Source organism: Neorhizobium sp. SOG26 (assembly GCF_003491345.1).
In the GTDB taxonomy this organism is placed as follows: domain Bacteria; phylum Pseudomonadota; class Alphaproteobacteria; order Rhizobiales; family Rhizobiaceae; genus Neorhizobium; species Neorhizobium turbinariae.
In genome coordinates, this window is record NZ_CP025512.1 from 2689904 (window position 1) to 2747574 (window position 57671).

Below are 57671 nucleotides of genomic sequence, written 5' to 3' on the forward strand. Positions count from 1 at the left end.
TAGGCGGGAAACAGCCGCTCCATCTCCTCGGGCGGCTTCAGGTATCGGTCGGCGTGGCGCTCTCGCTCGAAGCCGATCGCGTCTATCGTGGTGTTGTTCCGGATGCACGTAACCACGTCCTGAAGCTGGCGGCGGCCTGGCTCGTGGAAGAGGACGTCGTTGGTGACGACCGTCCGGACGCGGAACTTCGCCGCGAGGTTGGACAGCTCGTGAAGGCGGAGCGGGTCGTTGGGACGACGACGCAGGCAAAGCGAGACGTAGGCGCGGTTGCCGAAGATCTCCTGCATCTTGCGGAGCTGGACGGCGCATGTCTCGTCCGGGAGGTCTGGCACCAGGATGCCGATGAGGCCTTCGGAATAGAGTGCCACATCATCCAGGTTGATGACGCAATTGTTTTTCCCGCCCCTGCTCTTGCCCAGCGTCAGCAGCCTGGTGAGGCGGGAGTAAGCCCCGCGGTCAGTAGGATAGACAAGGATCGACATGCCGTCCTGCAGGTCGAGGCGGCACCCCACCACGAGACGGACACCCGTCGCCCGGGAGGCTTCAAGTGCACGCACGATTCCGGCGAGGCTGTTGCGGTCGACGACGCCCAGTGCGTCGATGCCGAGTGCCTTGGCGGTAGCGAAAAGCTCGTCCGCAGATGAGGCTCCTCGGAGGAAGGAGAAGTTTGTCGTGACCTGAAGCTCAGCGTACTTCATGCGAAGATCCCGTGCATGAACCACTGATGGTCCCCGGTTTCCGGATCGACGCCGTCGCCGGAGCGGAATATCCAGAAGCGCTCGCCGACGTCGTTCTCGATGACGTAGTAGTCGCGCACCGCCTCAAGCTCGCTGTCGCGTTTCCACCATTCGCCAAAGATGCGCTCCGGCCCGTCGGCGCGGGCGACATTGTGCCTCCTGCCACGCCACGTGATACTCCGCGGCGGATAGTCGGGCATAAGGGCGATTGCGGTGATGCGGTCGGGACGGTCGAGCAGCCGCACCGGACGACGCCACTGGTGGTTCCAGATCTCACCGCTCGGCTCCGCGGCAGCAGCTATCCTCTGTACACTCCGCTCAGGAACGTCGGAAGCGACGGGTGCCAGGCGATAGACACGCTGGCCACGGTTTCCGAGAACGTCGATGAGAGGAGTGATGTCGCTAGTCTCCTCGTCGATGAGCGTCGACGAACGCTGCTCCTCATCGAGCGGCTGGGACATCACCGCGACGAGCGTCAGCTTCTCGATGCCGAAGCCAGGCTCGATCTTCTCTGTCCTGTCCCTGAAGAGCTTCGTCAGCCAGGCAACGTCGCGGGCTGGCTTGGCAGTTCCTGCACGGATCGCTTGACGTGAACCGTCGACCTTGTCGACGATCAGGTCGGTGCGGCGTACGCCCAGGCCCTGGCGCTGCAGTTCGGCGACGAGCTGGATGACAAGGCGGCCAACATACTTGTTGATTGTTTCCGCTGCACCGATCGGTTCCGCGAAAGCCCGCGAGACCTCGATCCATTCTGGCGCGCGTATCGGCTCTATCGGCTCGGACGCTCTGCCCAGCATCTGGTCGAGCCGACGCCCGATCTCCGGCCCGAAGCGGAGAGCGAGCGGAGCTCGCGCAGTGTTCCCAAGCTCGCCGACGGTCTGGAAGCCGAGCGTCCGAAGGTCATCGATGTTCTTGTCAGGAAGCCTGAGCAGGTGGATCGGCAGCCGCTCGACGGCGCGGAACGTCTCGCCTCGCGGAACGACGACCGTCTCCCGTTGGATAGCTCGCGCACATGCATGTGCTGCGCCCCAGGTGTCGGCGATGGCAACTTTAGCCGTCAGTCCCTTCGACCGGAACCTGTTGGCGATCCCGGTCAGCATGGTCTCTTCGCCGCCCTGCAGATGGTCTGCGCCTTCTGTGTCCAGAACGAGTCCGTCGGGGCCATCGACGGCAACGATCGGGGAATAAACCGTCAGCGCCCAGAGCGCGATCCGTTCGAGGGCGGCGGCATCGGCTACATGATCGGCGTCGATCATCATCAGATCGCGGAAGATTGCCTGAGCCTTCGCCGCCGGCATGCCTACCCTCACCCCAGCCTTGCGGGCCGCGTCGTCGGCCGCCGACACCCAGCGCCTGGATCCGGACTTCGCGATCACCGCAATGGCCTGCTCAGGCGGTATTGCGGGATCGGCCCGACGTATCCGATCGGTTGCCAGATCGGGAAGATAGATGGATACAACCCTTGTCATCGCAGGCCCCGATTTCAAACTCTGCACACTCGCCCGCACGCGATCTCATCAGTTCAAGCAGCCACCTCGCACGCCCCAGTCCCGGTACCGGAAGCTCCTCCGAGGGAAGGACGCTGACCCGCCACCTCGTCGTCGACGCGGTCGGCTGTCCGAAATCGTTTGCCTCCGTCTGCCGCCGCCAGCGCCTCACCGCGATGGCTATCGTCCCGGTACGCTCGGCAGCAAGCTGCAGGCGACGGGACGCCACCATCGGGAGTCTCACGAGTTCTCCGACGACGGCACCTAGTCCTCCATAGGAGATGCATTCTTCCATGCTCGCCAGCACGTCCTCCTCCCTGTCGCCCTCCACGAACACGATCCTGTCGGGGTGCAGTCCGACCTGGGCCAATGCTGGCATGAAGAGGTCGGGCCTCGTCAGGCACCACGCGACCCGCCCCTTCGTCCGCGCAGCTATACCAGCGGCCATGAGCGCGGCCGCGGCTCCGTCAACAGTACCCGAGCCGCCCCCCGCGAACTCATGAAGCGCGCCATGAGCGAGGCCACCCCCCGGGAGGACGGCATCGATCTCCGGAACCCCGAATGGCAAAAACCCAGCCCTCTTCACGCCCTCCCCCTCGATCGAGGAGATGCGTTCACGCAGTTCAGCCAGGACCTGATCCCGTAGGACAGCCGACATCGTTCGCTGAATCCTTCCGGCTAGCGTTCATTGGAAGACGACTTCATGCCATCAAAATGACTGATGTTCCTCTTCTGTTCCTTCGCAAACCGAGAGTCAAGCGGGCAGAAAATAGGAATACAATCTCACAGCATTAGAAGAATCGAAGATTCTCTTTGCGAATCATGTCTCTAGCACGCGCTTGTAAGTGACCGGCTTTATTGAGGAAATTTCGGTTTCGCATAACGAGATGATCGCAAGGACCTTGTCATGGTCGTCGCACGAGGTATTGTCGCCCTAGAACAAGCGCCGTTCCACGCCGCGCCTCTAACTCACTCCCTGAGGACTGGATGATTTTCTCTCTCAAGACGATCAAAGACCTCCTCCGCTCGACCCGGCCGACGCTCGCCATCGCGCTACACAAGTCCGGCTTCAGACCCTCTGGCACCTCGCGCATTAAAGTCGGCGAGAGGCGCAACCGCGAGACGCTCCAGCGCCGTGGCCGGATCTGATCCCGTCTTTGTGGTTCCAGAATCGTGAGGAAGCGTTGAGCCGAAGCAAGAAACCGCTTGATCTAACGTCTACGCTGCGCGAGGTGCGCGTTCCTCTCATCGAGGTCGAGTGCCGTGCCTGCGACCGATCCGGATCACTTGACCGGGCAGCGCTCATCAAGAAGCACGGGGCCGCCGTGACCTTCGCCAGGCTGCGTCGCATGGCGGCTATGGGATGCACTAGGCTGATCAGTGAGGATGGCGACCGGTGCGGAACAAGGTTTCCTGGAATTATGTAGCAGATTCCACAACGACTAGATGGCTACTCGGGTCTTCGAGCTTCTTTTACGAGGCGAGTGGCTTCTTCCATCATGTCTATCTCGGATGACCTTGCATGCGTTCCGCCGAAACGTCCCTCTGAAGCCATGTCCAAAGTGGCTTGCTCAAAACGTTGGCGCGCAGCGGCAGCTCGCTCCTCCATTTCTCTGGAACCTCGAGCGGTTTCGTTCGGCACGTCTCGCTCCCGATGACAATGACCTGATCGCCATCATAAGCCATCTTGTGACATTTGCTAATAGATCCGGCACGCCCTTGTCTCGAGGGCTAGCGGCGAACAGGCCGACAGGCATAATGTAAGCGGAGTTGCGGGGCACGGCACTGGGGATTTCTGTGGTATTAGGGGCGAAATGGCTGGGCGTGGCTTTGGGGGTGCTACTTTACGGCGGCACCATCACGAAAGCGGCAGAAATCGAGAAGATTGACCTCCCGGGAGTTGCTGTGCCGCTTATCAGCTTGCGGGGCCCGATAGAGCAAGGCGACGGTGAGAAGTTCTCGAAGCTGACGGATGGCCTTGATCGAGCGTCCGTCATTCTGAAAAGCCCCGGTGGTCTTGTGAAGGAAGCGTTGCAGATTGGAGCGACGATCCGGATGTCAGGCTTCTCGACGATGGTCGCCGCTGATCAGGAGTGCTTTTCCGCCTGTGGGTTGATCTGGGTGTCTGGTGTCCGGCGGTACATGTCAGATACTTCGCTGATCGGGTTCCATGCGGCCTATCGGGAGGAGAACGGCGAGTATCGCGAAAGCGGTGTCGCGAACGCCGAAATTGGTTCCTACCTCACGCACCTGGGGCTTCGCATCGAGGCAATTCGATACTTCACGGCCGCAGGGCCGGACGACTTCCTGCTACTCACCCCAGACCGCGCACGGATGCTGGGCATCGAGACCTACAGGGTGGACGGTGGCAACATCACCACGCCGTCGGCAAACCCTACAGTGGATGTGTATGCCGATCGGTTTGTATCATACTCGCTGTTGCAGTCCCGATGCGCCCCCTTCCTTCAGCCGGATCCGATAGCGGTCAAACGCGCACATGAAGCGACCTTCGCTGAAGGCAGTCAATTGGTTGGGGGCGACAAGTGGATCGAACTGTGGACTCCTCTTCTTGATCAAGTGAAGTCTCAACTGAACGAGAAGGGCGCACTCTTGCTCTGCGTCGAGACGGAGGCACACCTGCGTGGACAAGGGCAGGAAACAGGCGTTGAGGGGCCAAGTTTTCCATGTGCTGACGCCGCGACGCCCACAGAGCTGTCACTATGCCAGACGCCGGAACTGTGGGCCAAGGATCGTGCCATGAACTCTATCTACATGTGGATACGGAACAACGTCGAGAAGTCCGTGCGGAAGCGTCTCCTGGCGGTACAGCGCCTGTGGCTCAAGGATCGCAATAACTGCGGCGGTGACGCGAGCTGTCTCAATGCCATCTATGATCAGCGGCTGAATGAACTTCGAGCCATTGATCTGCCGAGTTGAGATCAAAGATATGGATTTAATGCTGCCGGACCTGCTTCTCTCAGGATCTAAACCAGGACTTTGTCGAGAGATTATACCGTTTGGAATAGTGATCCCCGTGAGACCGTAGCAGAGGCAGTAGATGAGCAGCTCCCACCCCAGTGTGTCCTCGCGCGGCGATTATCCTGGTTCGAACGCCAGCGTCCGCGAAATTCTCGCCTTGGCAAACTCCTACTATCAAGCCGCAATCGTCTTGTTTCGAGAGAGCCAGAAGAAGCTCGTACCACTGTCATCGGCCCCGGCCCGGATGGCGGCGATCCACGCCATCGAACTCTATGTGAACGCGTTTCTGAGACATGAAGGCGCTGCTCCCGAGGAAATCCGAAAGCGAATGCACAATCTTGCTGAGCCAACCTTAGTCGCCAAACTGAAGCTTCGAAAAAGAACGGCTCTGCACCTGGAGGAAATGACCGCAAGACGAGAGTATCTGATCGCGCGCTACGCTCCTGAGCGGGTGACCGACCACACAGAGCTGAATCGACTGTCTGCGACCCTGGTGGAGGTCATGAAAAAGGTAGGCGAACACGTGGGGACGTCGAGCCAACCGACCGACTTTCCACGGCACCCGCTCGACCTGAAGGTTGCGTCCTCCGACAAGCAAGCCCTCTGAGCCGGGAGTTCTGGACTCATGTCATGGCCGGTATCGAAGTATCCCTTCCTCCCGTATCCAACTGCTACGTTATCCAGCTTACCCAGATCCAAGGGCTCGAGGAGAGGCATCTCGATCTTCATCGAGCGCATCCAGCACCTCCTGCCCAGATAGCTTGAGCTGATCAACAAGGAGGTCGACTAGGCTCTCACAGACTGCTCTATGTTCCTCCACGATGCTCTTGGTCCGGCGGAACTGCTCCTGCAACGTGGCATCAACGCGCGCAAGCAGCGCTGGATCCATGTGACTGATCTCGTTGATCGGTTGGTCAGAAAGATCCCCAAAGGACGCAAGGCCTCTGCCCATCCCGTGCGACCGCTCGATTGCGATCACTGTCCGAGTGGCGTCGTACAAGTCGGATCCACGGCCACCGGACGAACCGTCGTCATGGCTGCCCAGCAGAACTTCCTCTGCCGCCATGCCCGCCAGCGTCATGGCGATGATGTCCAGGTAGTGGTCCTTATTTCGCCGAACCCATGGCTGGCGCTCGAAGATCGCCTTCCCCACTGATTGGTTTCCCGCGGTCGCCAAGACATTGGTGGTAAGCTCGACACCCACGAGCGGCATGCCGAGGATGGAACCAACAACTGCATGTCCGATTTCGTGGACGGCGTTCACCCTCAGTGCTTCCGGTGGAATCCTCACGGAGATCGGCAGATGGCACCTCACGTCATCGAAGGTGATGGCCCTCCGCAGCCTTCTCGCTCTGCGTCTGGCATTCCTGACTGTCCTCTGTATGTCGGCACCGCTAGCGCCCTCACTAAGTTCGGCGAAAACCCGGTAGTCTTGCTCGGCCATACTCTCGCGGAGATGCAACCTGAAGATCGCAGCACGCGCATGGAGATTCGGAAGCGGGATCCTCACATGGCGATCGAGCCGTCCGGATCGGATGATCGCTGGATCCACCATCTCGGGATGATTTGAGGCAGCCACCACAATAACGCCCTCACGTCCCTCGATCCCGTCCAACTGTTCAAGAAGGCCGTTGATGGCCTTGATGTCATAGGAGGCGTTACTGCCGGTGGCGTCTTCCCTCGACCCGAATGCGTCGATCTCATCAATGAAGAGAATAGCAGGCGCAGACTGCTTCGCCTCTTGAAAGCTCCTCTGCATCGCCTTGAGGAAATCGTTAAGATAGCCCTTCGCCTGCCACTTCGCGTACGAGCCGATGATCAACTTCACGCCGCAGGAAATCGCGAGTGCTCGGGCAAAGATGGTCTTGCCGACACCAGGCGGGCCCGACAGAAGAACGCCTCGATCGACGTCATCCCATGAGAGCGTTCCTGCCCGCCAGTCAGTCAGGTCGCAAGCCAAATCCAGGCCCCAGGCCTTCGCCTCACCATATCCTTGCATGTCCTCCAGCCGGATGTGCGAGAGCGCCTCCGGATCCCGATCAGGCTTCTGCTCTGGCGTCTCCGCCTGCGCCATCTTCTCGATGACGGACAGGACTCGCGAGATCGGTCGGCCTCGCGCCATCGCAAGCTTCAGGCGCTGCCAGTCGGTTCGAACAAGTGCTCTCGCCTGTGCCTCTGGCACCTGGATCCCGTACGCCCAGTACACGACACCTTGGACTCGCCGGGTATCGGGGGTGGAGAGTTCGATTATCGCGTCTAGTCCAAGACGTAGATCTGACGGCACTGCCTCACTAGGTCGAAAGAGGATTATAGACTGGTCGTTCAGCAGCATATCCATAATCGAACCATGAGTGTCGTCGCTTCTGCTTCCGTCAAAGATCTTTGCCTGATCATCGAACCGGTACTCGGAATCAGGATTTACTATGGCTAGCGCCGCCTTTAGGTACGACGTCTTATAGTTCCAGTCAGGAATAACTAGGCCCAGCGCAAAGCGGCGCGCGCGGCGGTAGGGTCGAACAGCACGGCTAATCGAAGCGTATGCCAAGAACTCTGGAAGAGCGAAGCCTTTGCGATCGTGCGAGATAGTCTTCAACGTCGTCATCCGTCCAAGAATAGACATTAGGCTCGGGCTTGAGCGAGCTACACGTGATTCGCGCAACCATGCGTGACCAGAGCTTCATAATAAACAATGGTGACATACACAATGTATCTTCCGTTATTTTTTATAACCCTTCGGTAACTCTGAAAGCCGTTGTCAACAATTTGTTGAAAGGAGAGTTCTAAGGTGACAATCAACGGGAATGAACGTCCCGAAACGAATACTCGCTGCAGCCCGCCTCCTGCTCGGCAAGACCCAAGCAGAGGTCGCAAGAGACTCCGGATTGAGCACAAAGACGGTTGTGTTCGTCGAGAAGGGAACGGCTAGCCTAGAAAGCGTGGTCAAACTTACTGAGCACTACCAAGAAAACGGGATCCAGTTTCTGGAGCCTGCAGACGGGAAAGGCTGGGGCATTCGAACCACCTTCCTCCTTCGAAGCTATCATCAGGAACGCCACTGAGCTTCCTCGAAGGATCAGGACCCCCTCTTAGGTTCAAGTCCACCCGATGCTTACCTACAAGCCCGTCCTGCGGACGGGTCCAATCGGCTGCGCCAAATGCCGGGCTCCGCCCGACTTATTACGAAGTGCGAAGGCAAGCCCAACGGCCGTTTAGTTGTGGTGCATAGTCCGTTGGACTTGCCTTCGCCATACGTCCCCCGTCAGTGCATCGCTTGCCACTCCCTGTAGCTGCAGCTCTTACCGGTAATAACCAGTAACAAGGTCAACACTCCAAAACGAGCGCAGGATTCCTAATCCTGAGGCCGTTGGTTCGACTCCAACTGGGATCACCACTTCTTTCCAAGCTCATCGACGTAGCAAGCGACGCATTCAACGACGTCGCTCCGTCGCCACGCGTTCCATCCTGAAGCCGAGGCCGATCAGGCGACCGGCGACGTGCGCCAGCAGCGGAAAGCGCGCGATGCCGCGGATGAAGGCGGGCGGACCCTTGCGCTTCTCGTCATCCGCCTCGTCGCTGCGCCGGCTGCTGCGCATCATCAGCTGAAGCTTCTGCGTCGCGCGGGTCGGGAAACTGCGACGTTTCTCAACCGCGGCAAGATGACTGTCCGACAGCCTACCTTCCCGCAACGGGGCCGAGAGAATGTTCGCCGCCGCCACGGCATCCTGGATGGCCAGGTTCACGCCGACACCGCCAATCGGCGACATGGCATGCGCCGCATCACCAATGCAGAGGAGGCCGGGACGCCACCACTGCTTCAGTCGGTCGATCCGCACCGTCAGCAGGCTTGTGTCATCGAAGGATCGGATCTCCTGCATCCGCTCGGCCGGCAGCGGTGATACATCCACCACCATCTGCCGAAAGGCGTCGATGCCGCGCGCCTTGATCTGCGCAAAGGTCGTGCGGCGGATCACGAAACCGCATTGCCAGTAGTCGCCGCGGTCGATCAATACAAAACCCTGCCGCGGGCCAGCATGGCCCATCACATCCGTCGGGTCGCCCGGTTGCTTGGACAGCTTCATCCACACCACCTCGCTTGGCGTGCCGAAGTTTTCGATTGTCAGCCGGGCCTTTTCCCGCACCACGGAATGTCGCCCGTCTGCGCCGACAACGAGCCTGGAATGAATGCGAACGTCGCCATCGGGCGTGGCGACGGTGATGCCACTCACCCTGCCCGCCTCTTCCAGAACCTCGGTCACCTTCGCCCGCATGATCAGCCGGAAGTTCGGATATCGCCCCGCCTGCTCCGCGAGGAAGTTGAGGAAATCCCATTGCGGCATGAAGGCGATGAAGCGGTTCTGCACCGGCAGCCGCGAAAAATCCGCCATGGTGATCGTGCGGCCGCCCATCTCCGCTGTCAGTTTCGGCGCCCGCGTATGCGGCAATTGCAGGAACTGCTCGATCAGCCCGAGTTGGGATATGACTTCCAGCGTCGACGGATGGATCGTGTCACCACGGAAATCCCGCAGGAAGTCGGCGTGCTTTTCGACAACGACGACATCGACGCCCGCCCTTGCCAGGAGGAAGCCGAGCATCAAACCCCCGGGGCCCGCACCGGCAATCACGCATGTCGTCTCGATTGTTCTCTTCATCGCGTTATTTCACCTGTCCTGCGGCGCGCGTTCAAGCCGCACATGGTCGCACCCGTGGTTGATCCGCCATCGGTCTTGTGAGCGGGCGCTTTCGCTTGTAGACCGGACAAAGTTAGTGAAACGGAAGATAACATGGCCGAAACCGGCAGACGTCGCATCAGCATCCTGGGTTCCACCGGCTCGATTGGGGTCAACACGCTCGATGTCGTGAACCAGCTCGGCGGCAGGGAAGCCTTCGACGTCGTCGCAGTGACAGGCAATGCCAATGTTGCGCTTCTCGCCGAACAGGCAAGGACCAGCGGCGCAAAATTGGCCGCGACGGCTGATGAAAAATGTTATGCGGCGCTGAAGGAAGCGTTAGCCGGAACTGACATAGAAGTTGCCGCAGGGCGTGAAGCGCTGATCGAGGCCGCCTCGCGCGACGCGGATGTCGTGATGGCGGCGATCGTCGGAACCGCAGGGCTTGCTCCAACGCTGGCGGCTGCCAAACGTGGCGCCGATATCGCGCTCGCAAACAAGGAATGCCTCGTTTCCGCCGGCGAGTTGTTCGTGAAGGCAGTAGCGGAAGGCGGCGGCAGGCTGATCCCCGTCGACAGCGAACACAGCGCGATCTTCCAGTGCCTGGAAGACAACCAGCACCATGCGGTGGAGCGCATCGTGCTGACAGCCTCGGGCGGGCCGTTCCGCACCTGGAGCCGGGAGCAGATGGCAGGCGTGACGGCCGATGTTGCTCGGGCCCATCCCAACTGGTCGATGGGCCTCAAGATCTCGATCGGCAGCGCCTCGATGTTCAACAAGGCGCTGGAGATGATCGAGGCAAAACACCTCTTCAACGTCGCGCCGGAGCAGATCGAGGTCATCGTCCACCCGCAGTCGGTGATCCATTCCATGGTGGGCTATCGGGACGGCTCGGTGCTGGCACAACTTGGCTGCCCCGACATGCGCACCGCCATCGGTTACGCGCTCAGCTATCCGGAGCGGCCGCAGCTCAATGTCGAGCGGCTGGATTTCGCCAAGCTGGCCCGGCTCGATTTCGAGGCACCGGACGAGGTTCGTTTCCCCGCACTTCGCCTCGCGCGCACGGCGTTGGAACGCGGTGGTGTGCAGGGTGCGGTGATGAACGCCGCCGAAGAGATAAGCTTCCATGCCTTCTGCGAGGGCCGCATCGGCTTCCTCCAGATGGCCGATATTGCCGAACAGGTCATGGACGACATGGTGGGCTACGGTGCCGCCGCGTCCATGGACGATGCTTTTGCCGCTGACGCGGAAGCCAGGCGCCGTGCCGGCGAACTGATCGCACAAAAAGAGATGGCCGCGTGAGCGGCCATTTTCCTTGAGGTAAGTGTGGTTAGGCCACGTGCCGCGCCAGAGCGCAGCGGGACCAGAGCTGGTGCAGCGAGCCGACCAGATGCTCGATATCGCCATCTGAATGCAGCGGCGTCGGCGTGATGCGCAGGCGTTCGGTCTTGCGCGGCACGGTCGGGTAGTTGATCGGCTGCACATAGATGTCGCAGGTGTCGAGCAGGATGTCCGAGATCCACTTGCACTTGGCCGCATCGCCAACCATGACCGGCACGATGTGGCTCGGGTTGTGCATGTGGGGAATGCCCTGCTTGTCGAGCATGGCGCGCAGCTTGCGCACACGATCCTGGTGGCGGGCCCGCTCGAACGGGCTCGACTTCAGGTGGCGGATCGAAGCGATCGCACCGGCCGCAAGCGTCGGCGGCAGCGCCGTGGTGAAGATGAAGCCCGAGGCAAATGAACGGATGAAGTCGCACAGCGCGCTGGATGCTGCGATATAACCGCCCATCACACCAAAGGCCTTGCCAAGCGTGCCCTCGATGATCGTGATCCGGTCCATCAGGCCTTCGCGCTCGGCAATGCCGCCGCCGCGCGGGCCGTACATGCCAACGGCATGCACTTCATCGAGATAGGTCATCGCGCCGTACTTGTCGGCGAGGTCGCAGATTTCATTGATCGGCGAAATATCGCCATCCATGGAATAAACGCTCTCGAACGCGATCAGCTTCGGCGCATTCGGATCGGCAGCCGCCAGTTTTGCTTCGAGGTCGTTGAGGTCGTTGTGCTTCCAGATCACCCGCTCGCACTTGCCGTGGCGGATGCCTTCGATCATCGACGCGTGGTTCAACGCATCGGAGAAGATGATGAGGCCTGGAATCTTCTGGCCGAGTGTTCCGAGCGTCGCCCAGTTGGACATGTAACCGGAATTGAAGATCAGGCCGGCTTCCTTGCCGTGCAGGTCGGCAAGTTCCTGTTCGAGAAGAACATGGTAGTGCGTGGTGCCAGAAATATTCCGGGTGCCTCCCGCACCCGCGCCACAGTGGTCGATGGCTTCTTTCATCGCCTCGACCACGGCAGGATGCTGGCCCATGCCGAGATAATCGTTGGAACACCAGACCGTAACTTCGCGGGGACCATCGGGAGTATGCCGGGTGGCGCGCGGAAAATTGCCGCGATGCCGCTCGAGATCGGCGAACACTCGGTAACGGCCTTCGTTATGAAGACCATTCAGTTCGCTCTTAAAAAATGCCTCGAAATCCATTCTCACACTCCAGAAACCGCTCCGGTTTTGGGTTCAGTCGCGCGCCCCGTCAACCCCGCGGCACGTGAATAGACCTCACCTGCGGCAAAAGGCCCGCCTTTTTTGAACTATTCCAATGTGAGTTGTAGCGCCAGTGAAAATATCGGGAATTGATTTGCGTCAAGAGACGGGAGCTTTCGTCCGAAAGCGTCCCGCCCCTTGTCGATAAGCGAATCGCGTCAGCCGGCAGATGCCAGGGCGCGTTTGGCCATGACCTTCACCAGGTTCGCGCGATATTCCGCACTTCCATGCATGTCGGACAGGAGTTCCGAGGCATCGACGTTGATATGCGCGATGGACTGCGGCGACCAGTTGCCCGCCAGCGCCGCTTCCATGTCGCTTTGCCGGAAGACGCCGTTCGAGCCGGCACCCGTCACCGCAACCCGAATGCCGGTGGCAGTCTTGGCGACGAACACACCGGTCATGGCATAACGCGAGGCCGGATTGCTGAACTTGGCGTAGCCCGCTTTTTCCGGCGCATCGAAGGATACCGCGGTCACCATCTCGCCCTCCTCCAGCGCCGTCTCGAACAGGCCGGTGAAGAACTCGTCCGCCGACATCGACCGGCGATCGGTGACGATCGTCGCGCCAAGCCCAAGCATGCCGGCAGGATAGTCGGCCGCCGGGTCGTTGTTGGCGATCGAGCCGCCGATCGTGCCCATGTGGCGCACATGCGGATCACCGATATGGCCGGCAAGTTGGCAGATGGCGGGGCACAGGGCCCGCAACTCCGCATGACCGGCAACTTCGGCATGCGGCGTTGCTGCGCCAATCGTCACCCGCCGCCCCTCGATCCTGATCCCACGCAAGGTCGGGATGTGCCGCAGGTCGATCAGGTCGGTCGGCGCGGCAAGCCGCTGCTTCATGGTGGCGATCAGCGTCATGCCGCCGGAAAGGTAGCGCCCTTCCTCATGCGCGTTGCGCATCTGCACTGCATCTTCAACGGAGGCAGCGCGATGATAGCTTGTAGCGTACATTATCTTCCTCCTCAGTGAGCGGTCTGCAGCGCCTGCCAGACCTTCATCGGCGTGGCGGGCATGGTGAGCCGGTTGTGGCCGATCGCGTCGGTGATGGCGTTCATCAGCGCCGGCGGTGAACCGATCGCCCCCGCCTCGCCGCAGCCCTTGATGCCGAGCGGGTTGCTTGGGCACGGCGTGTTCTGGTGCGAGAGCTTGAACGAAGGCAGGTCGTCGGCGCGCGGCATCGCATAGTCCATGAAGCTCGCGGTCAGCAGCTGGCCGTTCGAGTCATACTGGACATTTTCGAGCAGCGCCTGGCCGATCCCCTGCGCCAGGCCGCCATGCACCTGGCCTTCGACGATCAGCGGGTTGATGATGTTGCCGAAGTCATCGGCTGCCACGAACTGGACGATCTCGGTCTTGCCCGTTTCCGGATCAACCTCGACCTCGGCAATGTAGCAGCCAGCCGGGAAGGTGAAGTTCGCCGGGTCATAGAACGCGGTTTCCTTCAGGCCGGGCTCCATGCCGGATGGCAGGTTATGGGCGGTATAGGCGGCCAGCGCCACCTGGAACCAGGGCAGCGCCTTGTCGGTGCCGGCGACTTTCACCTCGCCGTTCTCGATGACGATGTCCTGTTCGTCGGCTTCCATCAGATGCGCGGCGATCTTCTTCGCCTTGGCTTCGACCTTGTCGAGTGCCTTGACGACGGCCGACATGCCGACCGCGCCAGAGCGGGATCCGTAGGTGCCCATGCCCATCTGCACCTTGTCCGTGTCGCCATGGACGATGTTGATGCTTTCGATCGGCACCCCGAGCCGCCCCGCGACAAGCTGTGCAAAGGTCGTTTCATGGCCCTGGCCGTGGCTGTGCGAACCGGTAAGCACCTCGATCGTGCCGACGGCATTCACCCGCACCTCGGCCGATTCCCACAGGCCGACGCCGGCACCGAGCGAGCCGACCGCCTGCGACGGCGCAATCCCGCAAGCCTCGATATAGCAGCTCATGCCGATGCCGCGCTTTTTGCCGCGGGCTTCAGCCTCCGCACGACGCGCTTCGAAACCGGCCCAGTCGGCCGCCTGCATGGCAGCGTTGAGCGAGGCTTCGTAATCGCCGGCATCGTAGTTCATGATGACCGGCGTCTGGTACGGGAAGGTGCGGATGAAGTTCTTGCGCCGCAGTTCTGCCGGCGAGACGCCAAGCTCGCGTGCGGCCGTTTCCATCGTGCGTTCCAGCAGATAGGTCGCTTCCGGGCGGCCGGCCCCGCGATAGGCATCCACAGGAACGGTGTTGGTGTAGACGGTGCGGACATTCGCGTGAATGGCCGGGATAGCATACTGGCCCGAAAGCAGCGTCGCATAAAGGTAGGTGGGCACGGCCGACGAGAAGAGCGACATATAGGCGCCAAGATTGGCGACCGTGTCCACCTTCAGCGCAGTGATGCGATTGTCGGCATCAAACGCCATCTTCACCTTGGAAAGGTGGTCGCGACCATGCGCATCCGTCAGGAAGGCCTCGGTGCGGTCGGAGACCCACTTTACCGGCACATTGGTTTTCTTGGATGCCCAGAGGCAGACGATTTCTTCCGGATAGATGTAGATCTTGGAGCCGAAGCCGCCGCCGACATCCGGCGCGATGACGCGCAGCTTGTTTTCCGGCGCCACATTATAGAAGGCGCTCATTACCAGCCGCGCCACATGCGGGTTCTGGCTGGTCGTGTAGCAGGTGTAGTGGTCTTCGGCGCTGTCATAGATGCCGAGCGTGGCGCGCGGCTCCATCGGGTTGGGTGACAGCCGGTTGTTGTGGATCTCGATCTCCGTCACATGGGCCGCCGAGGCGATCGCCTGGTCAACCGCGCTACCGTCGCCGATTTCCCAGTCATAGATGAGGTTGTTCGGCGCCTCCGGGTGGATCTGCGGTGCGCCGGGCGCCATGGCGGCAGCGGTGTCGGTCACGACCGGCAGTTCCTGATAATCGACCACGACTGCTTCGGCCGCATCGCGCGCTTCCGCGGAACTATCGGCAACGACGATCGCAACCGCGTCACCCACATAACGCACGGTATCCACCGCCAGCGGACGCCAGGCGCCCATCTTCATCGGCGAGCCATCCTTGGAATGGATCATCCAGCCACAGATGAGGTTGCCAATGCCATCATCCAGCAACTGATTGCCGTCCAAGACGTCGATCACGCCAGGCATGGCCTTCGCGGCAGAGACATCGATATTGGTGATCTTTGCATGGGCATGCGGGCTGCGCACGAAATAGGCGAACTTCATGCCGGGAACGGTCATATCGTCGGTGTAGCGGCCCTTGCCGGTGAGGAAGCGTTTGTCTTCCTTGCGGGCTACGCGGGCACCAATTCCTTCAACACCCATTTTCATCTCCTCCAGAAATGAGCGAATCTTGGTCAAGACAAGCGCGATCAAGCATCAACCGGTCGGCGCGTGGCCGATCAGGATGCCGACACGCTGATCCTATTCAGCGGCCTGACGCCCGGCTGCCATTTCGGCATCGGCGGCAAGGACGGCCTTGACGATGTTGTGGTAGCCCGTGCAGCGACAGATATTGCCTTCGAGCCCGGCGCGGACCTTCTCTTCGGTAAGCGATCCGCCCTCGCGGTTGATGAGGTCCACGGCGGCCATCACCATGCCGGGCGTGCAGAAGCCGCATTGCAGTCCGTGATGTTCCTTGAACGCCGCCTGCACCGGATGCAGGTCGCCCTGGCCTGCGAGACCTTCGATCGTGGTGATGGTCGACCCGGAGGCCTGCACGGCAAGGATCGAGCAGCTTTTCACCGAACGTCCATCCATGTGGATGACGCAGGCACCGCATTGGGTGGTGTCGCACCCCACATGGGTGCCGGTAAGACCTAGTTTTTCTCGGATGAAATGAACGAGCAGCATGCGATCTTCGCACTCGCCGCTCATCGCGCGGCCATTCACGGTCAGCGTCACTTTCGTCATCGATGTCCTCCTCGTGTCCCTCCCGGACACGCCATCATCATTTGCTTTTTTGGCGGGCGGATCAACCACTACTTTCACAGGATTTTGCCGCCCCGCGCGGCCTAATCTTCAGGCCTCGAATGGCGCCGGGGATGGCTTTGGTGAAAATATCCGGTGCTAAAATATGGACTCTCGACCGCCGCGACCTATTGTTGCTGATAGCGGCTGCCATGGAACAGCCGACGGAAGGACTCCAGGAGGAATTCATGAAGAAATTTCTAGTGCTCTTGATGGTTGGCGGATCGCTGGCGAGCTGCACGGCGACCGAACAGGGCGCCGGCGTCGGCGCCGCATCAGGTGCCGTGATCGGCGGCTTGGCAACCGGCAACGTCCGCGGCGCAGCCGTTGGCGCGGCCATCGGCGGCGTGTCTGGCGCAGTAATCGGCTCCGTCGCCGAGCAGCCCGGCCAGTGCTACTATCGCGACCGTTACGGCCGCCGCTACATCGATAGCTGCCCGCGCCGTTACTGATCGATTATCAGCTTTAGCTGCACCCTGTGGCCCCGGAGCAAGATCCGGGGCTTTTTCTTTGTGAAGTGACCCGGAGATCGGAAGAAGGGGTACCGTCTGGCCATAATTACGGCTAAGTAAGGCCCTTCGTGGAGCCAGGACGGGCGCCCGAACGAGGGTCTTTTATCAGTTTGCGTATGCAGAACGACAAAACCGGGCGGATAAACAAGCGCAAGCTGTGGGTGAATGCAGGCACTGCTGCATCGCTTGCCGCCCTCGTGCTGCTTTCGCCACCCCTCGCAACCGACGCCCATGCCTTCAAGATTTTCGGCATCACCCTGTTCGGTGATGATGAGGATGACGCGATCGAGGTCATCGACCCGGTACGTTATGACGCGACGCTCGATACCGGCGATGCCGACAAGGACCTCAAGGAACGGCTGGAGAATGCCGCCTCGCTGGTCAACGACGAGGAACAACCGGTTTCCGGCGACCTTGGCGTTGTCATCAAGGCGCGCGAAGACCGCGAACGCCTGATTGCGGTGCTTTACGAAGAAGCGCGCTATGGCGGAACCGTGCAGATCTCGGTGGCCGGCACCAACATCGACAGCCTGCCGCCCAACCCCACGTTCGATCATTCCCGGCCCGTGCCCGTGACGGTCCGTGTCGATCCGGGCCCGGTCTTTGCGCTCGGCGCCGTCAAGATGAACGGCGATGCCGCCCGCAAGAACCCGGAGGACTACGATCTCGAGCTCGGCGAAAAGGCCGGAGCGCGGCTCATCCTGAAAGCCGGTGAGCAGGTCGTCGTCGACCTCAAGAAGGAAGGCCGCCCGCTTGCAAAGCTGACCGAGCGCGAGGTGACGGCCGATCACCGCACCACGACGGTTGATGTGACGCTTGGCGCCGTCGCTGGACCAGTCGCGCCCTTCGGCGCGGTTGCGGTAAAGGGTGCCAAGACCGTCGATCCCAACTTCATCAGCCGGTATTCGCGGCTCGACAAAGGCGGGCGCTATTCACCCGAACAGTTGAAGAAGGCCAATGACCGGTTGCGCGAACTCGGCGTCTTCTCGAGCGTCACGATCCGCGAGGCGGAAGCGCTGGCGCCGGATGGCTCGCTGCCGCTGACGATCGAGATTTCGGAAGGCAAGCACCGTTACTTCGGCGTCGGCGCGGAGTTTTCCTCCATCGATGGCGCCGGCCTGCAAGGTTACTGGGGTCATCGCAACCTGTTCGGCCAGGCGGAATCGCTGCGGATCGAGGGCAAGGTCTCCGGCATTGGCGCGACCACAGACGTGACGACCTATGACTATTCCGCCGGCATCATCTTTACCAAGCCGGGCTTCCCCGTGCCTGAGTCCACCTTTGAATCGCGGCTGGAAGCCAAGAGCGAATCGCCGGACGCCTACGACGCGCAGACGATCATCTATTCGGCGAACCTTGCATACGAGCTGAACGACACCGACAAGCTCAAGGGTGGCGGTGAGATCGCCTACACCAGCACCGAAGACGCCTTCGGCAAGAACCAGTACCTGACGCTGAGCCTCCCGGTCTCCTTCGAGCGCGACGCGCGCGACAACAAGCTCGATCCGACCGAAGGTTATTATGCGACGCTGTCGGCCAAGCCGAGCTATGAGACACTCGAAGGCACGATCTTCTCCTCCTTCGAAGGGTCGATCTCGGGCTATCTCGGTCTTGGCGAGGAAAACCGGGTGGTGCTGGCAGGACGGCTTGCAGCCGGCACGCTCATCGGGGGTGATGATCTGGAAAGCATCCCCGCAACACGTCGGTTCTTTGCCGGCGGTGGCGGATCTGTCCGCGGGTATGCCTATCGGGAAATTTCGCCCTATAATAGTGAAGACGAGGCCACAGGCGGACGTTCTTATGCACTGGGTTCATTTGAAGTGCGGCTAAAAGTGACAGAAAACATTGGCGTAGTACCTTTTATTGACGTTGGTACGGTGTCGACCGAAATCACGCCTGATTTTTCTGATATACGTGCTGGAGCTGGGGTTGGCATCCGCTATGCCACACCATTCGGACCGCTGAGACTGGACGTTGCGCTTCCGCTGCAGCGCTACGACGGTGGCAGCCAGTACGGTATTTATGCAGGCATCGGGCAGGCATTCTAAGGCAAGAGGTAATTGACCGGCATGACGCTGATGCTTCGCCTGCTGAAGGGGATTTTGAAGGCTGCGATAGGCGTGGTCGCGGTCCTGTTCGTCATGGCGCTGGGCGTCGTGCTGTTCGTGGCACTGACGCCCGTGGGCGGCCGTGTTGCCGCAGAACGCGTCTCGGCGATCGTCTCGACGCCGGATCGCAAGGTCACTTTCTCGCGGCCGGAAGGGCTGCTGACCGGCGACCTGCGCCTAGACCAGCTGACGCTGTCGGATGACGAAGGTCCCTATGCAGAAATCTCAGGCATCAACATCGATTGGTCGCCGACCTCGTTGATCGGCGGCGTCTTCAAGGCGGATCATGTCTCGGCAGAAACGGTGAACTTCATCCGCCCGCCGAAGCCATCGACCACCCCTACCCCGCCGGGCGACGATTCCGATTCCGGCGGATCGCCGCTGCCCGTCGGCATCCGTGTCGCCCAGATCGACCTGCCGGACATCAACCTGTCGCAAGCGCTGTCTGGCCGCGATTTTGCGCTCTCCCTGAAGGGCTCGATCGATGCGACCGGCCCCGACATCTCGCTCGACCTGCAGGCAACCCGCAAGGATGAGCCAGACGCGCGCGCCTCCGCAGACATTCTGTACGCGCCCTCCGCCAATCGCCTGACGCTGAAGGCCGCGGTCTCCGAACCCGAAGGCGGTCTTCTCGCCCGGCTGCTGCGCCTGCCCAACGCCCCGGCCGTGGAACTGGCGCTCGATGGCGAAGGCCCGTTGTCGGACTGGGCCGGCAAGCTGATCGGCAGCGTCGGCGGCACCCAGGTCATCGACGTCACCGGCCGCCACCTGCTCGTCCAGAACGACCGGCATCGCATGGAAGTCACGGGTGGCGGCCAGCTGGCAACGCTGCTTCCGCCTGCTTTCCGCCCGCTGTTTGAGGGCACGACCGACATCGACATGGCGGCGGTCTATGCCCCGTCCGGCCGCATCGACATCGAGCGCGGTGAGCTTGCGTCCGGCGCCGTACGCCTCTCGGCCAAGGGCGCCTGGGATCCAACCGGCGACAACAGCCTGATGGCGAGCCTCGCCGGCACCAATGGCCCGGTCGACTTCATCTGGCCCGTCAGTGGCGAAGAAAGCCGCTTCTCTATCGAGAGCGTCAACTTCACGCTTACCGGCGCGGCAGCCTCGGCGCGGTTCAATGCCACCGCCGCCTTGAGCGCCGCCCAGATCCCGCAGGGCCGCTTCAACCAGATCCGCCTCCAGGCCGAGAGCGAGGACCTCAACCTCGTTTCGCGTTCGGGCAGCATCCGCAGCCGCTTCACCGTCGGCCGTACCGATTTCACCGACGACAATCTGGATCGGGTCATCCGCGGGCCTGTGACGCTTGACGCGCCGCTACGGCTTGCGCCGCCCGCGATCGGTCTGGACGCCGCCACCTTCGACAGCCAGAGTGTCAACGGCACCGTCTCGGGCGCCTACGACACCTCGAAACAGGCAATCACCGGCAATTTCCGCGTGTTTGCCAATCCGAGCGTATTGCCGCCGTCGCTGGCGCCGAAGTTCGAAGGCAAGCTTTCCGCAGAAGGTTATCTGAACGTCGTCACCGGCGGACGCATGGCGCTTGAGAACTTCGTCATGCGGTCGAACGCGGTCGAGGCGCACGGCAACATCCTCTATGAAAAGGAAGCGGTCACCGGTCGTCTTGCCGGTCGCATGCCGGACCTGAAGCGCTGGCTGCCGGAGGCCGAAGGTGCTGCCGGCTTCGACATCAATGCCAAGGGCCCGATCAGTGCGCTGGACGTGAAGGCGGTCATCAATTCTGCCGAAGCACGCCTTGCCGGCCGCCGCCTCGAAGACCTGAGTGTTGTCGTAGACGGCACCGCCGATCCGAATGCGCCAAAGGGCAAGTTGACCGCCACCGGTTCGCTCGACAGCCAGCCGATCAAGATCGACGCTGATGTGGAATCCGCGGAAGGCAAGACCGCCGTGCCGGCGATCAATGTCGAAGTTGGTCCGAACAAGCTGAACGGCAACCTGAACTTCTCGCCGGACTTCCTGCCGCAGGGCGAACTGACCTTCGACTTCCCGGACATTTCGCTGCTGGCAGCGCTCGCCGCACAGCAGGCACAGGGCGACCTCAAGGGCACCGTCCTGCTGAACAACAGCGATGGCAAGGCCGGCGCCGTGGTTCGCGCCTCCGGCAGCGGTATCAAGCGCGGCACGATCGAGATTGCCCAGCCGAAGATCGATCTCGCGATACCCGATATCAAGGCGATCGCCGCCGAAGGCACGGTGCGTGCAGCCCGCATAGGCGCCGGCTCGTTTGGCCTCAACGACCTGAAGCTCGACGTCAATCACGGCGACAACCGGACAGCGTTCAACCTTGCCGCACAATATGACAATGCGCCGCTGACGGCCGTTGGTGACGTGACAAGCGGAGACGAACTTTCGGTCGGCATCGAGAGCTTTGCCGCCAACCCGCGCAACATCCCGATCCGCCTTGCCGCACCGACGAGGATTGCCATCGTCGATGGAGGCGCCCGGCTCGCAGGACTGACGCTCGCCACCGGTTCTGGCAGCGTTTCCGTTGATGGTAGCGCCGGCTCGACGCTTGATCTCGTGGCCAACATCCGGTCCCTGCCGGCAAGCCTGCTCAACACTTTCGTGCCTGCCATGAATGCGGCGGGCGCCATTTCCGGTACGATCACCGCAACCGGAACCCCATCGGCCCCGGCCGTCAAATATGATTTGGAATGGAGTGATGCACAGCTTCGCCAGACGCGCGATGCTGGCATCGATCCGTTTCGCCTCCAGGCAAGCGGCAGTTTCACCGAAGGTACGCTTGCACTTGAAAACACCCGCCTTAGCGGATCAGGCGGGTTAGACCTCACCGCCACCGGCCGCGTTCTCCTGAAGGATGGCGTGCCGGCGCTTGATATCAACGCACGCGCCAATGCCATTCCCGCGAGCCTAGTCAACGCCTTTGCGCCGGCAGTCGGCGCACGCGGCACGATCTCCGGAACGGTGACCGCGACCGGCACGCCGGAAGCCCCGGCCGTGCGTTATGACCTGCGCTGGGCGGACGCGGGCGTCGCTCAAACCGCATCCGTCGGTCTGGCCTCAGTCGATGTCACTGCCAATGGCACGTTCCAGAACGGTACCGTCACCGTCGACACGCGTGTGTCCGGTGGAGGCGGCATCTCGCTTTCCGGCGGTGGCTCGGTCGCGCTTGCGGGCGCACGGGCGCTGAACCTCAAGTTCAACGGCAACCTTCCCTTCTCCATCATCGCCGGGCAACTGGCGGCGCAGGGCCTGATCCTGGAAGGCACGGGGACCGTGGATGTTGCGATCGGCGGCACGGTGGCAGCGCCCGCCATCACTGGAACGGCGTCCGCGTCCGGCGCGAGGCTCGTGGATGTGAGGCGCAATCTCGCACTGACCGATCTTGCCGCCAACGTCGCCTTCGATGGCCAGACCGCCAACATCTCCCGCCTGTCCGGAAAGCTTTCGGGCGGCGGAACTGTCTCTGCGCAAGGCACCATTGGCATCGGCTCCGGCTTCCCCGCTGACCTGAGGATCACGCTTGCACAGGCGGTTTATGCGGACGGCAACATCTTCGCCGCGACAGCGGACGGGGCGCTGACGGTAACCGGTCCCTTGATGGCCGGCCCTGTCGTGGGCGGCACCGTCACACTCACCAAGGCTGCCATCACCGTGCCGGCGCGCCTGCCGACATCGCTTGCCGAAGTCAACGTTCGTCACAAGAACCCACCGCCAAAGGTGGCGCGCCAGATCAAGGTGCTGCAACCGGAAAAAGCGGAAGGCACGTCCGAGCCGATCGCGCTCAACCTCACCGTTCGCGCGCCAAACGGCATTTTCGTGCGCGGTCGCGGCATCGATGCCGAACTCGGTGGCAACCTCACCATCACCGGCAACGCGCAGGCTCCGATCGTGGCCGGCGGCTTCGAGATGCGCCGCGGTCGCCTCGTCATCCTGTCCAAGCGCCTCGATTTCACGAGCGGCGACATCACGTTTGGGGGCGGCCTGATCCCTGTCTTGAACATGGAAGCCACCACGACCTCTGCGCAGACGACCATCATCGTCAAGGTCACGGGCGTCGCCAACGACCCGACGATTTCCTTCTCGTCGGCCCCTGCCTTGCCGCAGGACGAGGTGCTTGCACGGCTGATCTTCGGCCAGTCCATGTCGCGCCTGTCGCCGCTGCAGATCGCCCAGCTCGCCGACGCCGTGAGCCAGCTGGCGGGCGGTGGCTCCACCTCGCTGCTCGAGACGCTGCGCAGCAATCTCGGCGTCGACGACCTCGACATTAAGACCGACGATACCGGCCAGACCAGCGTTTCCGTTGGCCGTTACCTCAACAAGCGGACCTATCTGCAGCTGGAGCAGGGCGGCACCGACGGCGCGCGGGCGACCATCAACCTCGATGTCGGCCGCGGCGTGAAGCTGAAGGCGGGTGCGGGCACCGAAGGTGGCACCGCCGGCATCTTCTACGAGCGCGAATACTGATTTTACCCGCAATAAGCATCTGGAGAATGCCATGACGTCCATGGACATCACGTTGATCGGCGTGCCGCTTGAAGAAGGCGCAGGACGCGGCGGTTGTGCCATGGGCCCGGCTGCGTTCCGTCTCGCCGGCATCCGCAAGGCGCTGGAAGAACTCAGCTTCACCGTGACAGACCGCGGTGACCTGCGTCCGGAGCCGGCAAGCGATCTTTCCGATCGTCCGGAGGCCAAGAACCTTCCGGTTGTCGCTGGGTTTGTGCGGTCGCTGGAAGACAGCATGTACCAGGCTGCCAGGAACGGCGGCATTCCGATCGCGCTTGGCGGCGACCACAGCCTGTCGATGGGCAGCGTTTCCGGCATGGCGCGTTATGCCGCCGAAGTCGACCGCCCGCTGTTCGTCCTGTGGCTGGATGCGCATGCTGATTTCAACACGCCGGAAACCTCGCCGTCGGGCAATATCCACGGCATGCCGGTCGCCTTCTTCTCCGGCAAGGCCGAACTTGGCACCATTCTTCCGACCGATCGCCCGCTGGTCTCCCCCTCCAACGTCTTCCAGGTCGGCATCCGCTCGGTGGACGAGATCGAACGCAAGCTCATCGCCGAGAACGGCGTCAATGTCTTCGACATGCGCGCCATTGATGAATTCGGCCTCGCCGCCATCATGCGACAGGTCATCCAGAAGGTCACAGAGGCCAACGGTCTCCTGCATGTGAGCCTCGATGTCGACTTCCTTGACCCGGACATCGCGCCTGGCGTCGGCACCACGGTGCCCGGGGGCGCCACCTTCCGCGAAGCGCACCTCATCATGGAGATGCTGCACGACACCGGTCTGGTGAGTTCGCTCGATCTTGTCGAGCTCAACCCCTTCCTGGATGATCGGGGCCGTAGCGCACGCATCATGGTGGAACTGACGGCAAGCCTGTTCGGCCGCCGTGTCCTCGACCGCCCGACCCGTTCCGCCTGATCTTAGGAGATACTGCACGAGCACCACATCGCCCGCCTTTGGGCGGTGATTTAGATTTGCGCAATACTCTTCGCCTATGATCCCACGGCGCGACCTGCTGCACCATGTGCTGCATGGAGGTTGTGCGAACACTCACGGGCTACGGTCGGCCGCCACATCCAGTGCCGCCACCGCACAGGCAGCGGATAGTTGGGAACACCTTGATGGAATCGACGACGACCAATCCTACGAACTACAGCGAAGAAAACCTCGAAATCATCGCCTTCCGGCTTCATGATCAGGAATTCTGCGTCAAGACCACAACGATCCGCGAAATCCGCGGCTGGGCGCCGTCGACCCCGCTTCCCCATGCACCAGCCGATGTCATCGGCGTCATGAACCTGCGCGGCTCGGTTATCCCGATCATCGACCTTGCCTACAAGCTCGGCATGAAGAGCACCGTTGCCAACGAGCGCAGCGCCATCGTGGTTGCGGAAGTGCACAACATGGTCATCGGCATGCTGGTCGACCGTGTCTCCGACATCCTCACCATTCCGTCGAGCCAGGTTCAGCCTGTTCCGGAAGTCTCCGCATCCTTCGACAAGTCTTTCTCGGAAGGCATCATCGCCAATGAAAACGGCATGATCTGCTTCCTGAACCTCGCCAAGATGTTCAAGGGCTCTGAAGCAGAAGACCTCGCAGCTTAGTCAGCTCTGCACCAACAACCTCGAAGCGCCGCCCGAACCTAAACGGGCGGCGTTTTTGTTCATAAACCTCCACGCGAATTGATTTCTGCTAATATTATGATGTTGTTTAAAGCAGTTGTTAATTCTTGGCTGCGGTAATTCTTCCCGGGCAATTGGTGCCGCCTGTCCATGTGGCACCTGAGGGGAAGAGGAAGGATCCGGTGCAAACCCGGTTCCTTGGGAGGACATGCTGGGAATAGGTGGAGATTCCAAGGCGCGCCATATCGTTGATGCCATCTCCCGCTCGCAGGCGCTGATCGAGTTTGACCTTAACGGCAACATCCTCGATGCGAACGACAACTTCTGCCAAACGTTGGGCTACAAGATCGCGGAAATCCGCGGCAAACATCACCGCATCTTCTTTGATCCGGCCTATGTGGCGTCGGAAGACTACCGGCAGTTCTGGGCCAACCTTGCCCGCGGCAAGTTCGACGCGCGGGAATACAAGCGCATCACCAAGTCGGGAGACGAGATCTGGATCCAGGCCTCCTACAATCCGGTCTTTCGCGGCGGAAAACCCTACAAGGTCGTCAAGATCGCGACTGATATCACCGCCGCCAAGATGGCCGCGGCAGAAGATGCAAGCAAACTGGAGGCCATCAGCCGCTCCCAGGCCATGATCGAATTCACGCCGCAAGGCGAGATCCTCACCGCCAACGAGAACTTCTGCGCCGGCCTGGGTTACGACCTGACCGAGATCCAGGGCCGCCACCACCGCATGTTCTGCGACCCAAGCTACGCCGCCTCCGCTGCTTATTCCGAGTTTTGGAAGAAGCTCGAAAGCGGCGAGTTCATCGCTGACGAATTCGTGCGTTATGGCAAGGGCGGCAAGGAGATCTGGATCCAGGCGGCCTATAACCCGATCCGCGACATGAACGGCAAGGTCGTCAAGGTCGTGAAGTTCGCGACCGACGTCACGCCGCGCATGAGCGCTATCAGCAAGCTCGGCAAGAGCCTGCGGGACCTGGCGGAAGGCAAGCTCAACCAGTCGCTGGACGTACCCTTCGTGCCGACCATGGAGGCGCTGCGGCACGACTTCAACACGGTCGCGGCCAAGCTGCGCGATGCGATGGAGGTTGTCGGCCGCAACGCATCCGGCATTGCCGCGGCATCGAGCGAAGTGCGCGACGCCTCGCAGGAACTGGCCAAGCGCACCGAACAGCAGGCAGCCGCACTCGAAGAAGCTGCAGCGGCACTGGAAGAGATCACCAACACGGTCGGCGACTCAAGCCGCCGCGCCGAAGACGCCGGGCGGCTGGTCACGGAAACCAGGCAGCATGCCGAGCAATCCGGGCTCGTGGTGCGCGAGGCAATCGCTGCCATGGACCAGATCGCCCATTCTTCCCACGAGATCACCAACATCATCGGCGTGATCGACGACATCGCTTTCCAGACGAACCTCCTGGCGCTGAACGCCGGGGTCGAAGCGGCCCGGGCAGGCGAAGCGGGCAAGGGTTTTGCCGTGGTTGCGCAGGAGGTCCGCGAACTTGCGCAGCGGTCGGCAACGGCTGCGAAGGAGATCAAGACGCTGATCAACACCTCCTCGCACCAGGTTTCGACAGGCGTGGCGCTTGTCGGCAAGACCGGCACCTCGCTGCAGGAGATCGCCATGCAGGTCGCCGGCATCGACGGTAATGTCGCGGCGATCGTCGAAGCGTCGCGCGAGCAGGCGGCAAGCCTTCGCGAGATCAGTCAGGCGGTCAATCACATGGACCAGGCGACCCAGCAGAACGCCGCCATGGTGGAAGAAACCACCGCAGCCAGCCATTCGCTGGCAACAGAGGCAGAGAGCCTGCACAACCTGCTCTCCCAGTTCGACATCGGTCCCGCCGATGCGAAACTACCCGTGCAGAACGCGCCGCCTCCTGCTCGTGAGGCGAATACCGGCGGCTTACGCGCCGTGCATGCGCAACTCCAGGCCAAGGTCGCTGGCTGGGAAAATTTCTGACGCACCTCGCACAATACAGAAGGCCCGCAGCACGGTTGGTGCTGCGGGCCTTTTCTGTTCACGTCGACCGTCTTATCCGAAGATCACGAAGCTGCTGCGCAGCGTCACCCAGACACCCCACAGAAGCGGGATACCAACCACGGCCCAGGCGAGTGCCGCCTTGGCGTCAAAACCACCCTTGCCGATCCCGAAGGAGCCGGACGGCCCGGCATTGGCGGCTGCGGTCTTTGCCTGCAGTGAGGCAACTTCCTCATCCGACATGAACCACTTGTCGGAAAGCGGGCGCACCAGCATGTTTGCCACGAGGCCCAGTGCCAGCATGCCGGCAAGGATATACATCGTGCCGGTATAAAGCGCCGGTCCCGGCGCCACGCCGGCTGCGATCTGCGCTTCGCGGATATAGTTGATGACCACCGGTCCAACGATACCGGCCGTCGCCCAGGCCGTCAGCAGGCGGCCGTGGATAGCACCGACGAACTGCGTGCCGAAGATATCAGCAAGGTATGCCGGGATGGTCGAGAACCCGCCGCCATACATGGACAGGATCACGCCGAAGGCCAGAACGAAGAGCGCCTTGCTGCCCATGTCGGCCAGCGTCGGAGCAGCAGCGTAAAGCATGATGCCGAGCAGCAGGAAGGTGTAGTAGGTGTTCTTGCGGCCGATCTTGTCAGACAACGAGGCCCAGAAGAACCGCCCGCCGATGTTGAACAGCGACAGGAGGCCGGTAAAGCCGGCTGCGATCGCGGCAATCTGCGTCTTCTGCCCTGCATCAAGCTGCGAGAAGGAAAGCTCCGGGAGCCCGATCAGGGAACCTGCAAAGATTTCCTGCAGCATCGGCGATGCCACGCCGAGAACGCCGATACCGGCGGACACGTTGAGGCAAAGCACCAGCCAGATCATCCAGAACTGCTGCGTCTTGTGCGCATCGCGCAGGTGGACGTGGCGGGTGGTGATCATCGTCGACTTGGATACCGGCGGCGTCCAGCCTTCCGGGCGCCAGCCAGCCGGCGGGATGCGGTAACCGAAGGCGCCGCCCATCATGAAGCAGAAATAGATGATCGCCATCGTGATGAAAGTCTGCCAGACGCCAATCGAGACATCCGTCTTGAAGTAGTTCATCAGCAGGTTGGCCAGTGGTGCGCCGATCATCGCGCCGCCGCCGAAGCCCATGATAGCCATGCCGGTCGCCATGCCGCGCCGGTCCGGGAACCACTTGATGAGCGTCGACACCGGCGAGATGTAGCCGAGGCCAAGCCCGACGCCGCCGATCACGCCGGCACCAAGCCACATCAGCCAAAGCTGGTGGGTCATGACGCCAACGGCCGCGACCAGAATGCCGCCGCACCAGCAGCAAGCCGAAACGAAGCCCGCCTTGCGCGGCCCGACGCGTTCAAGCCAGCCGCCCCAGATGGCCGCGGAGCAACCGAGCAGCACGAAGAAGAGCGTATAGATCCAGCCAAGGTCGGCAACGCGCCAGTTGCAGGTCGTGGTGAAAAGTGCCGACAGGAGGTTGAGGCTTGCGCAGGAAGGATCGGCAGCACCGGGAATGGCGCGTGTCAGCGGCAACCAGAACACGCTGAAGCCATAGGCCATGCCGATGCAGAGGTGGATGGCAAGCGCCGCCGGCGGAACAAGCCAGCGGTTGAAGCCAGGTTTGGCGATAATTCGTTCTCTATCCAGAAGCCCGACGTCGCCGACGAGCGCTCCATTTGCTGCAACTGCCATCTACTATCCTCCCTCTGGATGATGACTGCGTCTCGCGCTCTCGCCCTCCCGGCGGGAGCAAAATCTCTCAAGCGGTGCTTTCGGGGATGTTCGGCTCCGACAGCGATTCCCCCGCCGCCGGCCCCTTCCCGCCCGGGGCACCCTGTGCGGCATCCGCGCCGACGCCTACGCCCGATCCGACCTTCGCCTCCGGGCGCCGGATCATGGTCGACGCCTCGATCACCAGCGGCAGAAGCCCCTCTCCGCCGCGCTCGAGATGTTCAAACAGGTGCCGGCGCATGCGCGGCTCCCAGAACTTGTTGATATGCGTGGCTACCCCTTCCGCCCGGATGTCTTCCGGCTGCGACAGGAAGAAGGTGGCGATCTGGTTTGCCATGCGGACGATCTTGTCCATCACCAGCTGGTGCGGGTCTTTTTCATGGGACATGGCTTCAAGCGACATGGGCAACCACTCCGGTGTCGATACGATCATCACGGGTAAAAACTTCGAAATCATCGCCGCGGCAGAGGGCGACGAGGGTCATGCCCGCCTCCTCGGCGGTACGGATGGCGAGCGCGGTCGGCGCAGAGATGGCGATCAGCACGGCGCTTCCGAGGATTGCCGTCTTCTGCACCATCTCAACCGAAATGCGGCTGGTGACGACAACCACCCCGTCCGATCCTTGGACGCCCTGGCGCACCACGGCCCCGGCAAGTTTATCGAGCGCATTGTGCCGGCCGACATCCTCGCGGATCGCGATCAAGCCCTTGCCCGGCACGAAGAACCCGGCGCCGTGCACGGCATGTGTTTCCGCATGCAGCGGCTGCGCCCCGTTCAGTGCCTTCACCGCGTCGGTAATGTGCCTCGCAGACAAGGCCTGCTGGATGGCCGAGACATGCGGCACCGCGCGCATGGCCTGGTCGATCGACTCGATGCCGCAAAGTCCGCAACCAACAGGTCCGGCCATATGCCGACGTCGGGCGCGAAGCGCATCCTCCTTGTCCTCGGCAAGCGTCACCTGCACGTCGAGGCCCCGCCCCTCGTCGACCACGGTGATCTCCTCGATCTCCGCCATCGACGAGATGATGCCTTCGGTGAGGCTGAAGCCGACCGCAAAATCCTCGAGCTCCGCCGGCGTGCCCATCATCACGGCCTGGGTCGAGCCGCCATAGGAAAAGGCGATCGGCACCTCCTCCGGCACCACCCGTGAGCCGGTGCGAACCACGCCGTTGCGGCGGGCAATCTCCCGGGCCGTGGCCGTGGTTGCGCGATCCGACACTATTCCGCTGCCTCCAGCTTGCCTGCGATCCGGCGGGACTGGCGCGACAGCTCGCTATAATCCTGCTGCCACTCCGTCGGTCCGTTGGATGGAGACACCTGCACCGCCGTCACCTTGTATTCCGGACAGTTGGTCGCCCAGTCGGAGAAGTCGGTGGTGATGACGTTCGCCTGCGTGTCCGGGTGGTGGAAGGTGGTGTAAACCACGCCCGGCGCCACGCGATCGGTAATGAGCGCGCGCAGCGTCGTATCGCCCGACCGGCTGGCAAGCTTGATCCAGTCGCCGTCCTTGATGCCGCGTTGTTCGGCATCATGCGGATGGATTTCCAGCCGGTCCTCTGAATGCCAGGCGACGTTTTCGGTACGCCGGGTTTGCGCGCCGACATTGTACTGGCTGAGGATGCGGCCGGTGGTGAGCAGCAGTGGGAAGCGCGGCCCGGTGCGTTCGTCGGTCGCCACATATTCGGTGCGGATGAACTTGCCCTTGCCGCGGACGAAACCGTCCACGTGCATGATCGGCGAGCCTTCCGGGTACTTCTCGTTGCAGGGCCACTGAACCGAGCCCATCTTTTCGAGGTAGTCGTAGGAGACGGACGCGAAGCTCGGCGTGGTCGCCGCAATCTCGTCCATGATCTGCGACGGATGCGTGTAGTTCCAGTTCAGCCCCATCGCCTGGGCCAGCTTCTGGGTCACTTCCCAGTCGGCATAACCGTTCTTCGGGCTCATCACCTTGCGCACGCGGTTGATGCGGCGCTCGGCATTGGTGAACGTGCCGTCCTTCTCCAGGAAGGTCGAACCCGGCAGGAAGACATGCGCGTAGTTCGCCGTCTCGTTGAGGAAGAGGTCGTGCACGACCACACATTCCATGGCGGCCAGGCCGGCGGACACATGCTTGGTGTCCGGGTCGGACTGCAGGATGTCCTCGCCCTGGATATAGATGCCCTTGAACGTGCCTTCGACGGCGGCATCCAGCATGTTGGGAATGCGCAGGCCCGGCTCGTTGTTGAGCGTCACGCCCCAAATCTTCTCGAAGACATCGCGCGTCGCATCGTCCGAGATATGCCGGTAGCCCGGCAGCTCGTGCGGGAACGAGCCCATGTCGCAGGAGCCCTGCACGTTGTTCTGGCCGCGCAGCGGGTTCACGCCAACACCCGGACGACCGATATTGCCGGTCGCCATGGCGAGGTTGGCGATCGCCATGACGGTGGTCGAACCCTGGCTGTGTTCGGTGACGCCGAGACCGTAATAGATCGCGCCATTGCCACCCGTCGCATAAAGGCGCGCCGCGCCGCGCACGAGTTCCGCCGGAACGCCGGTGAAGGCTTCAGTCGCTTCCGGGCTATGCTGCTCTTCCGCAACGAAAGCCGCCCAATCCTCGAATTCTGACCAGTCGCACCGCTCGCGGATGAACTGTTCGGCAAACAGGCCTTCGGTGACGATGACATGCGCCAGCGCGGTCAGCACGGCGACGTTGGTGCCGGGCTGCAGCGGCAGGTGATAAGACGCCTCGACATGCGGCGTCTTGACGAGGTCGATGCGGCGCGGATCGATGACGATCAGCTTGGCGCCCTGGCGCAGCCGCTTCTTCAGTCGCGAACCGAAGACCGGATGCCCATCGGTCGGGTTGGCGCCGATGACGATCACCACATCCGTATGCTCGACTGAGTCGAAGTTCTGCGTGCCGGCCGAGGTGCCAAAGGCCTGGCCGAGGCCATAACCGGTTGGCGAATGGCAGACGCGGGCGCAGGTATCGACGTTGTTGTTGCCGAAGCCGGCGCGGATCAGCTTCTGCACGAGGAAGGTTTCCTCGTTGGTGCAGCGCGAGGAGGTGATGCCGCCGATCGAATCGCGGCCATACTGGTACTGGATGCGGCGGAACTCCGACGCCACATGCGCAAACGCCTCTTCCCAGGTCACTTCCTGCCATGGATCGGAGATCTTCTCGCGGATCATCGGGTTGAGGATGCGGTCCTTGTGGGTCGCATAACCGTAAGCGAAGCGCCCCTTGACGCAGGAGTGGCCGCGGTTCGCCTGGCCGTCCTTGTACGGCACCATGCGCACCAGCTCTTCGCCCCGCATCTCCGCCTTGAAGGAGCAGCCGACGCCACAATAGGCGCAGGTCGTCACCGCCGAATGCTCCGGCTGGCCGATGGCAATGACCGACTTCTCGGTCAGCGTCGCCGTCGGACAAGCCTGCACGCAGGCGCCGCAGGATACACATTCGGAATCGAGGAAATGCTCGTGCATGCCCGCCGATACGCGGCTCTCGAAACCGCGGCCTTCGATGGTCAGCGCGAATGTGCCCTGTACTTCCTCGCAGGCGCGGACGCAGCGCGAGCAGACGATGCATTTGGAAGGATCATAGGTGAAGTACGGGTTCGACTCGTCCTTCGGCATCCACTTGGCGTTGATCTCGCCATTGCTGCGGGCGCGCACATGATTGTCGCCCTCGTAACCGTAGCGGACGTCACGGAGGCCAACTGCGCCGGCCATGTCCTGCAATTCGCAGTCACCATTGGCAGCGCAGGTCAGACAGTCGAGCGGGTGGTCGGAGATATAAAGCTCCATCACGCCCTTGCGGATGTCTTTCAGCCGGCCCGTCTGCGTGTGTACGACCATGCCCGGCATGACCGGCGTGGTGCAGGATGCCGGCGTTCCGGCCCGGCCTTCGATCTCCACGAGGCAGAGGCGGCAGGAACCAAAGGCATCCACCATGTCGGTGGCGCAGAGTTTCGGCACCTGGATGCCGGCCTCCATCGAGGCGCGCATGACCGACGTGCCTTCCGGCACGGTGATCTCGCGGCCGTCAATGGTAAGCGTGACCTGTGCTTCGGATCGCGAAGCAGGCGTGCCGTAGTCGATTTCGTGAACGAGGGACATGATGTTACTCCGCCGCTTCGATAAGGGGTGTCGGAGCGAAATCCTCCGGGAAATGGTTCATCGCGCTCATCACCGGATAAGGCGTGAAGCCGCCGAGCGCGCAGAGCGAGCCGAACTTCATCGTGTTGCAGAGGTCGGCCAGCAGCGCCTTGTTCTTTTCGGGCTCGATGCCCTGGGCGATCTTGTCGGCCGTCTCGACGCCGCGGGTCGAGCCGATGCGGCAGGGGGTGCACTTGCCGCAACTTTCGATGGCACAGAATTCCATTGCAAACCGCGCCTGCTTCAGCATGTCGGCCGAGTCGTCGAAGACCGTGATGCCGGCGTGGCCAATCAGGCCATCCTTGGCCGCGAACGCCTCGTAGTCGAACGGCGTGTCGAACAGGGCGCGCGGGAAATAGGCACCAAGCGGTCCGCCCACCTGCACCGCCTTCACCGGTCGCCCGGTCGCCGTGCCGCCACCGATCCGGTCGACGATCTCTCCAAGCGTCAGGCCGAATGCCGTCTCGAACAGGCCGCCATGCTTCACATTGCCGGCGATCTGGATCGGGATCGTGCCGCGTGAACGGCCCATGCCGAAGTTTTTGTAGTAGTCCGCCCCCTGGTCCATGATGACCGGCACGGAAGCAAGCGAGATGACGTTGTTGACCACCGTCGGCCGGCCGAGGAAGCCCTGCAGCGCCGGAAGTGGCGGCTTGGCGCGCACGATGCCGCGCTTGCCTTCCAGCGAGTTGAGAAGCGACGTTTCCTCCCCACAGACATAGGCGCCAGCGCCGGAGCGGATCTCGATATCGAAGGCATGCGCCGAACCCATGATCGACGGGCCCAGGATGCCAGCCTCGCGGGCGATCTCGACGGCTTGCGTCATCGTGGCAATGGCATGCGGATATTCGGAGCGCAGGTAGACGTAACCCTTTGTGGCACCCGTCGCGATACCGGCAATCGCCATGCCTTCGATCAGCACGAAGGGGTCACCTTCCATGATCATTCGGTCGGCGAAGGTGGCGCTATCGCCCTCGTCGGCATTGCAGACGATGTATTTCTGCGGACCCGCCGCATCCATCACCGTCTTCCACTTGATGCCGGTCGGGAAACCCGCGCCGCCACGACCACGAAGGCCGCTTTCGGTGACCTGCGCGACGATCTCGGCACGCGGCATCGAAATAGCTCTCTTTAGCCCGACGAAGCCGCGATACAGGCGATAATCGTCGAGCGACAGCGGATCGATGATGCCGCAACGGGCGAAGGTGAGGCGCGTCTGCTGACGAAGGAACTCGATCTCCTCCGTCAGCCCCAGACAGAGCGGGTGGTTCCCGCCGTTGACCAGCCCGGCGTCGAAGAGCCCGGCCACGTCGGCCGCCTTGACCGGACCGTAGGCGACGCGCCCACGTTCCGTTTCCACCTCGACCAGCGGCTCCAGCCAGAACATGCCGCGCGAGCCGTTGCGCACGATCACCGCATCAAGGCCACGCGCTGCGATTTCACCGGCAACAGCCTTGGCGACCTTTTCGGCGCCCAGCGCCAGCGCGGCGGCATCACGGGGGATGAAGATACGGACGGTCATCGACGCACCTCCGCCATCATTTCGGAAAGACAGTGCTCGTCAACGCGGCCATAAACCTCGTCGTCCAGCATGGCGGCTGGCGCGCAGGCACAGAGCCCGAGACAGAAGACCGGCTCCAGCGTCACTGCGCCGTCGAGCGTCGTCTGGTGGAAATCGATGCCGAGAAGCTGCTTCACTCGATCCGCGAGCTGATCGCTGCCCATCGACTGGCAAGCCTCGGCGCGACAGAGTTTCAGGACATGCCGGCCGGCCGGCTCATGCCGGAAATCGTGGTAGAAGGTGACAACCCCATGCACTTCCGCGCGCGACAGGTTTAGCTCGCTCGCAATGACCGGCTTCACCTCTTCGGGCACATAACCGAACTCGTCCTGGATAGCGTGGAGGATCGGCAGCATCGGCCCCTCCAGATGCTTTAGCTCCCGAATGATCTCGAGCGACCGCTCGGTGAACGCACCGGCGGAAATACGCATGTTCATGTCGTCCAACCTCCCGCCGACCGCCGATCTCCGGGAGAGATCTGGGGCCGGTTATTCCCGAAGCCTGAAGGATCGCTTCGGCTACTTGTGAGGGAATGGTGTCGTGGAGGGCTGCAACCGTCAATAAAGGAGAATGGTTACGCGATAGAAAAAAACTATCAAAGCATGGCGGCGGGCGTGAGGCTGCGCGCCTCATGCAGCAAGGCTGACACCAGCGGGGTGAACGGCTCCCGGTGTGTCGCAACCAGCCCAACAATGTGGCTCGCCTCCGGCTCGACGATCGGTATCGTTTTGATATGCTTGGCGAAGCCATATGATCTTGCGACATTGCGCGGCATGATGCTGGCCCAGCGGCCGGTGCCGATATGTGACAACAGCACCACCATCGAGTTGGATTCGAGCATCGGCTTTACGACCACACCGGCTTCGCTGAGGTGCTGGTTGATGATCCGCCGGTTCTGCATGTCGGGTGTTAATAGGCAAAGCCTAACGTCGGCCATTTCCTTCCAGGTAACGCTCTCGCGGTCGGCGAGAGGCGCTCCTTCGGCGGTCACGAGATTGTAGCGTTCGGCGTAAAGCGGCACGCTCGTCACCCGGCCCAAAGGCTCGTTGTCGAGATAGGTGATGCCGGCATCGATCTCAAAATTGTCGAGTTGCGACAGGACTTGAAGCGAGTTGCGCGACACGACGGAGAAGGTCACGTCCGGGTGTTTCGCCTGGAACGGCTCCGTCAGCCGCGGGATCATCGCAAGCGCAGTCGGGATGGAGGCGAGACGGATATGCCCGGCAAGGCCCTTGCGGGCAGCGCGCATCTCCTCGCGCATCGTGCGGGCGTCGCCAACGATGCGCTTGGCCCATTCCAGCACCCGCTGGCCCTCCGGCGTCAGCCCCTGGTAGCGGGAGCCGCGCACCACGAGTTGTACGCCAAGCTGGTCCTCGAGCTGCCGGATCGCCGCCGACAGCGACGGCTGCGAGATCCCACACTCCTCGGCCGCACGTCCGAAATGCGCTTCGCGCGCCAGGGCGATGAAAAATTCGAGCTTGTCGATCATGAGCCGCGCCTCCCCTCCCCACGGCTAACCTGCCTGCGAGCGGACGGCAACCCCGTTGCGCGAGGAGCGGAAACGACAAAGGGCGGCTCGAAGGCCGCCCTTGTTCAGTTTCGTCTGCCTGAACGGTCAGGCCGGAATGATGGCGCCGTTGAGGTGCGTCAGTTCCGCCAGGAACTGCTCGAGCTTGGTCTTGTGCTCGTCGTCGCGTGCATTGGTGAGCTCGGCCTGGGTGGCCTCGATCCGCTTCTGCAGCGTGTCACGCGTCAGCTCGGTGGCCGGCACGGCAGATTCAGCGAGCAGCGTGCAGCTGGTCGGCAGGATGTCTGCAAACCCGCCGAACACGACGTATTTGTTCACCTGGCCGGAAGCGAGCTTCACGGAAACCACGCCTGGCTTGATGGTGGTCATGGTCGGCGCATGGTTGGCAAGCACCGTCATCTCGCCCAGCGTGGCGGGAATGACCACTTCGGATACCTTTTCCGAAACAAGCAGCCGCTCGGGCGAAACCAGTTCGAAGTTGAAAGCGTCGGCCATGAAGGTCCACTTCCTCGATTGACCCACGTTCCTATGAAGGCTCACGCGGGCTTAGCTGTTGTATGCGGACTGGCGCGCCGGACGGATCCCGCGCGCCGTTTTGCTCTGGATTAAGCGGCTTCAGCCAGCTTCTTTGCCTTTTCCATGGCTTCTTCGATCGAACCGACCATGTAGAAGGCAGCTTCCGGAAGGTGGTCGTATTCGCCGTTGACGAGGCCCTTGAAGCCCTTGATCGTGTCTTCGAGAGCAACCAGCTTACCCGGCGAACCGGTGAAGACTTCGGCCACGAAGAACGGCTGCGACAGGAAGCGCTCGATCTTGCGGGCGCGGGCAACGGTCATCTTGTCCTCTTCGGACAGTTCGTCCATGCCAAGGATCGCGATGATGTCCTGCAGCGACTTGTAGCGCTGCAGCGTCGTCTGGACCTTACGAGCCACTTCGTAGTGCTCTTCGCCGACGATGATCGGGTCGAGCATGCGCGAGGTGGAGTCGAGCGGGTCAACGGCCGGGTAGATACCCTTTTCAGCGATCGAACGCGACAGAACCGTGGTTGCGTCCAGGTGGGCGAACGAAGTTGCCGGTGCCGGGTCGGTCAAGTCGTCGGCCGGAACGTAGATGGCCTGAACCGAGGTGATCGAGCCCTTCGTCGTCGTGGTGATGCGTTCCTGCATCTGGCCCATGTCGGTGGCGAGGGTCGGCTGGTAGCCCACGGCCGAAGGAATACGGCCGAGCAGAGCCGACACTTCGGAGCCTGCCTGGGTGAAGCGGAAGATGTTGTCCACGAAGAACAGAACGTCTTGGCCCTTGTCGCGGAAGTCTTCCGCGATCGTCAGGCCGGTCAGTGCAACGCGTGCACGTGCGCCCGGCGGTTCGTTCATCTGGCCGTAGACGAGGGCAGCCTTGGAGCCTTCGCCACCGCCGTGCTTGTTCACGCCGGACTCGATCATTTCGTGGTAAAGGTCGTTGCCTTCACGGGTACGCTCACCAACGCCGGCGAACACGGAGTAACCACCGTGCGCCTTGGCGACGTTGTTGATGAGTTCCATGATGAGAACGGTCTTGCCGACGCCTGCGCCGCCGAAGAGGCCGATCTTGCCGCCCTTTGCGTAAGGAGCGAGAAGGTCGACAACCTTGATGCCGGTGACCAGAATCTGGCCCTCGGTGGACTGTTCGACGTAAGCCGGAGCGTCCTGGTGGATGGCGCGGAGCGTCGTGCGATCCAGCGGGCCTGCTTCGTCAACCGGCTCGCCAATGACGTTCATGATGCGGCCGAGCGTCTGGTCGCCAACCGGAACCGAGATCGGAGCGCCCGTGTCGCGAACCTGCTGGCCGCGGACGAGACCTTCCGTCGAGTCCATAGCGATGGTGCGGACGGAGTTTTCACCGAGGTGCTGCGCGACTTCGAGAACGAGCCGGTTGCCGTTGTTGTCGGTTTCCAGTGCGTTCAGGATCGGCGGCAGTTCGCCGTCGAAAGCTACGTCGACGACGGCGCCGATAACCTGCGTCACCTTACCGAGGGAGGTGCCCGTTGCGATAGCCATGATACTTACCCTCTTTCTTCCTCAGAGCGCTTCCGCGCCCGAAATGATTTCGATGAGTTCCTTCGTGATCTGCGCCTGACGCTGGCGGTTGTAGGAGAGCGTCAGCTTGTTGATCATGTCGCCGGCATTGCGCGTTGCGTTATCCATTGCGGACATCTGCGCGCCGTAGAAGGAAGCGTTGTTTTCGAGCAGTGCACGGAAGATCTGCATCGCGACGTTGCGCGGCAGGAGCTCTTCCAGAATTTCCTGTTCGCTCGGCTCGTATTCATAGAGCGCGGAAGCTGCGGTCGATGCAGTTTCGCCCGTCTCGAACTTGGCCGGGATGATCTGCTGCGCGGTCGCAACCTGCGAGATCACCGACTGGAAGCGCGCGAAGAACAGCGTCGCCACGTCGAACTCGCCGGCGTTGAACATCTGCAGCACCTTCTGCGCCACTTCGTCAGCCTGGACGAAACCGAGCTGCTTGACTTCGCGGAAGGTAATGTAGTGGACGATGTTGTCCTTGAAGCTGCGGCGCAGCACGTCGTTGCCCTTGCGGCCGACAGTGAGGATCTTCACCGTCTTGCCTTCTGCAAGAAGCTTCTGTGCATGGTCGCGCGCCAGGCGGATGATGGAGGAGTTGAAGCCACCAGCCAAACCGCGCTCGCCGGTCGCAACGACCAGGAGATGGACCTGATCCTTGCCCGTGCCCGAAAGCAGCAGCGGCGCTTCGGCATTGCCGGCATTGGCAGCCGAAAGGCTGGCCAATACCTTGTTCATCCGCTCCGCGTAAGGACGGGCAGCCTCGGCCGCCTCCTGCGCACGGCGCAGCTTCGCCGCGGCGACCATTTTCATCGCCTTGGTGATTTTCTGCGTCGCCTTGACGGAGGCGATCCGGTTTTTCAGATCCTTAAGTGAAGGCATCCGTTATCGGTCCTCGAGCTAGTAGATCCGGTCTTAGGCGAAGGTCTTGGCGTAGCTGTCGAGAGCTGCCTTGAGCTTTGCCTTCGTGTCGTCGGACACCTGCTTTTCGGTGCGGATCGTTTCCAGCACAGCCTTGCCTTCCGAACGGAGGTAGGACAGCAGGCCCTGCTCGAACTTGCCGACCTGGTTGACCGGAAGCTTGTCGAGGTAGCCGTTGACGCCGGCGAAGATCACCGCAACCTGCTCTTCCGTCTTCAGCGGCGAGAACTGCGGCTGCTTCAGGAGTTCGGTCAGGCGCGCACCGCGGTTGAGCAGGCGCTGCGTGGATGCATCGAGGTCGGAACCGAACTGCGCGAAGGCGGCCATTTCACGATACTGGGCAAGCTCGCCCTTGATCGAACCGGCAACCTGCTTCATCGCCTTGATCTGCGCGGCGGAACCAACGCGGGAAACCGACAGACCGACGTTAACGGCCGGACGGATACCCTGGTAGAACAGGTCGGTTTCAAGGAAGATCTGGCCGTCGGTGATCGAGATCACGTTGGTCGGAATGAACGCCGAGACGTCGTTACCCTGGGTTTCAATGACCGGCAGAGCCGTCAGCGAGCCAGCGCCACGCTCGTCGGAGAGCTTTGCAGCGCGCTCGAGAAGGCGCGAGTGCAGGTAGAAAACGTCGCCCGGATAAGCTTCGCGGCCCGGCGGGCGGCGCAGCAGGAGCGACATCTGGCGATAGGCAACAGCCTGCTTCGACAGGTCGTCATAAGCGATAAGGGCGTGCTGGCCGTTGTCGCGGAAGTATTCGCCCATTGCGCAACCTGCGAACGGAGCGAGGTACTGCATCGGAGCCGGGTCGGATGCGGTTGCAGCAACAACGATCGAGTACTGCAGCGCGCCGCGCTCTTCGAGCACCTTCACGAACTGGGCAACGGTCGAACGCTTCTGGCCGATAGCGACGTAGACGCAGAACAGCTTGTCGTTGTCCGGGCCATTGTCGTGGATCGACTTCTGGTTCAGGAACGCGTCGAGAATGATGGCGGTCTTGCCGGTCTGGCGGTCGCCGATGACGAGCTCGCGCTGGCCACGACCAACCGGGATGAGGGCGTCGATGGCCTTGAGGCCGGTCGACATCGGCTCATGAACCGACTTGCGCGGAATGATGCCCGGAGCCTTGACGTCAACGCGCGAACGGCGTGTTGCATTGATCGGGCCCTTGCCGTCGATCGGGTTGCCGAGCGCGTCAACGACGCGGCCAAGCAGTTCCGGACCAACCGGCACGTCCACGATGGCGCCGGTCCGCTTGACGGTGTCGCCTTCCTTGATCTCGCGGTCGGAGCCGAAGATAACCACGCCGACGTTGTCGGCTTCGAGGTTCAGCGCCATGCCGCGCACGCCGCCCGGGAACTCGACCATCTCACCAGCCTGGACATTGTCCAGACCGTAGACGCGAGCGATACCGTCGCCGACGGAGAGAACCTGGCCGACTTCAGAAACTTCGGCTTCCTGGCCGAAGTTCTTGATCTGGTCCTTGAGAATTGCGGAAATTTCCGCTGCACGGATATCCATCAGCCGACCTCTTTCAATGCAAGCTTAAGAGTGGAAAGTTTGGTGCGAAGGGACGTATCGATCTGACGTGAACCAACCTTGACGATGAGACCGCCGAGGATCGACGGATCGATCGAAACGGCGATGGCCACGTCCTTGCCGGTCACGCCCTTCAGCGCCGACTTGAGTTCAGATTCCTGCTCCGCAGACAGAGCATGCGCCGAGGTGACCTCGGCCGTAACCTGGCCGCGATGCTGCGCAGCGACCTCGCGATAGGCGCGGATCATGCCGGGCACAGCAAACAGCCGGCGATTGCCGGCAACGACCTTCAGAAAATTGCCGACGAGACCGGTGATGCCGGCGCGATCTGCAACGGCCGAAACAGCCTGCCGCTGCTCGTCTGCCGAAAAGACCGGGCTTGCGACCAGACGTCGCAGGTCTTCACTCTCATCCAGCAGCGCCTGGAACCGATCAAGATCGGCACCAACCTGATCGATCGAGCCGGACTCAAGGGCCAGTTCGAACAGCGAGGAAGCATACCGCTCCGCTACACCGGAAATAAGCTGGGACGTGTCAGCCACGGGCACATTTTCCCTGAATTGCCATCCAAGCGCCAGGCCCTGGAGACAGGGATCAGCAAAATCTTGAATTCGTTTGATTATCTTCCAGAACCGGTAAGGCGTCGGCCCTACCCTTTCCGACTTTCGCGGTCCGTCTAGCATAGGATGTAGGCCACCGCAACACGGCAGATAATGGAAAAACCCCAAGACACAGGGAGTCTCGGCGGATTTTGCTGCGGCAAGGTGCGACTTACCGGCCAAGCATTAGCTCAGGCTGAGTTACGAGACATCAGAGATAGCCAAAAACATAGGCGAATGGCCCGGCCGCCAGCACAACCTGGAGTAGGAAAATCGTGACATTTGGCAGGGTGAGCGCCCGGTCCGTGAAGCACGAAACCAGCCTTCCGAAGGCCGCAAAACCGACCGCTATCCCGAGCGTCAGGTAGATCCAGTCCTGCGCCAGCATGATCGCCGCAAGGCCAAGCCCGACGTGATGCGCACCGGCGGCGCGGGTCGCGGCATAGCCTTCTGGTCGGATCTCGCCGATCTGGAATGCCGAAAGCCGAAGCGCAGACGCCGGCAGCAGGAAGACCAGGAGGCCGATGATTGCCGTCGCGGCAGCACAGACGAACGCCGCCTGCTCGCCAAGTTCGGTCGGAAAATACAGTTCCATTCACGCCTCGTATGTCGATTCGGCTGATCTTACCGCATGCCACAAAGGCCATGCAAAGGCGGCTACAGAAAACTCTGCGGATCGATGTCGAGCTGGATCTGCACCGAACCCCGTTGTTTTGGCCCGTTCTCGATCATCGCCCGCAGGAAACCCTGCATGTCGGAGTTCCGTCGTCCATGCACCAGAAGCCGGAAACGGTGGCGACCGCGGACCAGCGCAAGCGGGGCTTCGGCCGGTCCCAGAACCGAGATGCCCGTCACTTTCGGCGCCGCAGCCCGCAAGCCGCGCGCATGCGTTTCGGCATCGGCGCGCGTATCGGCCGACACGATCAGCGAGGCAAGCCGCCCGAATGGTGGAAGAATGGCCTTCTGCCGCTCCTCGATCTCCCGTTCGTAAAATGCACCGGCATCGCCGGAAATGATCGCCTGCATCACCGGATGCTGCGGCTGGAATGTCTGCAGCAGGCCATGGCTCTTCAGGCCGGTGCGGCCGGCGCGGCCGGTAACCTGGCTCAGCAGTTGGAATGTCCGTTCCGCCGCGCGCGGATCGCCATTCGAAAGGCCGAGGTCGGAATCAACAATGCCGACCAGCGTCATCAACGGGAAGTTATGGCCCTTGGCAACCAGCTGCGTGCCGATGACGATATCGGCCTCGCCGTTTGCGATCGCCTCGAGCTCCAGCCGCATCCGCTTCACGCCGCCCAGCAGGTCGGACGACATGACGATCGTGCGGGCATCCGGGAAATGCCGTTCCACCTCCTCGGCGATCCGCTCGACGCCCGGGCCGCAGGCGACGAGGTGATCGAGCGTCCCGCATTCGGGACAGGCCTCTGGCGTGCGCTCGGAATAACCGCACTGGTGGCACTGGATCTGGCTCTTGAAGCGGTGCTCTACCAGCCAGCTGGAACATTGCGGGCACTGGAAACGGTGCCCGCAGACGCGGCAAAGCGTCAGCGGCGCATAACCACGCCGATTGAGGAAGAGCAGCGCCTGCTCCTTGCGCTCGATCGTCTTGGCGATCGCCCGAAGAAGCACGGGCGACAGGAAGCCGCCGCGTTCCGGCGGGTGGCGGCGCATGTCGATGAGATGCAGGTCGGGCATTGCCGCATCACCAAAGCGGGTCGGCAGATGCACGGTGTTGTAGCGGCCTGACAGGCCGTTCACCTGGCTTTCCACAGAGGGCGTCGCCGAGACCAGCACGATCGGGAAGTCGCCGATCCGCGCCCGCACCACCGCCATGTCGCGCGCATTGTAGAAGACCCGATCCTCCTGCTTGTAGGCAGGGTCATGTTCTTCATCAACGATGATGAGGCCGAGGTTCTCGAACGGCAAAAACAGTGCCGAACGGGCACCCGCCACGACCTGCACATCGCCCGTCACCACGCCGCGCCACACCTTCTCGCGGATCCGCGGCGAAAGGTCGGAATGCCATTCGCCGGGCTTTGCGCCAAAGCGTTGCTCGAAGCGCTCCAGGAAGCTTGAGGTGAGCGCGATCTCCGGCAGCAGGATCAGCACCTGCTTGCCGCGGCGAAGCGTTTCGGCAATCGCCTCGAAATAGACCTCGGTCTTGCCGGATCCGGTGACGCCATCGATCAGCGATGCCGCAAAGCCGCCACCACGGATGGAGGCGATGATCTCTTCGGCCGCCTGCTTCTGCGGGCCTTCGATACGCGGCGCCACGAAATCCGGATCCGGCGTTGCGACCACCGGCGGCGGCGCCAGGAAAACCGTCTCGAAGACACCCTGCTGCGTCAGGCCATCAATCACGCTGAGCGACACGCCAGCCGCATTGGCAAGTCCGCTGCGGGTCCAGGGCACATCCTGCTCGCGGATCAGGTCAAGCACTTTGGATCGCGCCGGCGTCAGGCGCTCCGGCTGCCCGCCCACATAACGCAGTCCTTCCACCATCGGCTCGGGATCGAGGGCCGCCGGCGCCCGGATCGCCATGCGGGCCACAAGCCCCGGGGGCGAAAGCGTATAGGCCGACACCCAGTCGATGAAGTCGCGCATTTCCTTCGACAGCGGCGGGCAATCGAAGGCGAGCGTGATCGGTCGCAGCTTCTTGGGATCAAGCTTGGGGGAGACGCCGTCGTCGCTGGTGCCGTCCCAGACGACGCCGATCACCTGCCGCGGCCCGACCGGCACCTGGACAACCGAGCCCGGCGCGACATGCATGCCGTCGGGCACGGCATAACTATAGGCACCCGCCACCGGCAGCGGCACCAGAACAGGCACCACATGCGTCGGAGGCCCGGCCTCCGGCAGGGTATCGCCAAACAGCGAAGGAAGGATGTCGGACGAATCTTTGCCCATGCGGCCGGACATTGCCCCGGATGAGAACAAAAGTGAACCCCGAAGCTAGTAGTCTTCCTCCATCAGTCCCGTCAGCCGCATGCCTTCGATCCAGGTCGCGCTGTCCTTGCGGATCACCCGCTTCGGCCGCACCCCGCACTGCTCCTCCACCGCAAAAGCCAACGGCTGGGAATGGGTGACCACCCAGACCTGGCTCGTCTGTGCCGCCTGCCCGATCATCCCGGCCAGCGCCTTGAGCATATCCGGATGCAGGCTCGCCTCCGGCTCGTTCAACGCTATCAGCGGCGGTTGCCGGTAGGACATCAGCGCTGCGGCAAGTCCAAGAAAGCGGATCTGTCCGTCCGACAATTCGCGCGGCTGGAAGACGCGATGCGGGAAGTCGGGAAAGGTCAGCCCGAACTCTGCATATTCGCCGGGCTCCGGTACCTGCAGCTTGGCGCCATTGAGGGCGGAAGCGACGGCACGATCAAGCTCCACCGTATCGCCACTGGTGTGGACAAGCGTTGCAAACACAGCCGCCATGTTGCTGCCGTCCTCGGCCAGCAGCGGCGATGTCACGGCAAGGCAGGGATTGCGCAGCGGCGATTGCCGATCCGTCCGGAACCCGTGGAAGAACCGCCATCCTTCCACCAGCCTGCGAAAAGCGCCGATCTCGGGGTAATGGCCGGCGTGGCCGAGCAGGGCGATTGCCGTCTCCGAGGTCATCGCCTGCTCCGGATATTCCTCCATCCGCCCAGCCGGCCCCCGCACCATTATGCCGGGCCCTGCCCGCTTCATCATCGTCACTGGTCGCGATCCGGTTTCCACCGAAAGCTCCTCGGCCTTCACCTGCGGCTCGAAAGCAAAACCCGCCGCGTCGATCGGAGGCCGCAAACCGGCCTCGACGCGGTAGCGGAAGGTGATCGCCCGCTCCTCGTCCAGCACCTCGACTTCCAGCTTGATGCGGAAATTCTTTTCCTCGCGCCGCCGGCCGGACCAGAGCGCCGAGGCCATGCCGCCCTCTGCCGCAATCTCGTAAGCCAGCGTGCCGCGCACCGCCGCCTGCACCAGTTGCAGCGCCCGGTAAAGGTTCGACTTGCCGACCCCGTTCTCGCCGATGAACACGTTGACATCTGCGAGATCCATCCGGATCGAGCGCAGGGAACGGTAGTTCTGGGCGAACATGGAGCGGAGCAGCATGCCCAACCTCTACACCATGAGCATGATCGGGTGGAAGCAGCCCGTCATGCGGCGACGGATGCGTCCGGCGCCGGCATAGCGAAGCGCGCGTCGCCATCGTCAGCCAGATCGATGACTGTGTGATGCTCCAGCGCCTTCGTCACGTCGCCGATCTCGCCCTCCAGCTCTTCCGGCTGGATCATCTGGCCCACCGTGAAGTCGAAGTGGTTGCCCTTCTTGTTGAGCAGTTCGTAGAACACGGTCATGTCGCGAAGTTCTGTCGACCATTTCGCCAGCCAGTAGAACAGCCCGGAATTGCGCGCGCGCATGTGGATCGGCAGGATCGGCAGGTTGTATTTTCGCGCCAGCCCCACGGCCGACGTCTTCCACGGCCGCTCGTTCAGCTTGCCGTTTTCCCAATAGGCGATGCGGCCGGAGGGAAACAGCACCATCACCTTGCCGTCCTCCACCGTCTTGTTGGTCAGCACCAGCGTTTCGCGTGTCTTCAGCTTGCTCTTGTATTCCTCGCGCCACTCCACCGGGATGATCATCTCGGCAAACCGCGGATTGACCCGCACCGCATCGCGGTTGGCAAAGATCATCAGGTCCGGCCGGCGCGGTTTCAACAGGTCGAAGATCGCGACCCCATCCGCAATGCCGGTCGGATGGTTGCTGACAAGAATGAAGCCACCCTTTTCGGGAATGCGCTCCGCATGGGCCACCGTCAGGTTGAGCTTCAACAGGTCGCTCATGTATTCGAACGACTGGAAGCCGCTGAGGCCCTGGATGTCATTGGCAAACTTGATCGCCCGGTTGTAGCGCAGCAGCGAATAAAGCAGGGGTCGCATCGCCGGCCAGGCCGGATGCTGCACGATGCGCTCGCCACGCTCGGCGATCAGCGTGTCCACGATATGTCCGGGTTTGCCATGTGAAAGAAGAGCCAGGGTTTCCGCGAAATGGCCGAAACTGTTGGTCAAGGCGCGGCGTTCCATGAAGACTCCTGAGGACGGGACGACACCGCCATCTGTTCACCCAACTGCGGCAAAATTGGTTTCTGCCGACGGCAGCCTTAGCGAAATCGTAAGGCGGTCAAAGCAATCTGGGGCGAGCATGCTTCAAATTCAACAGGCTCCCCATGAACGAACTGCTGATCATCGCGGCCCCCGATGTGGCGGCGAAGCGACATGAATGGCTGCAGAGCCTGGCAGGCGAGCGCCGGCTTTCGGACAACACACTGCAGGCATACGAGCGCGACACGCGCCAGTTCCTGACCTTCCTGACGAGGCATCTCGGAGAGCCACCGAAGCTCGAAGATATCCACACGTTGCGACCCGCCGACCTGCGTGCCTTCCTCGCTGCCCGGCGGCGCGAAGGCTCCGGCGCCCGTTCGCTTGGCCGGCATCTGGCGGGCCTCAGGTCCTTCCTGCGCTATCTCGAACGCAAGGGACTGGTGAATGCCGCGGCCGCCGGCGCCATCCGCGCGCCGAGGCAGCCGAAATCGTTGCCGAAGCCGCTCACCGACAACCAGGCGCTCACGCTCGTCACCAAGGATGCGCAATTGCAGGAGGAGCCCTGGATTGCCGCCCGCGACGCCGCCGTTCTGTCGCTGCTCTACGGCTGCGGCCTGCGTATCTCGGAAGCCCTGGGGCTCACGCCTGCCGACATTCCGGCCGGCACCAAGACGCTGCGGATCACCGGCAAGGGCGGCAAGGTGCGCATCGTGCCGCTTCTGCCCGTCATCGCCGAAGCCGTCGCCACCTACCGCAAGCTTTGCCCTTACGATATCGAGGAGAACGACCTGCTGTTCCGGGGCGCCCGTGGCGGTCCGCTGCAGCCGGCGATCATCCAGCGCGAGATGCAGAAGCTGCGCGGCGCGCTCGGCCTGCCGGAAACGGCAACCCCGCATGCGTTGCGCCATTCCTTCGCGACACATCTTCTCGCCGGCGGCGGGGATCTGCGCACCATCCAGGAGCTTCTCGGCCACGCCAGCCTTTCCACCACGCAGATCTACACCGGCGTCGATTCCGCCCGACTGCTCGAGGTTTACGACCGCGCCCATCCGCGCGCGTGAACCTATGGTTAACCAAGGCCGTTAAGGGCTTGTGCAGCCGGCACACCTAGACTGGCTGCACCCATTTGACGGATGCCATGATGACTCCCGCACCTTCCTCGCTTTCCGGCGCTCTCCTTCTTCGCGCCCAGGACATGACGCTCTGGCTGCTTGCAGCGCTCCACCTCCTGGCCCTTGCCTCCCTGCTGCTGATCCTCGGTTTTGCCGATGGTGCCCGCGCGCAGACGCCGGCCTGCAGCGGCGAAAACGTGCTCGAAGCGCTGAAGACGGAAAACCGTGAGGCCTACGACAAGGTCATGGCGGAAGGCGAAGCCGTGCCGAACGGCAAGGGCATTTTCTGGAAGGTGGAAAAGCCGGGGCTTGAGCCGTCCTACGTGCTCGGCACCATGCATGTCGCCGATCCGCGCGTGCTGGAGATGCCGGCCGGCGCAAGGGACGCTCTCGCCCGCGCCAAGACCATCGTCGTCGAATCCGACGAAGTGCTCGATGAAAGCAAGGCCATGGCCGCGCTTCTGATGAAGCCGGAACTGACCATGTTCACCGACGGCCGCTCCATCGAAACGCTCGTGCCGCCGCAGGACCTGCAACTCCTCAAGGACGGCCTGAAAGCCAAGGGCATCACCCTTTCGGCGGTCTCCCGCATGAAGCCGTGGATGCTGATGAGCATGGTCGCGATCCCGGCTTGCGAACTCGCGCGCAAGGGCGGCGGCAACCTCTTCCTCGACAAGAAGATCGCCAAGGAAGCAGCCGCAGAGGGCAAGCAGGTCAAGGGCCTGGAAACCCTGGAAGAGCAGGCGAACGCCATCAACGCGATCCCGCTCGAACTCCACATCAAGTCACTGGTCGAGGCCTTGAAGCTCGGGTCCAAGATGGACGACGTCTTCTTCACGATGACCGAGGTCTACCTTTCCGGCAATATCGGCATCATCCAGCCGATGCTGAAGGTCGTCGCGCCCGATGGCACTGAGGACCAGGCCGGTTATGCCGAGTTCGACGAACTCGTCATCACCAAGCGCAACCAGCTGATGGCCGAGCGTGCGGCACCGATATTCGCTGAAGGCAGCGCCTTCGTGGCCGTTGGTGCGGCCCACCTTCCGGGCGACCAGGGCTTGATCGAACTCCTGCGCCGCCAGGGTTTCACCGTCACCGCGGTAAACTGAAGCACTGCACGAGCTACAGCTTTGGAAACTTGTCCCGGTCGATGTTCTGCCCCGCGTAGAATATCCGTAGGATCAGGATCTCGTCCGACATAAATCGGTACGCGACAACGACCCGCCGTTCCAGGACCAATGTCCGCACACCTTCTCCAAGGTCGCTGCGGCTGCGGCCGCGCAAAGGCATATCCGGCAGGGTTTTGCAAAAAGCCTGGATGTGCCGGACAAAATCGATGGCCCGGTCCGGACTGTCTTCGGCGATGAAGCGGTAGATGGCCTCAAGATCCGCATCCGCGAGCGGATGGAAGAGGACCTTATTCGCCATCGTTCAACGACGTCCGCCCTTCGGAATGAAGTTTCTCAAGACGCGCGAAAACATCGCTTGCCGGAATACCGGCGCGTTCATCGGCCAAGGCTTCACGGATCTTGGCGTCCAAGGCTCCATCCAGATCATGCTCCTCCCGATCGAGTGCATTCAGAGCCGCCCGGATGACATCGCTCGTTGATGCATAGAGACCCGCTTCAACACGCTCTTCGAGCGCGCTGACCATCTCTGACGGAAGGGTGATGCTGATCTTCTGGTTCATGAAAGCACCGTTCTACAGCAAAAAGGGTAGAACAAAGCCCTACCCTTTTCAATTGTCCGGTCTTCTGAAGTGATCACATGTGGATCGGCTTGAAGAAGGTGCCGAGTGCAGCTTCCTTCACCGCTTCCGACATCGTCGGATGCGCGTGGCAGGTGCGGGCCAGGTCTTCCGAGGAACCGCCGAACTCCATCAGCACGGTGATCTCGTGGATCATCTCGCCGGCGCCGAAGCCGATGATATGGCCGCCGAGCACCCGGTCGGTTTCCTTGTCGGCGAGGATCTTCACGAATCCGTCGGTCGCCAGCATGGCGCGGGCGCGGCCATTGGCGGTGAACGGGAACTTGCCGACCTTGTAAGCGATGCCTGCAGCCTTCAGCTCTTCTTCCGTCTTGCCGACGGAGGCCACTTCCGGCTGGGTGTAGACCACGCCCGGAATGACGTCATAGTTCACATGGCCGTGCTGGCCGGCGAGGATTTCGGCCAATGCCACGCCCTCGTCCTCGGCCTTGTGCGCCAGCATCGGGCCCTTCACCACGTCGCCGATCGCATAGATGCCGGCGACATTGGTCTTGAACTGGCCGTCGATCTCGACGCGGCCGCGGTTGTCGAGCGCCACGCCGGCTTCCTCGAGCCCAAGACCTTCGGTGTAGGGCTTGCGGCCGGTCGAAACCAGCACGATGTCGGCTTCGATCGTCTGGGCTTCGCCACCCTTGACCGGCTCATAGGTCACCTTGGCGCCGGACTCGGTCTTCTCGACAGCCGTCACCTTGGCTTCGGTGCGAATATCCATGCCCTGCTTGGCCATCATCCGCTGGAACTGCTTGGAAACGTCGGCGTCCATGCCACCGAGCAGCTTGTCGAGATATTCGACGACGGTCACCTTGGCGCCGAGGCGCAGCCAGACCGAACCGAGTTCCATGCCGATGACGCCGCCGCCGACAACGACCAGGCTCTGCGGCACCTTGTCGAGTGCAATCGCACCGGTCGAGGACACGATGGTCTTCTCGTCGATCTCGACATTGAGACCCGGAATGCCGGCCACATCCGAGCCGGTGGCAATCACGATGTTCTTGGTTTCCAGTTCCTGGACCTTGCCGTCGTCGCCGGTCACCGAAACCTTGCCGGCGGACACGATCTTGCCGGTGCCGATGAAGCCGTCGATCTTGTTCTTCTTGAACAGGAAGGACACGCCGTCGACGTTCGACTTCACGGTCGCATCCTTGTGCGCCATCATCTTTTCGAGGTTGAGCTTGGGAGCCTCGACCTCGACGCCGAGCGCATCCATGCCATGGGCGGCATGATGGAACATCTCGGAGGCATGCAGCAGCGCCTTGGACGGAATGCAGCCGACGTTCAGGCAGGTGCCGCCATAGGTCGCGCGCTTTTCAACGACTGCCACCTTGAGGCCAAGCTGGGCAGCCTTGACTGCGCATACATAGCCGCCGGGACCGCTTCCGATGACGACAACATCATAAGCCATTGTAGTTTTCCTTCCGTTGTTCTCTTAGCGCCCACCGCTCACATTGAGGATCGCGCCAGTTATATAGGATGCTCCGGGCGAAAGGAGGTAGAGAACGGCATCCGCCACCTCTTGCGCCTGCCCCGGGCGTTGCATGGGAATATTGGGCGCCATGTCGCGCGCCCGGTCCGGCAGGCCGCCGGACGCATGGATGTCCGTCTCGATGACACCCGGGCGGATCGCATTGACCCGCACGCCTTCTGCCGCCACTTCACGCGACAGGCCGACCGTCAGCGTGTCGATGGCGCCCTTGGAAGCGGCATAATCGACATATTGCGCCGGCGACCCGATGATCGCCGCCATGGACGAGATGTTGACGATCGCGCCGCCCTTGCCGCCGTGCTTGGTGGACATGCGACGCACCGCATGGCCGGCGCAGAGGATGGAGCCGGTCACGTTGATGCGCATCATCCGCTCGAGCCGTTCGACGCTCATCTCGTCGACACGCTGCGGCATGTCGACGATACCCGCATTGTTGACCAGCGCATCAAGCCGCCCGAAGTGCCGGTCGACCGCTGCAAACATTTCATCGATATCGGCGGCATTGCCGACATCGCCCTTCATTGCAATTGCGTCGCCGCCGGCCGCCTTGATCTTCTCGACCACGGCTTCGGCAGCCTGTGCATTCGAGGCGTAGTTGACGGCGACACGCCAGCCGCTGCGGGCCGCGAGCAGGCAAACGGCCGCGCCGATGCCACGGCTTCCGCCGGTCACGAGCATGACAGGTGTATCAGTCATCCATTGCACCCCTTGAACGCGTAAAGATCCCATGGAACGGACTTCAGCCCGCTTTTGTCCCAAAGCTCCGAATGGCGGATCGCCGGGCCAAAACCAGGCAGCAGAACCGCATCGGGTGCCGGCGTTCCCTCGGCACCCAGAACGTCAATCCCGGCCTCGCTGCGGTTCACCGAGTAGAGAACGCCCGTCCATACCGTGCAGGCGCGCAGCTCTGCGCCTGTCGCGTCGCCCTCGGGGCAGTTGTTCATGATCATGCCGGCCGGACGCTGCGATTCCTCGTCATACATCACATGGCCGTCAAGTTTCAGCTTTGCGCCCGTCACCGTGAACATGTGGCTGACGGCGGCAGCATCGGAACCGACAGGTCTGAAGGCAAGCTCCGTCCCGCCATCGGCTTCGGCAAAGACCGCCTTCTCGATCGGGCAGCGCTCCTGCGCCAGGGCAAAAGCCGGCGTCAGGCAGATCGTGATGAGCGATGCCTTGAACAGCCGCCTCATCGCATCACCGGAACAGCGCAAACATCATGGCCAGCAGCCCGATGAGGCTGATCAACCAGACGAAGGAGCGGAAATAGGGAATACCGGCGAGGTACAGCGGCAGATAGACGATGCGCGCCACGAACCAGATCCAGGCGCCGATCAGCCCCCAGTAGGAAGCGTCGTCGCCGGAAAAGGCGACGCCGAGCAGCAAGCCGATGAAGGCCGGATAGGTTTCCTGGAAGTTCCTGGAGGCGCGGGCCGCACGCCCGGCCAGCGGGCTTTTGGGCTCAAGGCCCTCGTCCCGCGGCCCCGCATTCCACTGCGAGCCAAGCTCGCGGGTCGCGAACATGCCCTGCAGCAGGATGTGGACGACCAGCAGGACGACGCTCAGGGCAAGCAGCGTCATGTAAGGCGTTGCCGTGACCCCAAGCGCTTCCATGGCTTTTCTCCAGTCTTAGAGGTCCAGAACCAGACGCTCCGGATCTTCCAGGCTTTCCTTGACGCGGACGAGGAAGGTCACTGCTTCCTTGCCGTCGACGATGCGGTGGTCGTAGGAGAGCGCCAGGTACATCATCGGACGGATCACGACCTGGCCGCCGATCGCAACCGGGCGCTCCTGGATCTTGTGCATGCCGAGGATACCCGACTGCGGTGCGTTGAGGATCGGCGAGGACATCAGCGAACCGTAGACGCCACCATTGGTGATGGTGAAAGTGCCGCCCTGCATGTCTGACATGGCGAGCGAACCGTCACGGGCTGCCTTTGCAAGACGGCCGAGTTCCTTTTCGACGCCCGCGATCGACAGCTGGTCGGCATCACGGATGACCGGAACGACAAGGCCCTTGTCGGTGCCAACGGCCATGCCGACGTGGCAGTAGTTCTTGTAGATGATGTCGGTGCCATCGATCTCGGCGTTGATCGAGGGGATTTCCTTCAGCGCGTGGGTAACGGCCTTCGTGAAGAAGCCCATGAAGCCCATCTTCACGCCGTGCTTCTTTTCGAAGATTTCCTTGTAGCGGTTGCGCAGGTCCATGACCGCCTTCATGTCCACCTCGTTGTAGGTGGTCAGCATGGCGGCGGTGTTCTGCGCGTCCTTGAGGCGACGTGCGATGGTCTGGCGCAGGCGCGTCATCTTCACGCGTTCTTCGCGGGCTGCATCGTCAGCCGACGAAACCGGACGCGGGGCAGCAGGCGCTGCGGCCGGAGCGGCAGCTGCCGGGCCCTTGGCGATGGCTGCAATCACGTCGCCCTTCAGCACCTGGCCGCGCTTGCCGGAACCTTCGATGTCGCCGGTCGAGACGTTGTTGTCGGCAGCAAGCTTGGCGGCAGCCGGAGCCGGCGGCATGGACGAACCGGAGGAAGCCGGTGCGGCTGCAGTGGCAGGAGCCGGAGCAGCAGGTTCGGCAGCCTTTGCCGGAGCGGCTTCGGCCGGAGCCGAGGTCGCGGCGCCGGCGGCACCTTCGGCGATCTGTCCAAGCAGGGCGCCAAGGCCAACGGTTTCGCCGTTCTGGGCAACGATTTCGGTCAGAACACCGGCAGCCGGGGCCGGCACTTCAACAGTCACCTTGTCCGTTTCAAGCTCGAGAAGCGGCTCGTCGGCCTTCACCGTGTCGCCGACCTTCTTGAACCAGGTGCCGACGGTTGCCTCGCTGACGGATTCTCCCAAGGTGGGAACGCGGATTTCAGTGGCCATTGTGTTTACGTCCTGAATGGTTGTTTGCGTTTATGCGGCAGCCGCGGCACCGCCCGCGGATGTCCTGAGAATGATGGAGGGCATGGGAGATATGTCAAACCTGAAGCCGAGGCCGGCGGTCACGATCGGGTCACCGTCGGCGAGATCGCGCGCAGCAGCCTCGTCTGAAACTTCCACCAGCGCCAAGCCGAAAGCCCCGCCTTCAGCGAAGACGGGACCCACGGCAATCGCGACACCCTGAAGCGCAAGACCCTGCCAGTAACCGAAATGCGCCTGCATCGCCGTTTTTTCCTCCGGCGATGCATCATGCGGGAAGCTCGGTCTTGGCGCGATCAGCTTCAGGTGAAAGTAGGCCATCGGCCCGTCTCCTTAGCCGCCGAGCGCGTCTTCGAGGAAGGCTTCGAGCTGCGCCAGGTGCTTCGACATCTGGCCCGTTGCAGGCGATGCCGCAGCCGGGCGACCGGTGTAGCGAACGCGCTGGAACTTGGCATCGATATGCGCCAGCACCCATTCCAGATACGGATCGATGAACGACCAGGCACCCATGTTCTTGGGCTCTTCCTGGCACCATACCATCTCCGCATTGCGGAAGCGGCTGAGTTCGTTGATCAGCGCCTTGGCCGGGAACGGATAGAGCTGTTCGATGCGCAGCAGGTAGATGTCGTCGATGCCACGCTTTTCGCGCTCTTCGAGCAGGTCGTAATAGACCTTGCCGGTGCAGAGCACGACGCGGCGGATCTTGGCATCCTTCTGCAGCTTGATCGGGCCGTCCTTGATGACTTCGGCATCGTCCCACAGGAGACGGTGGAAGGAGGACTCGCCCGCCATTTCGGCCAGCGTCGAGGTTGCACGCTTGTGGCGCAGCAGCGACTTCGGCGTCATCAGGATCAGCGGCTTGCGGAAGTCGCGCTTCACCTGGCGGCGCAGGATGTGGAAGTAGTTCGACGGCGTCGTGCAGTTGGCAACCTGCATGTTGTCTTCGGCGCACATCTGCAGCCAGCGCTCGAGGCGGGCCGACGAGTGTTCCGGACCCTGGCCTTCGTAACCATGCGGCAGCAGGCAGACGAGGCCGGACATGCGAAGCCACTTGCGCTCACCCGACGAGATGAACTGGTCGAACACGACCTGCGCACCGTTGGCGAAGTCGCCGAACTGGGCTTCCCAGAGCGTCAGCGCGTTCGGGCGGGCCAGCGAGTAACCGTATTCGAAGCCAAGAACGGCTTCTTCCGAAAGCATCGAGTTGATGACTTCGTAGCGCGCCTGGCTCGGAGACAGGTTGGCGAGCGGGATGTAGCGCTCCTCGGTTTCCTGGTCGTAGAGAACCGAGTGACGCTGCGAGAACGTGCCGCGTTCGCAATCCTGGCCGGAAAGGCGGATCTTCGTGCCTTCGATCGCGAGCGAACCGAAAGCCAGCGCTTCGGCCATGGCCCAGTCGATGCCTTCGCCGGTCTCGACCATCTGCGCCCGGTTTTCCATGAAGCGCTTGATCGTGCGGTGCACGTTGAAGCCTTCCGGAACGGTCGAAAGCTTGCGGCCGATCTCGCGCAGTTCCTTCATCGGAACGGCGGTCTTGCCACGACGCTGCTCGTCGGCATTGTCGGCAGAGCGCAGGCCGGTCCACTGGCCGTCGAGCCAGTCGGCCTTGTTCGGCTTGTACGACTGGCCGGCCTCGAATTCAGCCTCCAGATGCGCACGCCAGTCGGCCTTCATCTTCTCGAATTCGCCTTCCGTCAGCAGGCCTTCGGCAATCAGGCGCTCGGCGTAGAGCTGGGTCACCGTCTTGTGGTTTCGGATGACCTTGTACATCTTCGGCTGCGTGAAGCTCGGCTCGTCGCCTTCGTTGTGGCCGAAGCGGCGGTAGCAGAACATGTCGACTACCACCGGCTTGTGGAACTTCATCCGGTATTCGGTCGCGATCTTGGCCGCGTAAGTCACAGCTTCCGGATCATCACCGTTGACGTGGAAGATCGGCGCTTCGATCATCTTGGCGACGTCGGACGGATAAGGCGAAGAACGCGAGAAGGCCGGATTGGTGGTGAAACCGATCTGGTTGTTGATGATGAAGTGCATCGTGCCGGCGACGCGATGGCCGCGCAGGCCCGAGAGGCCGAGGATTTCAGCAACCACGCCCTGGCCGGCGAAGGCCGCATCACCGTGGATCAGGAGCGGCAGCACCTTGGCGCGCTCCTTGAGCGGAATGATGTCGCCTTCCCATTCCTTGGCCAGCAGGTCCTGCTTGGCGCGCGCCTTGCCCATCACGACCGGATTGACGATCTCGAGGTGGGACGGGTTGGCGGTCAGCGACAGGTGAACCTTGTTGCCGTTGAATTCGCGGTCGGACGAGGCACCCAGGTGGTACTTCACGTCGCCGGAACCTTCAACTTCGTCGGGCTTGAACGAACCGCCCTTGAACTCGTGGAACACGGCGCGGTGCGGCTTGCCCATGACGTTGGTGAGCACGTTCAGGCGGCCGCGGTGGGCCATGCCGAGAACGATTTCTTCGAGCCCGTCCTGGCCGCCGCGCTTGATGATCTGCTCGAGCGCCGGGATCAGCGACTCACCGCCATCGAGGCCGAAGCGCTTGGTGCCCTTGAAGCGGACGTCGAGGAACTGTTCGTAACCTTCGCCTTCCACCAGCTTGGAAAGGATGGCCTTCTTGCCTTCCGGCGTGAACTCGATGCCCTTGCCCGGGCCTTCGATCCGTTCCTGAATCCAGGCCTTTTCTTCCGGGTTCGAGATATGCATGAACTCGACGCCGATCGTGGAGCAGTAGGTGCGCTCCAGGATGTCGATCATTTCGCGCAGCGTGGCGTATTCGAGGCCGAGCACGTTGTCGATGAAGATCTTGCGGTCGTAATCGGCTTCGGTGAAGCCGTAAGCCGAAGGCGACAGTTCGTTATAGTCTTCCACCGGTGCGGCCAGGCCGAGCGGGTCGAGCTTGGCATGCAGGTGGCCGCGCATGCGGTAGGCGCGGATCATCATGATGGCGCGCACGCTGTCGCGGGTCGCCTGGTGCACGTCGGCGTCGCTGGCCGGCTTGCCGGATGCCGCAGCGGCTTCCTCGACCTTGGCCTTGACCTTCTTTTCGATCGCCTTTTCAACCGCCGGCCAGTTGCCGTCGAGAGCCGAAACCAGTTCGCCATTGGCGACGATCGGCCAGTTCTTGCGCTGCCACGAGGCTCCCGCTGCCGCCTTCTTCACGTCTTCCGGGTTGTCGGCCAGCGCCTTGAAGAAGGCCTGCCACTCCGGTGCAACGGAATTCGGGTCATCCTCGTAGCGGGCATGCAGCTGCTCGATATAGGCAGCATTCTGTCCGTCGAGGAAGGAGGTGATGAGAAACTGCTCGTTGGCTTCTTGCCGTGCCATTGCGTATTGCGGGCGCCGCGCCCGCCTCCTCACGTAATCGGATCCGAAATGCCCGGGCTCCGCATTTTCTTGGTCTTCGCTTTGATATCTCGAACCGCCGGGGCGGCCATGCGCAGTGCATCTACGCTGAATTCAGATGACATGCTGACAGCCAGCAGGTCACCTCACTCTCATCATCCTGCACCAGGACAGCCGAGGCTTACCCTCGCCTGTCCGAATCTGCCGGATCACCCGCCGTTCATAAGCCCGGCGGGTGTTCCTTATGTGGCGTCAGCCCTTGAGGACTTCAACCAGCGTCTTGCCCAGGCGGGCCGGCGATGGCGAGACCTTGATACCGGCCGATTCCATGGCCGCGATCTTGGATTCTGCGTCGCCCTTGCCGCCGGAAACAACTGCACCGGCGTGACCCATGGTGCGGCCCTTCGGCGCGGTACGGCCGGCGATGAAGCCTGCCATCGGCTTCTTGCGGCCCTTCTTGGCTTCGTCCTTGAGGAACTGCGCCGCGTCTTCTTCAGCCGAACCGCCGATTTCGCCGATCATGATGATCGAGGTCGTGGCTTCGTCGGCGAGGAACATCTCGAGCACGTCGATGAACTCCGTGCCCTTGACCGGGTCGCCACCGATGCCGACAGCCGTCGTCTGGCCCAGGCCCTCGTTGGAGGTCTGGAAGACGGCCTCATAGGTCAGCGTGCCGGAGCGGGAAACGATACCGACCGAACCCTTGCGGAAGATCGAGCCCGGCATGATGCC

Annotated in this window: 47 protein-coding genes (2 of these 47 running past the window's edge); 12 read left to right on the forward strand and 35 right to left on the reverse strand. The window is 62.2% G+C overall.

The window, feature by feature from the left end:
• The 3 genes in view from CYG48_RS13405 to CYG48_RS13415 are tightly spaced (each overlapping or abutting the next) and all read right to left on the reverse strand, a layout consistent with a single transcriptional unit that may run on beyond the window.
• Positions 1-698, reverse strand: the 5' portion of a protein-coding gene (locus CYG48_RS13405) for an error-prone DNA polymerase (protein WP_118850833.1). It extends 2560 nt beyond the left edge of the window; only the first 698 of its 3258 coding nucleotides appear in the window; the start codon lies at positions 696-698; its stop codon lies beyond the left edge, outside the window.
• The gene (locus CYG48_RS13410) at positions 695-2206 is read right to left on the reverse strand and encodes a Y-family DNA polymerase (protein WP_118850834.1); all 1512 of its coding nucleotides are present in this window, start codon (positions 2204-2206) and stop codon (positions 695-697) included. The genes CYG48_RS13405 and CYG48_RS13410 overlap by 4 nt, the downstream gene beginning before the upstream one ends.
• Positions 2127-2882 (reverse strand): ImuA family protein, encoded by a 756-nt coding sequence (locus CYG48_RS13415; RefSeq protein WP_118850835.1) that lies wholly within the window; start codon positions 2880-2882, stop codon positions 2127-2129. The genes CYG48_RS13410 and CYG48_RS13415 overlap by 80 nt, the downstream gene beginning before the upstream one ends.
• 1139 nt (positions 2883-4021) lie before the next feature.
• On the opposite strand from CYG48_RS13415, the gene CYG48_RS13425 reads away from it, so the two are divergent.
• Together CYG48_RS13425 and CYG48_RS13430 are read left to right on the forward strand one after the other, a co-directional pair.
• Positions 4022-5161: a hypothetical protein gene (locus tag CYG48_RS13425; protein WP_150132727.1), complete on the forward strand. Its 1140-nt coding sequence runs from the start codon at positions 4022-4024 to the stop codon at positions 5159-5161.
• A gap of 121 nt (positions 5162-5282) precedes the next feature.
• The gene (locus CYG48_RS13430; RefSeq protein WP_245450346.1) at positions 5283-5810 is read left to right on the forward strand and encodes a hypothetical protein; all 528 of its coding nucleotides are present in this window, start codon (positions 5283-5285) and stop codon (positions 5808-5810) included.
• Between the two features lie 78 nt (positions 5811-5888).
• Here the strand turns inward: CYG48_RS13430 and CYG48_RS13435 are convergent, their stop codons facing one another.
• The gene (locus CYG48_RS13435) at positions 5889-7796 is read right to left on the reverse strand and encodes an AAA family ATPase (RefSeq protein WP_245450347.1); all 1908 of its coding nucleotides are present in this window, start codon (positions 7794-7796) and stop codon (positions 5889-5891) included.
• A gap of 208 nt (positions 7797-8004) precedes the next feature.
• Between CYG48_RS13435 and CYG48_RS13440 the strand changes: the two genes are divergently transcribed.
• A complete protein-coding gene (locus CYG48_RS13440; RefSeq protein WP_118850838.1) occupies positions 8005-8262 on the forward strand; it encodes a helix-turn-helix domain-containing protein in 258 nt (85 codons plus the stop codon).
• A 369-nt stretch (positions 8263-8631) separates the two neighbouring features.
• Here the strand turns inward: CYG48_RS13440 and CYG48_RS13445 are convergent, their stop codons facing one another.
• Positions 8632-9852, reverse strand: coding sequence for an FAD-dependent oxidoreductase (locus tag CYG48_RS13445; protein ID WP_118850839.1), 1221 nt, complete (start codon positions 9850-9852; stop codon positions 8632-8634).
• Positions 9853-9984: 132 nt separating this feature from the next.
• Between CYG48_RS13445 and dxr the strand changes: the two genes are divergently transcribed.
• Entirely contained in the window at positions 9985-11172 is a 1188-nt protein-coding gene (gene dxr / locus CYG48_RS13450) for a 1-deoxy-D-xylulose-5-phosphate reductoisomerase (protein ID WP_118850840.1), read from the forward strand.
• A gap of 28 nt (positions 11173-11200) precedes the next feature.
• Here dxr and hemA read toward each other — a convergent pair whose 3' ends face one another.
• From hemA to CYG48_RS13470, 4 genes are all read right to left on the reverse strand, one after another.
• Positions 11201-12415 (reverse strand): 5-aminolevulinate synthase, encoded by a 1215-nt coding sequence (gene hemA, locus CYG48_RS13455; RefSeq protein WP_118850841.1) that lies wholly within the window; start codon positions 12413-12415, stop codon positions 11201-11203.
• Between the two features lie 218 nt (positions 12416-12633).
• On the reverse strand, positions 12634-13431 hold the full coding sequence (locus CYG48_RS13460) for an FAD binding domain-containing protein (RefSeq protein ID WP_118850842.1): 798 nt from the start codon (positions 13429-13431) through the stop codon (positions 12634-12636).
• 11 nt (positions 13432-13442) lie between these two features.
• The gene (locus tag CYG48_RS13465; RefSeq protein WP_118850843.1) at positions 13443-15788 is read right to left on the reverse strand and encodes a xanthine dehydrogenase family protein molybdopterin-binding subunit; all 2346 of its coding nucleotides are present in this window, start codon (positions 15786-15788) and stop codon (positions 13443-13445) included.
• A gap of 99 nt (positions 15789-15887) precedes the next feature.
• Positions 15888-16376 (reverse strand): (2Fe-2S)-binding protein, encoded by a 489-nt coding sequence (locus CYG48_RS13470; protein WP_118850844.1) that lies wholly within the window; start codon positions 16374-16376, stop codon positions 15888-15890.
• 245 nt (positions 16377-16621) lie between these two features.
• Here CYG48_RS13470 and CYG48_RS13475 point away from each other — a divergent pair, with 245 nt between their 5' ends.
• The 6 genes from CYG48_RS13475 (at position 16622) to CYG48_RS13500 (ending at position 27139) form a co-directional block, all read left to right on the forward strand.
• Complete coding sequence (locus tag CYG48_RS13475) at positions 16622-16885, forward strand: glycine zipper domain-containing protein (RefSeq protein ID WP_118851656.1); 264 nt, start codon at positions 16622-16624, stop codon at positions 16883-16885.
• 176 nt (positions 16886-17061) lie between these two features.
• Positions 17062-18993 (forward strand): autotransporter assembly complex protein TamA, encoded by a 1932-nt coding sequence (locus CYG48_RS13480; RefSeq protein WP_118850845.1) that lies wholly within the window; start codon positions 17062-17064, stop codon positions 18991-18993.
• A 21-nt stretch (positions 18994-19014) separates the two neighbouring features.
• Complete coding sequence (locus CYG48_RS13485; protein WP_150132728.1) at positions 19015-23505, forward strand: translocation/assembly module TamB domain-containing protein; 4491 nt, start codon at positions 19015-19017, stop codon at positions 23503-23505.
• Between the two features lie 31 nt (positions 23506-23536).
• Positions 23537-24466 (forward strand): arginase, encoded by a 930-nt coding sequence (gene rocF, locus CYG48_RS13490; RefSeq protein ID WP_118850847.1) that lies wholly within the window; start codon positions 23537-23539, stop codon positions 24464-24466.
• A 203-nt stretch (positions 24467-24669) separates the two neighbouring features.
• Positions 24670-25152, forward strand: a complete 483-nt coding sequence (locus CYG48_RS13495; RefSeq protein ID WP_118850848.1) for a chemotaxis protein CheW — start codon at positions 24670-24672, stop codon at positions 25150-25152.
• 226 nt (positions 25153-25378) lie between these two features.
• Positions 25379-27139, forward strand: coding sequence for a methyl-accepting chemotaxis protein (locus CYG48_RS13500; RefSeq protein WP_118850849.1), 1761 nt, complete (start codon positions 25379-25381; stop codon positions 27137-27139).
• A 72-nt stretch (positions 27140-27211) separates the two neighbouring features.
• Here CYG48_RS13500 and CYG48_RS13505 read toward each other — a convergent pair whose 3' ends face one another.
• The 16 genes from CYG48_RS13505 to CYG48_RS13580 form a co-directional block, all read right to left on the reverse strand.
• The gene (locus CYG48_RS13505) at positions 27212-28864 is read right to left on the reverse strand and encodes an OFA family MFS transporter (RefSeq protein ID WP_118850850.1); all 1653 of its coding nucleotides are present in this window, start codon (positions 28862-28864) and stop codon (positions 27212-27214) included.
• Between the two features lie 67 nt (positions 28865-28931).
• Positions 28932-29306, reverse strand: a complete 375-nt coding sequence (locus tag CYG48_RS13510) for a formate dehydrogenase subunit delta (protein ID WP_245450348.1) — start codon at positions 29304-29306, stop codon at positions 28932-28934.
• A complete protein-coding gene (gene fdhD, locus CYG48_RS13515; RefSeq protein ID WP_118850851.1) occupies positions 29296-30123 on the reverse strand; it encodes a formate dehydrogenase accessory sulfurtransferase FdhD in 828 nt (275 codons plus the stop codon). Before fdhD ends, CYG48_RS13510 begins: the two co-directional genes overlap by 11 nt.
• A complete protein-coding gene (gene fdhF / locus CYG48_RS13520; RefSeq protein ID WP_118850852.1) occupies positions 30123-33002 on the reverse strand; it encodes a formate dehydrogenase subunit alpha in 2880 nt (959 codons plus the stop codon). The genes fdhD and fdhF overlap by 1 nt, the downstream gene beginning before the upstream one ends.
• Positions 33003-33006: 4 nt before the next feature.
• Entirely contained in the window at positions 33007-34563 is a 1557-nt protein-coding gene (locus tag CYG48_RS13525; RefSeq protein ID WP_118850853.1) for a formate dehydrogenase beta subunit, read from the reverse strand.
• Positions 34560-35039 carry a formate dehydrogenase subunit gamma gene (locus CYG48_RS13530; protein ID WP_118850854.1) on the reverse strand — a complete coding sequence of 160 codons (480 nt, stop codon included), beginning with the start codon at positions 35037-35039 and terminating at the stop codon, positions 34560-34562. The genes CYG48_RS13525 and CYG48_RS13530 overlap by 4 nt, the downstream gene beginning before the upstream one ends.
• A 158-nt stretch (positions 35040-35197) precedes the next feature.
• Complete coding sequence (locus tag CYG48_RS13535; protein WP_118850855.1) at positions 35198-36091, reverse strand: LysR family transcriptional regulator; 894 nt, start codon at positions 36089-36091, stop codon at positions 35198-35200.
• Positions 36092-36217: 126 nt separating this feature from the next.
• Complete coding sequence (locus tag CYG48_RS13540; protein ID WP_118850856.1) at positions 36218-36625, reverse strand: F0F1 ATP synthase subunit epsilon; 408 nt, start codon at positions 36623-36625, stop codon at positions 36218-36220.
• A 110-nt stretch (positions 36626-36735) separates the two neighbouring features.
• Positions 36736-38166, reverse strand: coding sequence for a F0F1 ATP synthase subunit beta (gene atpD / locus CYG48_RS13545; protein ID WP_118850857.1), 1431 nt, complete (start codon positions 38164-38166; stop codon positions 36736-36738).
• A 21-nt stretch (positions 38167-38187) separates the two neighbouring features.
• The gene (locus tag CYG48_RS13550; protein ID WP_118850858.1) at positions 38188-39069 is read right to left on the reverse strand and encodes a F0F1 ATP synthase subunit gamma; all 882 of its coding nucleotides are present in this window, start codon (positions 39067-39069) and stop codon (positions 38188-38190) included.
• 33 nt (positions 39070-39102) lie between these two features.
• The gene (gene atpA / locus CYG48_RS13555) at positions 39103-40632 is read right to left on the reverse strand and encodes a F0F1 ATP synthase subunit alpha (protein WP_118850859.1); all 1530 of its coding nucleotides are present in this window, start codon (positions 40630-40632) and stop codon (positions 39103-39105) included.
• A complete protein-coding gene (locus tag CYG48_RS13560; protein ID WP_118850860.1) occupies positions 40632-41198 on the reverse strand; it encodes a F0F1 ATP synthase subunit delta in 567 nt (188 codons plus the stop codon). The genes atpA and CYG48_RS13560 overlap by 1 nt, the downstream gene beginning before the upstream one ends.
• 262 nt (positions 41199-41460) lie before the next feature.
• On the reverse strand, positions 41461-41844 hold the full coding sequence (locus tag CYG48_RS13565) for an AGROH133_08824 family phage infection protein (protein ID WP_118850861.1): 384 nt from the start codon (positions 41842-41844) through the stop codon (positions 41461-41463).
• A 62-nt stretch (positions 41845-41906) separates the two neighbouring features.
• A complete protein-coding gene (locus CYG48_RS13570) occupies positions 41907-44156 on the reverse strand; it encodes a primosomal protein N' (protein ID WP_118851658.1) in 2250 nt (749 codons plus the stop codon).
• 45 nt (positions 44157-44201) lie between these two features.
• Positions 44202-45335, reverse strand: coding sequence for an AAA family ATPase (locus tag CYG48_RS13575; protein ID WP_118850862.1), 1134 nt, complete (start codon positions 45333-45335; stop codon positions 44202-44204).
• Positions 45336-45379: 44 nt separating this feature from the next.
• Positions 45380-46306, reverse strand: coding sequence for a GNAT family N-acetyltransferase (locus CYG48_RS13580; RefSeq protein WP_118850863.1), 927 nt, complete (start codon positions 46304-46306; stop codon positions 45380-45382).
• A 143-nt stretch (positions 46307-46449) separates the two neighbouring features.
• Between CYG48_RS13580 and CYG48_RS13585 the strand changes: the two genes are divergently transcribed.
• Together CYG48_RS13585 and CYG48_RS13590 are read left to right on the forward strand one after the other, a co-directional pair.
• Positions 46450-47385, forward strand: coding sequence for a tyrosine recombinase XerC (locus CYG48_RS13585; RefSeq protein WP_118850864.1), 936 nt, complete (start codon positions 46450-46452; stop codon positions 47383-47385).
• Between the two features lie 80 nt (positions 47386-47465).
• Positions 47466-48545: a TraB/GumN family protein gene (locus tag CYG48_RS13590; protein WP_118851659.1), complete on the forward strand. Its 1080-nt coding sequence runs from the start codon at positions 47466-47468 to the stop codon at positions 48543-48545.
• A gap of 13 nt (positions 48546-48558) precedes the next feature.
• On the opposite strand, the gene CYG48_RS13595 is transcribed toward CYG48_RS13590, so the two are convergent.
• From CYG48_RS13595 to sucD, 10 genes are all read right to left on the reverse strand, one after another.
• On the reverse strand, positions 48559-48864 hold the full coding sequence (locus tag CYG48_RS13595; RefSeq protein ID WP_118850865.1) for a type II toxin-antitoxin system RelE/ParE family toxin: 306 nt from the start codon (positions 48862-48864) through the stop codon (positions 48559-48561).
• Positions 48854-49126 (reverse strand): type II toxin-antitoxin system ParD family antitoxin, encoded by a 273-nt coding sequence (locus tag CYG48_RS13600; protein ID WP_118850866.1) that lies wholly within the window; start codon positions 49124-49126, stop codon positions 48854-48856. The genes CYG48_RS13595 and CYG48_RS13600 overlap by 11 nt, the downstream gene beginning before the upstream one ends.
• Positions 49127-49199: 73 nt before the next feature.
• On the reverse strand, positions 49200-50606 hold the full coding sequence (gene lpdA / locus CYG48_RS13605; RefSeq protein ID WP_118850867.1) for a dihydrolipoyl dehydrogenase: 1407 nt from the start codon (positions 50604-50606) through the stop codon (positions 49200-49202).
• A gap of 24 nt (positions 50607-50630) precedes the next feature.
• Positions 50631-51383 (reverse strand): SDR family oxidoreductase, encoded by a 753-nt coding sequence (locus CYG48_RS13610; protein WP_118850868.1) that lies wholly within the window; start codon positions 51381-51383, stop codon positions 50631-50633.
• Positions 51380-51880 (reverse strand): hypothetical protein, encoded by a 501-nt coding sequence (locus CYG48_RS13615; RefSeq protein WP_118850869.1) that lies wholly within the window; start codon positions 51878-51880, stop codon positions 51380-51382. The genes CYG48_RS13610 and CYG48_RS13615 overlap by 4 nt, the downstream gene beginning before the upstream one ends.
• 4 nt (positions 51881-51884) lie before the next feature.
• Entirely contained in the window at positions 51885-52301 is a 417-nt protein-coding gene (locus CYG48_RS13620; RefSeq protein WP_118850870.1) for an MAPEG family protein, read from the reverse strand.
• Positions 52302-52316: 15 nt separating this feature from the next.
• Positions 52317-53555 (reverse strand): 2-oxoglutarate dehydrogenase complex dihydrolipoyllysine-residue succinyltransferase, encoded by a 1239-nt coding sequence (gene odhB / locus CYG48_RS13625; protein ID WP_118850871.1) that lies wholly within the window; start codon positions 53553-53555, stop codon positions 52317-52319.
• Between the two features lie 30 nt (positions 53556-53585).
• Positions 53586-53912 (reverse strand): YciI family protein, encoded by a 327-nt coding sequence (locus CYG48_RS13630; RefSeq protein ID WP_118850872.1) that lies wholly within the window; start codon positions 53910-53912, stop codon positions 53586-53588.
• A gap of 12 nt (positions 53913-53924) precedes the next feature.
• On the reverse strand, positions 53925-56921 hold the full coding sequence (locus CYG48_RS13635) for a 2-oxoglutarate dehydrogenase E1 component (protein WP_118850873.1): 2997 nt from the start codon (positions 56919-56921) through the stop codon (positions 53925-53927).
• A gap of 270 nt (positions 56922-57191) precedes the next feature.
• Positions 57192-57671 carry the 3' portion of a succinate--CoA ligase subunit alpha gene (gene sucD / locus CYG48_RS13640; RefSeq protein ID WP_118850874.1) on the reverse strand. The gene runs 423 nt beyond the window's last position, so the window shows 480 of its 903 coding nt (coding positions 424-903); its start codon lies beyond the right edge, outside the window — the gene reads right to left on this strand; the stop codon is at positions 57192-57194.

Coding starts and splice junctions, on each gene's coding strand:
- CYG48_RS13410 (WP_118850834.1), bottom strand. CDS start 2,206: ATGACAAGGGTTGTATCCATCTATCTTCCCGATCTGGCAACCGATCGG.
- CYG48_RS13510 (WP_245450348.1), bottom strand. CDS start 29,306: ATGTCGCTTGAAGCCATGTCCCATGAAAAAGACCCGCACCAGCTGGTG.
- CYG48_RS13635 (WP_118850873.1), bottom strand. CDS start 56,921: ATGGCACGGCAAGAAGCCAACGAGCAGTTTCTCATCACCTCCTTCCTC.
- CYG48_RS13445 (WP_118850839.1), bottom strand. CDS start 9,852: ATGAAGAGAACAATCGAGACGACATGCGTGATTGCCGGTGCGGGCCCC.
- odhB (WP_118850871.1), bottom strand. CDS start 53,555: ATGGCCACTGAAATCCGCGTTCCCACCTTGGGAGAATCCGTCAGCGAG.
- CYG48_RS13430 (WP_245450346.1), top strand. CDS start 5,283: ATGAGCAGCTCCCACCCCAGTGTGTCCTCGCGCGGCGATTATCCTGGT.
- CYG48_RS13570 (WP_118851658.1), bottom strand. CDS start 44,156: ATGGGCAAAGATTCGTCCGACATCCTTCCTTCGCTGTTTGGCGATACC.
- CYG48_RS13525 (WP_118850853.1), bottom strand. CDS start 34,563: ATGACCGTCCGTATCTTCATCCCCCGTGATGCCGCCGCGCTGGCGCTG.
- CYG48_RS13470 (WP_118850844.1), bottom strand. CDS start 16,376: ATGACGAAAGTGACGCTGACCGTGAATGGCCGCGCGATGAGCGGCGAG.
- atpA (WP_118850859.1), bottom strand. CDS start 40,632: ATGGATATCCGTGCAGCGGAAATTTCCGCAATTCTCAAGGACCAGATC.
- CYG48_RS13610 (WP_118850868.1), bottom strand. CDS start 51,383: ATGACTGATACACCTGTCATGCTCGTGACCGGCGGAAGCCGTGGCATC.
- CYG48_RS13500 (WP_118850849.1), top strand. CDS start 25,379: ATGCTGGGAATAGGTGGAGATTCCAAGGCGCGCCATATCGTTGATGCC.
- rocF (WP_118850847.1), top strand. CDS start 23,537: ATGACGTCCATGGACATCACGTTGATCGGCGTGCCGCTTGAAGAAGGC.
- atpD (WP_118850857.1), bottom strand. CDS start 38,166: ATGGCTATCGCAACGGGCACCTCCCTCGGTAAGGTGACGCAGGTTATC.
- lpdA (WP_118850867.1), bottom strand. CDS start 50,606: ATGGCTTATGATGTTGTCGTCATCGGAAGCGGTCCCGGCGGCTATGTA.
- CYG48_RS13580 (WP_118850863.1), bottom strand. CDS start 46,306: ATGGAACGCCGCGCCTTGACCAACAGTTTCGGCCATTTCGCGGAAACC.
- CYG48_RS13590 (WP_118851659.1), top strand. CDS start 47,466: ATGACTCCCGCACCTTCCTCGCTTTCCGGCGCTCTCCTTCTTCGCGCC.
- CYG48_RS13505 (WP_118850850.1), bottom strand. CDS start 28,864: ATGGCAGTTGCAGCAAATGGAGCGCTCGTCGGCGACGTCGGGCTTCTG.
- CYG48_RS13415 (WP_118850835.1), bottom strand. CDS start 2,882: ATGTCGGCTGTCCTACGGGATCAGGTCCTGGCTGAACTGCGTGAACGC.
- fdhF (WP_118850852.1), bottom strand. CDS start 33,002: ATGTCCCTCGTTCACGAAATCGACTACGGCACGCCTGCTTCGCGATCC.
- CYG48_RS13475 (WP_118851656.1), top strand. CDS start 16,622: ATGAAGAAATTTCTAGTGCTCTTGATGGTTGGCGGATCGCTGGCGAGC.
- CYG48_RS13495 (WP_118850848.1), top strand. CDS start 24,670: ATGGAATCGACGACGACCAATCCTACGAACTACAGCGAAGAAAACCTC.
- CYG48_RS13485 (WP_150132728.1), top strand. CDS start 19,015: ATGACGCTGATGCTTCGCCTGCTGAAGGGGATTTTGAAGGCTGCGATA.
- CYG48_RS13550 (WP_118850858.1), bottom strand. CDS start 39,069: ATGCCTTCACTTAAGGATCTGAAAAACCGGATCGCCTCCGTCAAGGCG.
- CYG48_RS13600 (WP_118850866.1), bottom strand. CDS start 49,126: ATGAACCAGAAGATCAGCATCACCCTTCCGTCAGAGATGGTCAGCGCG.
- CYG48_RS13440 (WP_118850838.1), top strand. CDS start 8,005: ATGAACGTCCCGAAACGAATACTCGCTGCAGCCCGCCTCCTGCTCGGC.
- CYG48_RS13465 (WP_118850843.1), bottom strand. CDS start 15,788: ATGGGTGTTGAAGGAATTGGTGCCCGCGTAGCCCGCAAGGAAGACAAA.
- CYG48_RS13480 (WP_118850845.1), top strand. CDS start 17,062: ATGCAGAACGACAAAACCGGGCGGATAAACAAGCGCAAGCTGTGGGTG.
- CYG48_RS13540 (WP_118850856.1), bottom strand. CDS start 36,625: ATGGCCGACGCTTTCAACTTCGAACTGGTTTCGCCCGAGCGGCTGCTT.
- CYG48_RS13575 (WP_118850862.1), bottom strand. CDS start 45,335: ATGCTGCTCCGCTCCATGTTCGCCCAGAACTACCGTTCCCTGCGCTCG.
- dxr (WP_118850840.1), top strand. CDS start 9,985: ATGGCCGAAACCGGCAGACGTCGCATCAGCATCCTGGGTTCCACCGGC.
- hemA (WP_118850841.1), bottom strand. CDS start 12,415: ATGGATTTCGAGGCATTTTTTAAGAGCGAACTGAATGGTCTTCATAAC.
- CYG48_RS13620 (WP_118850870.1), bottom strand. CDS start 52,301: ATGGAAGCGCTTGGGGTCACGGCAACGCCTTACATGACGCTGCTTGCC.
- CYG48_RS13460 (WP_118850842.1), bottom strand. CDS start 13,431: ATGTACGCTACAAGCTATCATCGCGCTGCCTCCGTTGAAGATGCAGTG.
- CYG48_RS13565 (WP_118850861.1), bottom strand. CDS start 41,844: ATGGAACTGTATTTTCCGACCGAACTTGGCGAGCAGGCGGCGTTCGTC.
- CYG48_RS13595 (WP_118850865.1), bottom strand. CDS start 48,864: ATGGCGAATAAGGTCCTCTTCCATCCGCTCGCGGATGCGGATCTTGAG.
- CYG48_RS13615 (WP_118850869.1), bottom strand. CDS start 51,880: ATGAGGCGGCTGTTCAAGGCATCGCTCATCACGATCTGCCTGACGCCG.
- CYG48_RS13630 (WP_118850872.1), bottom strand. CDS start 53,912: ATGGCCTACTTTCACCTGAAGCTGATCGCGCCAAGACCGAGCTTCCCG.
- CYG48_RS13585 (WP_118850864.1), top strand. CDS start 46,450: ATGAACGAACTGCTGATCATCGCGGCCCCCGATGTGGCGGCGAAGCGA.
- CYG48_RS13535 (WP_118850855.1), bottom strand. CDS start 36,091: ATGATCGACAAGCTCGAATTTTTCATCGCCCTGGCGCGCGAAGCGCAT.
- CYG48_RS13530 (WP_118850854.1), bottom strand. CDS start 35,039: ATGAACATGCGTATTTCCGCCGGTGCGTTCACCGAGCGGTCGCTCGAG.